The sequence below is a fragment of the Pseudomonas iranensis genome, assembly GCF_014268585.2.
GTDB classification, from domain to species: Bacteria; Pseudomonadota; Gammaproteobacteria; order Pseudomonadales; family Pseudomonadaceae; genus Aquipseudomonas; species Aquipseudomonas iranensis.
Map to the genome: position 1 here is coordinate 4832734 of NZ_CP077092.1, position 57671 is coordinate 4890404.

A 57671-nucleotide genomic window follows, 5' to 3' on the forward strand; every position below is an offset into this window, starting at 1 on the left:
CCTGTATTTTCCAGGCTGTCATGTGAATCGATGAAGCGTGCTGATGAATCCGGAAAAACTCGAACTGCTGATCACCCGCGAGATGCCCTTCGGCAAATACAAAGGGCGGATCATTGCCGACTTGCCTGGCCCCTATCTGAACTGGTTCGCCCGTGAAGGCTTTCCCCACGGTGAACTCGGTGGCCTGTTGGCGTTGATGCAGGAGATCGACCACAACGGCCTGTCCGACCTGCTCGAACCGCTGCGCGCCAAACACGGCAAACCCGCCCCGCGCCACTGACGCGCCCTTCCCTCTTGAGCCTTGCCGACCATGCCTGACAACACCCGCCGCGCCCGTGACGAAGCCTTCTGGCAGACATTCGCCGACCGATACGATGTGCAGCCCGGCCCGGTCAACCTGGAAAACGGTTACTTCGGGCGCATGTCGCGCACGGTGATCGAGGAGTACCAGCGCAATATCGAGCTGATCAACACCAGCAACTCGATTTATGTGCGCCAGCGCTTTGAACAGCACGACAACCTCGAAATCCGCGCGCAACTGGCCGAACTGATCGGCGTGCGCGCGCAAAGCGTGGCGCTGACGCGCAATGCCACTGAAGGCCTGCAGTCGCTGATCCGCAATTACAATCGCCTGCAACCGGGCGATCAGGTGCTGATCTGTGACCTCGAGTACGACACGGTCAAGGGCGCCATGCGCTGGCTGGCGCAACAGCGTGGCGTTGAGGTCATCGAGATTACCCACCACCATCCCGCCAGTTTCGACAGCCTGCTGGAAAGCTACCGCAAAGCTTTCATCCGCCACCCGAAACTCAAACTGATGGCGCTGACCCATGTCACCCATCGCACCGGCCTGGTCATGCCGGTGCAAGCCATCGCCGCGCTGGCCAGAGAGCACGGCGTCGACATCATCCTCGACGGTGCCCACGCCCTCGGCCAGATTGAATTTGACCTGCAAGCGTTGGGCATCGCTTTCGCCGGTTACAACCTGCACAAATGGATCGGCGCACCGCTGACCCTTGGCTTCATCTATATCGCCCCGCAGCGTCTGGCTGATATCGATCCGGACATGGGCGAGATGCATTACCCGGTCAGCGATATTCGCGCGCGCACCTCGTACAGCACGCCGAACATCCCGGCGCTGATGACCTTGCCGCTGGTGTTCGAAGAGCACGACGCCCTCGGCGGCGCCGCCGCCAAAAGCCCACGCCTGAATTACCTGCGCAACTTGTGGGTCAGCCGGGTCCGGCACGTGCCGGGCATCGAGGTGCTGACGCCGGACGACCCGCAACTGTATTGCGGGATCACCGCGCTGCGCTTCACCCGGCATGCCGATCAGCAGGCCATGGCCGAGCGTCTGCTCAGCGAATTCAACCTGTTCACCGTGGTGCGCACCGGCGCCGCGTGCGGGCCTTGTATCCGCATCACCCCGGGGCTGACCACCACGGCCGGCGAGATGGAGCAGTTGGTCCACGCATTGAACCAGCTGCGCTAGAACGGCACACCGGAGTTTTTTTCGTAGCCTTCGAGGCCAAGCTGCGACGACACGGCGAAGGTGTCGATGCCGAGGGTCTGGCAGGCGAAGGCACCGTCTTCAAGATCGGCGCCGGCGATCGGCTGCAATACCAACTGCAAGGCGTCATCGGCGGCAGCTTCACAGCCGCAGCGGCCTGGGAGGTGCAAGGTGCCGGCCCAGGCCTCGTGGTGAGCTTGCGCTCCTGCTTCGTCGCCGGGAATGAATACGTTCAGCTTCAGGCAAGCAGCGCCGTGCGCCGGCCGATCCGGATAGACGCTGGTGAAACGGACGATGCCATGGCTGTCGGTCGATTGACTGCCGCCCAGGCTGGTGTCGCCATCGACACGCTGTTGAATGCGCACCAGCGCGCCGATGACCGGCTCGCTGGTCATCGCATCGACCAGCGACAGACGCAGGATCAGCGGCAGGCCTTCGACTCCCTGGCTGATATTGCGCACTTGGGAATCGGCTGCGGGGCGGCCGAGGGAAAGTTGCTTCGGTTGATAACGGGATTGTGGTGTAAGGGTCAGAGACTGACGGTCGTCCATGAGGCGTTCTCTCTTCCATAAGAAGAACGCAGGTTAACCCCGGCAAACGGACCGCGTGCGTTAACTATGTATCGCGGCATGTATGTTTACTTTCTTCGGCGCAAAAAAAAAGGTGCGCCGACCAAGCGCACCATAAAGCCGTAAAGCACACAACGAGGTGTAGGGGTAAAGATCAGTCCAGCAGCGCCAGGGCTTCGGCGGTGCATTCCTGAATGCGCGCCCAGTCGCCGTTCTTGATCCACTCCGGATCAAGCATCCAGCTACCGCCCACGCACATGACGTTTTTCAGCGCCATGTAGCTCTTGATATTGGCCGGGCCGACGCCGCCAGTCGGGCAGAATTTCACTTCGCCGAACGGGCCGCCGAGCGCCTTGATTGCCGCCACGCCACCGCTGACTTCCGCCGGGAACAGCTTGAAGCGGCGATAGCCCAGACCGTAGCCTTCCATGATCCCCGAGGCGTTGCTGATGCCCGGCAACAGCGGAATCGGGCTGTCGACGCTGGCTTCGAGCAGGTCACGGGTGATGCCCGGGGTGACGATGAATTGCGAACCGGCCGCTTCCGCCGCTGCGAGCATGTTGCGGTCGAGCACGGTGCCGGCACCGGTCATCAGTTCCGGGCGCTGTTCGCGCAGGATCTGAATCGCCTTGAGGCCGAACTGCGAACGCAGGGTCACTTCCAGCGCGGTCAGGCCACCGGCGGCGAGGGCGTCGGCCAGTGGCAGCACGTCCTGTTCGCGGGCGATGGTGATCACTGGCAGGATCCGCGCCTTGGCGCAGAGACTGTCGATCAGGGCAACTTTGTCCGCCATGGAAACGGTCGGGGATGGGGTTGTCATAGCGGCTGTTCCTTGGCTCATGGGCACCAGTAAATCTCTAACGTAGGTTGCAGAAACGCGCGCACCGGCATGGCCGCAACGTCATCGGATGCCAGCGCGGCATTCAGGGTGGTCAGTTTCGATTGACCGGAAATCGACAGAATCTTGTGCCGGGCCGAGGCCAGCAGCGCGCGGCTCATGGTCAGGCGCTGACGTGGCACGCTGGGCGCCAGCATCGGCCAGCAACGGCGCGTGCCATCGGCTTGCAGGGCTTCGCCGAGGTTCGGGCTGTCGGGGAACAGCGACGCGGTGTGACCGTCATCGCCCATGCCCAATACCAGCACGTCGATCGGCGGCAGTTCGCCGAGCAGACGATCGGCCTGTTCCGCAGCCTGCTCGACGTTGGCCGCCGCGCTGTAGAGGCTGAGGAACTGCGCCTTGGCTGCCGGGCCTTTGAGCAGATACTGCTTGAGCAGGCCGGCATTGCTGTCGGCATGTTCCACCGGCACCCAGCGTTCGTCGGCGAGGGTCACGACGACCTTCGACCAGTCCAGCTCCTGCTTGGCCAGGTGCTGGAAGAACGCTACCGGGCTGCGCCCGCCGGACACCACCAGCACCGCGTTGCCGCGTGCAGCAATGGCGTCGCTCAGTTGCTTGGCAACGTTCAGCGCCAGACCTTCGGCGAGCAGCACCGGGCTGTTGAATTCGCGGGCAGTCACGCCCGTCGGCAGTTGCACATCAGATATCGCCATACCACGACCTCCCGTCCCGCGTGATCAAAGCAATGGAGCTCATCGGCCCCCACGACCCTGCCGCATACGGCTTGGGCGCGTCACCGGATTTCTTCCACCCGGCGATCAGCTGGTCACACCACTTCCACGCGGCTTCGATTTCATCTTTACGGACAAACAGGTTCTGATTGCCGTTCATCACTTCCAGCAACAACCGCTCATAGGCATCGGGGATCCGCGCGCTACGCCAGGTGTCGGAGAAATTCAGTTGCAGCGGCCCGCTGCGCAGTTGCATGCCCTTGTCCAGGCCCTGCTCCTTGGTCATCACGCGCAAGGAAATGCCTTCGTCCGGTTGCAGGCGGATGATCAGTTTGTTGCTGATCTGCAGGCGCTGCTCCGGGGCGAAGATGTAGTGCGACGGTTCCTTGAAGTGGATGACGATCTGCGACAGCTTCTGCGGCATGCGCTTGCCGGTACGCAGGTAGAACGGCACGCCGGCCCAGCGCCAGTTGCGGATGTCGGCACGCAGGGCGACAAAGGTTTCGGTGTCGCTCTGGGTGTTGGAATTCGGTTCTTCGAGGTAACTCGGAACGGATTTGCCCTCGCTGTGGCCGGCGATGTACTGACCGCGCACCACTTGCGTGGTCAGGCCTTCCGGACTGATCGGCGCGAGCGCCTTGAGCACTTTCACTTTCTCGTCACGGATGCTGTCGGCGGACAGGTCGGCCGGCGGGTCCATGGCGATCAGGCAGAGCAGCTGCAACAGGTGATTCTGGATCATGTCGCGCAGCTGGCCGGCCTTGTCGAAATAGCCCCAGCGGCCTTCGATGCCGACCTTCTCGGCCACGGTGATTTCCACGTGGGAAATGTAGTTCTGGTTCCACTGGGTTTCGAACAGGCTGTTGGCGAAACGCAGGGCGATCAGGTTTTGAACGGTCTCTTTGCCCAGATAGTGGTCGATGCGGTAGGTGCGGTCTTCCGGGAAAAACTGCGCCACCGCGTCGTTGACCTTGCGCGACGACTCCAGGTCAGAGCCGATCGGTTTTTCCAGCACCACCCGAGTATTTTCGGCCAGACCGACTTTCTCGAGGTTCTCGCAGATCGCGCCGTACACCGCCGCCGGGGTGGCGAAGTAGGCAATCATGCGTTGGCTGCTGCCAGCCAGTTCCGCCAGCGCCACGTAATCCTCAGCCTTGAGGAAGTCGACGTGCAGATAGGTCAGGCGCGCGAGGAAGCGCTCGGCCACGGTTTCGTTCAGCTCTTTGCCGACGTAACGGCGCAATTCGGCGGCGATGAACGCCATGTGCTGCTGCTCGCTGCCGGGCTCACGGGCCAGCGCGATGATTCGCGTGTCCTCGTGCAGCAGGTCGGCACCGTCAAGGTGATACAGGGCAGGAAACAGCTTGCGCAGGGCCAGATCGCCAAGCGCGCCGAACAAGGCAAAGGTGCACGGTTCAACCGTAATGGAAGGCATGATGTTTGTTCTTTTATCAAGTTAAGCTACAAATACCTTTTTTCAAGGCATCACTCAAGGGAAAATGTAGTAATAACCACAACATTTTCGCAGAATACTCAATCCGAGTGGTGGTCGCCCGGACGCATCAGTAGGATAGGCCACCGTCACGGGCCATATCAAAGGCCCAATTTGCATAGCCCGACGCAACTCTGCGTCGGTGAATCAGGAATTCCATATGGACCGCGTGCGAAATTTACTGGAACAGATCCAGAGTCGCCTTGAAGAGCTGAACAAGGCCGAACGTAAGGTCGCCGAGGTGATCCTGCTCAACCCGCAGCAGGCCACCCGCTTCAGCATCGCCGCCCTCGCCCAGGCCGCCTCGGTGAGCGAACCGACGGTCAACCGCTTCTGCCGCTCGTTCGGTGTCAGCGGCTATCCCGAGCTCAAGCTGCAATTGGCGCAGAGCCTGGCCAGTGGCGCGGCGTATGTCAGCCGCGCGGTCGAGGCCGACGACAATCCCGAGGCGTACACGCAGAAGATTTTCGGCAGCGCCATCGCTTCCCTGGACAGTGCTTGCCAGGCGCTCGACCCGAACCTGATCAGCCGCGCCGTCGACCTGTTGATCCAGGCGCGGCAGATCCACTTCTTCGGCCTCGGCGCTTCCGCCCCGGTGGCGCTGGATGCGCAGCACAAGTTCTTCCGCTTCAACCTCGCCGTCACCGCCCACGCCGATGTGCTGATGCAGCGGATGATTGCTTCGGTGGCGCACACCGGCGAGCTGTTCGTGATCATTTCCTACACCGGGCGTACGCGCGAATTGGTGGAAGTGGCGCGGATCGCTCGCGAGAACGGTGCTTCGGTGCTGGGCCTGACGGCGGAGAATTCGCCGCTGGCCAAGGCGAGTACCTTGAGCCTGAATATTCCGTTGCCGGAAGACACCGACATTTACATGCCGATGACGTCGCGGATCATTCAGTTGACGGTGCTGGATGTGCTGGCGACGGGGATGACCTTGCGCCGTGGCGTGGACTTCCAGCCGCATCTGCGCAAGATCAAAGAGAGCTTGAATGCGAGCCGGTATCCGGTTGGGGATGAATTCAACTAAAGATCAAAAGCCCCCTCACCCCAGCCCTCTCCCGGAGGGAGTGGGAGCCGACCGAGGTGTCTTGCGCGGTACATCGACCTGAAATATCCAGTCGATTATAGATTCAGAACTGCACTTTCAGGTCGGCGTAATTCTTGAGCATCCCCCATTCGGTCCCCTCTCCCTCTGGGAGAGGGCTAGGGTGAGGGTATCGGTGTACTTGACGCACTAAGCCGCTGCCCACGCCTGCAAACTCAAATGCGCCTTCTCCCCCGGCGCCAGGTGCAGGCTGTCCGTGCCGCCCGCTGCTGCTTCTACGCAAACGAATTCCGATACCTCGTCCCAGCTCACCCCCAGCAACGGCCGAGTTCCGGGATGCCAGACGACGGTGTCGCCGCTGTCACCGGTATCGATGCACAACTCGCGCTGCCAGGCGTGATCCTTGAGCTGCAATTCGCCGTCATGCTGGAACACCCGCTGACAGCCGCCATCGACGCGCAACTCACCTTCTTGCTGGCAAACCTGGCGATTCAACTGGTCATAACCCTGAGCGCCTTCGAGGCCAGACAGCGCTATCTCACCAACATCGCCTATACGCCAGTAAGCGTGCAAAGCCTGGCTCAACTGGCACGGCATGTCGTCCTGATGCTCGGTGCTCAGGCGTAATTCCATGCGTTCGCCCAGATGCGCATGCAGGTCGACCTGCCAGTCGCACAGCTGCAATTGCCAGTGCAGGCGCACGCCGTCTTCGGCGCTGCTGCTGTCGAGCAGTTTCCAATCGAGCAGTCGCGCCCAACCATGGGACGGCCACGCGTTTTCGCTCGGATGACGGCCATACCACGGCCAGCACACCGGCACGCCACCGCGAATCGCGCCGACATGCGGCCACTTCGCCGCGCACCACAACCACGGCTTTTGCCCGCGCGGTTGAAAGTGCAGCAACTGCGCGCCCTGACGACTGAACACCGCCTGACACAGCGGATGATCGATCACCAACACGTCGCGCATCTGATAGCGCTCCCAGGCGAACACCGGTCGCTCGCGCAGGGATTTGAAGAAGCGTTGCAGCGGATGCTCATGCATTGGCTACGGTCCTGAAAATCATGGGGGTACAATTACCTTTGTGACCCTTGAATACTGTGGCGAGGGGATTTATCCCCGCTGGGTCGCGAAGCGGCCCTGAAAACCATTCACCGAGGTGTATCAGCCAGATTGTGCTTATCGGACTTGGGGCCGCTTCGCAGCCCAGCGGGGATAAATCCCCTCACCACAATGGGTACGACATAACTCTTTCTGCGGTTCTCGCAAAAAAAAGCGGACAGCCTTGGCTGTCCGCAAAATGCGCACATAGAGAGGAGCTTATCGCAGACGCGTCAGAACGTTGACTGAATTTTCAGGCCAGCGACCAAAGCGTTATCGACTTCATCCACACCGCCCGGATGGGTGATGTATTGCAGGTTGGGACGCACGGTCAGCCAGTTGGTGACATGGATGCCGTAGTTGAGTTCGTAGTTGTATTCGGTTTCACGAATCGGCGAGAACGCGGCGTTGTCGTAGTCGGACACACCGTTGGCAGCGTTCAGCAGTTCAGCGTTGCGCTTGACGTCCTTATTGACGTGGATACGCGCAGCGCCGATACCGATGTCATCTTTCGGACGCGCATCGAACGGGCCTTTGTAGACAAACATCACCGACTGGTAGTTGTCGATGAAGTTGGTGTCCTTGTCGTGGAAGGTCGCGTTGGCGGCGATGTTCAGACCGCGAGTCGCATCACCGTTGTGGCTGGTGAGTTGCTGTTGCGCGACGAACCAGTAACCGCTTTTGCTGTTGTGCGACTTGTAGTCATCACCGGTGGTTGCCGCATCGAGACCGTTGACGTCTTCGCGAACGTCGTCGGCATCGGCCGTGCTCTTGTAGTAACCGACGCGGTATTCGCCCGGCAGACTGTTGACCTTCGGCGACCAGACCAACTCAACCGGCAGCACGGTACCTTTGGTGCCGCTGCCGCTGAGCTTGAAGCCGTTGCCGTGTTCCAGTTGCGACGGGTTCTGGTTGTACGCACCGATTTGCGCGTAGAGCTCGTCGTTGATGTTGTACTTCACACGGATCGCGGCCTGGCTGACGGGCCAGTTGTACCAGATGTTGGTCGCCCAGTTACCCACTTGCGAACCGCAGAACGCCAGGTTCTGGAAGTCGCACGGGAAGGTGTTGAAGTCTTCGCCTTCGCCGAAGTAACCGGCCTTGACGTCGAGCTTGTTGTCGAAGAACTGGTGCTGGATCCACAACTGGGTCAGACGCACCATGTGGCCACGGCCGTAGACTTCCTGCGATGAGCTGAGGGTGCCGGCACGCGGATCGCCAACGCGGTCGTTGGAGATGTTGTAACCGTTACGGTTGGTCAGCTGGATCTTCGCTTGGGTGTTGTCCCAGCCCCACAGTTTCTGCAGGTCGAGGGCCACGCCCAGACCGAACTGGTCGGCGTAACGCGCAGTCTTGTCGTCGTTGTAGCCACCGTTCAGGTTGGCGCCCATCTCGCCAACGTAGTCGGCCTTGATGTCGATACCCTGCTCGATCAGCTTGGTGCGCTCGCCGCCCCAGTCGCCGGTCATCCACTTGGAGTCGGAGCTGAACGCATCCGCCGCCATCGCATTACCGGCCAGCACCAGTGCAGCTGCCGCTGAAACCTGGCAGATCAACCGGGCATTGACGTGTTTCTTTTTCATCCCTACATCCTCGTCTTTATTGTTATTAACTGTTTTTATCTAACGCGGTTTACATAAAGTGCGGTGCTCGATAGGCCGGGCACTGCTTGCTCCTTATAGGAGTGAACCCTGTGGCGAGGGGATTTATCCCCGATGGGCTGCGTGGCAGACCCCGCTTTTATGGGGCCGCTGCGCGACCCAAAGGGGCGGTGCGACGTTTCGCTAAATCCCCTCGCCACAAAAGCTCGCTCCCACATTTGCTCCTCAGCGCCCCTTGAACTGGGCGACGTTCGCAGACCGCGCATCGGTCTGCGGTTGGCCGGCAGTGCCCAGACGCTCGCCGGTATTGGCATCGAACAACAACACTTTCGACGGATCGAATTGCAGCGTCAGGCTTTCGCCTACCTGCGGTGCCACGTCGGGCGCCAGTCGGCAGCAGACCTTGGTGTCGTTCAGATTGACGAACACCAGGGTGTCCGGGCCGGTCGGTTCAGTGACCTGCACTTCGGCGCGGATGCTCGGCAGACCATTGCCCTCGCCGTTCGCCAGACAGATCTGCTCCGGACGCAGGCCGAGGATCACTTCGCGATCTTCAAGCCCGGCGTCCTGCATGCTCATCGGCAATTCGCAGCGCGCCTGGCCGCTGTCGAGCAGCGCCAGCAAACGGCCGTCCTTGCGCTGCAAACGCAGGGGGATGAAGTTCATCGGCGGCGAACCTATGAAGCTCGCCACGAACAGGTTGGCCGGGTTGTTGTAGATGTCTTTCGGCGTGCCGAACTGCTGAATGATGCCGTCCTTCATCACCGCAACCTTGTCGCCCAGCGTCATCGCTTCGATCTGGTCGTGGGTCACGTAGACCGTGGTGGTTTTGAGGCGCTGGTGCATCAGTTTCATTTCGGTGCGCATCTCGACGCGCAGCTTGGCGTCGAGGTTCGACAGCGGTTCGTCGAACAGATAGATCTTCGGCCGCCGCGCCAAAGCACGACCCATCGCCACGCGCTGTTGCTGACCACCGGAGAGCTGGCCCGGCTTGCGGTTGAGCAGGTGTTCGATCTGCAACAGCTTGGCGACGCGGGCGACTTCTTCGTCGATCGCTGCCTGCGGCATCTTGCGGATTTTCAGGCCGAACTCGATGTTCTCGCGCACGCTCATGGTCGGGTACAGCGCGTAGGACTGAAACACCATGGCGATGTCGCGATCCTTGGGGCTCATGCCGCTGACGTCCTGATCACCGATCATGATCGCGCCGCCGGTGATGGTTTCCAGCCCGGCGATGCAGTTCATCAAGGTCGATTTACCGCAGCCCGACGGGCCGACGAGGATCAGGAATTCACCGTCCTTGATCGACAGTTCGATGTTCTTCAGGGTGTCCGGCAGGCCGGCCCCGTAGGTCTTGTTTACGTTGCGAAGTTCAAGCGTAGCCATGATTACCCCTTGACCGCGCCGGCCGTCAGCCCGCGCACGAAATACTTGCCTGCGACCACATAGACCAGCAGGGTCGGCAGGCCGGCGATCATCGCCGCTGCCATATCCACGTTGTATTCCTTGGCGCCGGTGCTGGTGTTGACCAGATTGTTCAGCGCCACGGTGATCGGTTGCGAATCACCGCTGGAGAACACCACCCCGAAGAGGAAGTCGTTCCAGATCTGGGTGAACTGCCAGATCAGGCAGACCATGATGATCGGCGTCGACATCGGCAGAATGATGCGGCGGAAAATCGTGAAGAAACCCGCGCCATCCAGACGCGCAGCCTTGACCAGCGCATCGGGAATGCTCACGTAGTAGTTGCGGAAGAACAGCGTGGTGAACGCCAGACCGTAGACCACGTGCACGAAGACCAGGCCGGTGGTGGTGCTCGCCAGGCCCATCTTGCCGAGGGTGAACGAGGCCGGCAGCAGTACGGTCTGGAACGGCAGGAAGCAGCCGAACAGCAGCAGACCGAAGAACAACTGCGAACCACGAAAGCGCCACATCGACAGCACGTAACCGTTCAACGCACCGATGGCGGTGGAGATGATTACCGCCGGTACGGTGATCTTGATCGAGTTCCAGAAGTAGCCGTCAACCGTGGCCCAGGCCTTGACCCAGCCGATGCCGCTGACCACGGTCGGCCAGCTCAGCAGGTTGCCGGTGCTGATGTCTTCCGGGGTCTTGAAGCTGGTCAGCAACATCACCACCAGCGGCACCAGATAGAGGAACACCGCGAGGATCAGCACCGCGTAGATCGCGATGCGGCTCAAGCTGATCGCAGGTTTGGCAGCGAGACTAGTCATGACGCTTGGTCCTCAGCTCGGAATACAGGTAAGGCACGATGATCGCGAGGATCGCACCGAGCATCAGAATCGCACTGGCCGAGCCCATGCCCATCTGGCCGCGACTGAAGGTGAAGGAATACATGAACATCGCTGGCAGGTCGGAGGAATAACCCGGGCCGCCGGCGGTCATTGCCGCAACGAGGTCGAAGCTCTTGATCGCGATGTGCGCGAGGATCATCACCGCACTGAAGAACACCGGACGCAGGCTTGGCAGCACGACTTTCCAGTAGATGCGCGGCATGCTCGCGCCGTCGATCTGCGCGGCACGGATGATCGATTGGTCGACGCCGCGCAGGCCGGCGAGGAACATCGCCATGATGAAGCCCGAGGCTTGCCACACAGCGGCGATCACCAGGCAGTAGACCACGCGATCAGGGTCGATCAGCCAGTCCAGACGGAAGCCTTCCCAGCCCCAGTCACGCAACAATTTGTCCAGGCCCATGCCCGGGTTGAGCAGCCATTTCCACGCGGTACCGGTGACGATCATCGAGAGCGCCATCGGGTACAGGTAAATGGTGCGGATAAAGCCTTCGCGACGGATGCGCTGGTCGAGGAACACCGCCAGCAACACGCCGATCACCAGGGTAATGCCGATGAACATGCCGCCGAACACGGCGAGGTTCTTGCTCGCCACCCACCAGCGATCGTTGTCGAACAACCGCGCGTATTGCGCCAGACCGGCCCACTTGTAGTTGGGCAGGAAAGTCGAAGTGGTGAACGACAGAATGAACGTCCACAGGATGTAGCCATAGAAGCCCACCAGCACGATGAACATGCTCGGCGCCAGCACCAGTTTGGGTAGCCAGCGCTGCAATGCATCGAACGGCGAGGCCTTGCTGAACACAGCAACAGAACTCATGGGGAAATCCACAATAAGGGTTTACTAAAGCATTTCCTTGCAGGAGTGAGCCCTGTGGCGAGGGGATTTATCCCCGATCGACTGCGCAGCAGTCGCGAAATCATTACATGCGGTATTTCACACACTGCGCCGCTGCAACTTTCCGGGGTCGCTTCGCAACCCATCGGGGATGAATCCCCTCACCACAAACGCCCACTCCCACAGGGGCCAAGCATTACTTGGCCGACTGAACCGCCGCGCCGAGTTTCTTCGCCGCATCCGCCGGGTCTGCTTTCGGGTCGTTGATGTAGTTGGTGACTACGTCAAAGAACGCGCCCTGCACGGCCAGCGTGGTCGCCATGTTGTGCGCCATGCTTGGCTGCAGGCCGCCGGACTTGGCGTCCGCGAGGAAGTCCTTGGCAGCGGTCTGTGCGCAGGAGTCGAAGCCGAGCTTGTCCATGTTGGTCAACATGTCGTTACGAACCGGGATCGAGCCTTTGTTGATGCTGAAGACTTTCTGGAAGTTCTCACCCAGCACGACTTTGGCGATGTCCTGCTGACCGGCCGCAGTGCCGGCGTCCTTCTGCTTGAACACGGCGAGCGAGTCGATGTTGTAGGTGAACGCCTTGTCGGTGCCTGGGAACGCTACGCACTCGTAGTCCTTGCCGGCGACTTTCTTGGCGGCGGTCCATTCGGACTTGGCCCAGTCACCCATGATCTGCATGCCGGCCTTGCCGTTGATGACCTTGGCCGCTTCGAGGTTCCAGTCCTGGCCTTTGCCGTCCGCGTCCATGTAGGTCGCGACTTTCTTCAGCTCAGTGAGCGCCTTGACCATTTCCGGGCCGGTCAGCGCTTTGTTGTCGAGATCGACCAGGGCTTTCTTGTAGCCATCCACGCCCATGACCGAGAGCACCACGGCTTCGAACACGGTGCTGTCCTGCCAAGGCTGACCGCCGTGGGCGAGCGGAATGAAGCCCGCCGCTTTCAGCTTGTCGCCGGCTGCGTAGAACTCTTCGAGGGTGGTTGGATTCTTGGTGATGCCGGCTTTCTTGAAGACTTCCGGATTGATCCACAGCCAGTTCACGCGGTGAATGTTCACCGGCACGGCCACGTAATCACCGTCGTACTTCACGGTATCGGAGACTTTCTTGTCGAGCAGGCTGTCCCACTTTTCCGACTTGGCGACGTCTTTCAAAACGTCGGTGTCGAGCAGACCGGTCGACGCCCATTCCTGGATGTCCGGGCCTTTGATCTGCGCTACGCCTGGCGGGTTGCCGGCAACGGCGCGGCTTTTCAGCACGGTCATGGCAGTCGCACCGCCACCACCGGCGACAGCGCCGTCCTTCCAGGTGAAACCGTCTTTTTCGACTTGGGCCTTGAGCACATCGACAGCGGCTTTTTCGCCACCAGAAGTCCACCAGTGCACGACTTCCACCGAACCTTTGGAATCGGCAGCGGAGACACTGAGCGGCAGGATTGCGAGCGGGAACAGGGAGGCGACAGAAATGACAGTAGCGAGGCGAGAAATCGCATTCATTCGAGATGTACCTTTCTTGTTGTTATGCATTGCAAGTCTGGTGCTTGCGCTGCACGGAGTTTAAACAGAGCGTTTCGCTTCGCAGGTAACGAAGGGACGCGTAAATGTCACGACATGGTTACACAGGAACAGGCCGGGATAGCTGCGCCAAAGCCGTGGCCATGCTTGGCGCCAGCGGCAATCGCGGAATCAGCACAGCCTGCCAGGCGTGATACAGATCGGGCTTGCCCGGCCAGATATCGGCACTTGGCACATTCTGCGGATTGAGTTCGTGGTGCCAACTGCCGTTGCAGCGGTCGATGAAATTCGTCTCGCAGAACTCCCAGAACAGCCGGTACCAGGTTTCGTATTGCCCGTCGCCGGTGCGTTTGAGCAAGGCACTGGCGGCGGCGCTGGCTTCGGCATGCGTCCAGTGCAGACGATGGCGAACGACAGCCTGGTTATCCCAGTCGAGGGTGTAGACGATGCCCGGCGCGCCATCGACATTCCAGCCGTGCCGGCAATTGTTTTCGAAGAGTTTTTGCGCATCAGTCGCCACCCAGCCCGGCGTAAGCATGCCGGCCTGTACCCGCGCGGCTTCAAGATGCAGGAGCAAGCGCGCCCACTCGAAACCGTGGCCCGGCGTGGTGCCGTAAGGACGAAAACCGTCAGCCGGATTGTCGTGGTTGTATTCGCGCAGCGGTTGCCAATCGCGATCGAAGTGTTCGATGACCATGTAGTCGTTGGCTGCAGCGTGGCCATGGATTACTCGTTCGACGATGCGCTGGGCGCGCACCAGCCAGCGAGGATCTTCGGTGACATCAGCCAGCACGAGGAATGCTTCGGTCGCGTGCATATTGCTGTTGGCGCCGCGATAGGCTTCTTCTTCGCTCCAGTCGCGATTGAAGAATTCGCGCATGGCGCCCTCTTCTTCGCTCCAGAAATAGGTGTCGATGATGTCGATGGCGTCATCGAGCAAGGCTTGAGCGCCGGGCCGTTGTGCGACCACGGCGGAGCTGGCGGCGAGCGCGACAAAGGCATGCAGATAGGCGTTCTTGCCGGTGTTGTCGTCGCGATGTTCGGCCACCGCAAACCAGCCGCCGTGCAGCGCATCACGCAGTGGCCCGCGCAACGCGGCGATACCGTGGTCGACCAGCTCGGCAAACCCCGGCAGGCCCTGAATGTGCGCCATGGCGAAGCTGTGGGTCATGCGCGCGGTGTTCATGGTTTCGGCTGGTGCGTTCGCCGGCAAACGGCCGCGTTCGTCGAGATTGCCGAAACCTTCTGGCAGCTTCGAGGCCTTGGCAAAATCCAGCAGACGCAGGCCTTCGGTAGCGAGCCATTGCTGGTGGGCAGGGGCGTTCAGCCAACTGCTGAAGTCTGGGTGAAAGGTGTCCATTGGGTGGCCCTTTTTTTTGTTATGACTGCGGGCAGTCTAAACAACGGGCCGGGGTGGGCTTGTAACGAAGGGGACGGGGTTTGTCACTGGCTTGTGACATTTGTATTGATACATCTGTCGTCTTCGCGAGCAGGCTCGCTCCCACAGGCGAACGCATTCCAACCGTCAAAACGCGGGCGAATGTGGGAGCGAGCCCGCTCGCGAAGAACGATAACGCGGTCTGACTAATCAACACTGCGCGGCAACTGCAACGTCACCCGCAACCCGCCCTCACGCAGGTTCTGCAACGTCACCTCGCCGCCATGGCTATGCGCAATGTTGCGCGCAATGCCAAGGCCCAAGCCATAACCCTGCTGCTGCCCCGCCAAACGGAAGTGCGGCTCGAACACTTGCTCCAGCCGCTGCTGCGGCACACCCGGCCCTTCATCATCGACATGCAGAACAAAGGCGCTGTCATCGTCATCGATGTGCAGATGCGCGTTCTGCCCGTACTTCAAGGCGTTGTCGATCAGGTTGCCGATGCAGCGCTTGAGCGCCAGTGGTTTGCCCGGGTATGCCGACAGCGCGCGGCCATGCTGAGTGACGCGGCCATTGCCGTTCGGCGCCAGATACGGCTCGACCAGGCAATCGAGGACATGATTGAGATCCACCGGCTCGATGTTCTCGTGGATGTCGGTGTCTTTCACGCATTGCAGTGCGCCTTTGACCAGCAGCTCCAGCTCATCCAGATCGCGGCCGAATTTGGCTTGCAGCTGTTCGTCTTCGAGCAGTTCGACGCGCAAGCGCAGGCGGGTGATCGGCGTGCGCAGGTCATGGGAAATCGCGCTGAACAACTGGCTGCGTTCGGTCAGGTAGCGGCTGATGCGTTCGCGCATGGTGTTGAACGCGCGGCCGACTTCGACCACTTCACTGCCACCGCCCTCCGCCACCGGCTCGACGTCGGCGCCCAGCGACAGATCCCGCGCTGCCCGCGCCAGACGCTTGAGCGGCCGACTCTGCCAGTGCACCAGCAGGCCGATGAACAACAGCAAGAAGCCGCTGGTGAGGACGATAAACCACACCTGCTGCGCCGGCAGGCCTTGCTCTTCGAGACTGGTGTACGGCTCGGGCAGCAAAGAAGCGATGTACAGCCATTCGCCCGGGGCCATTTGAATCTGCGTGACCAGCACCGGCGGATTCACCGGCTCCAGGGTCAGCGCGTAATGCGCCCAGGAGCGCGGCAATTCATCAAGTTTCAGCCCGGCGTTGAAAATCCGCAGGTCTTCGGGGCTGACGAAGGTCACCGAAATATCCGTGTCATGGCCCAGAGACTGACGCAGCACTTCGTCCACCGCCTGCATCACCGCAGCCTTGCGCGGCGTCACCAGCAGCACGTCCATGCCCAGCGGCTTGTCGTTCAGCGTCACGACAAACCGGGTGCCGCCCATGCTGCGCAATTGATCGAGCACCAGCGGTCGATAGGCCACTGGCAAGGAACGGAAATAGCTGACGCTGGCAGTCATCGAATGCGCCAGGCTGCGGGCGCTGGTGACCAGACCTTCGAGTTGAGTGGCGCGCAACTGCGATACCCAGATCACGCTCGACAGCGTCTGCGCGAACAGCACCGCCAGCAGAGTCAGCAGCAGCATCCGCCCGAGCAGTGAGCGCGGCACCGGTATGCGACTGGCGAATTTGCCCAGCGCCTCAGTGAGCATTGCCGGCAACCACATTGGCTGCCAACTGATAACCGCTGCCACGCACAGTGCGGATCAGCCGTGGCGGTTTTTCGGTGTCGCGCAGGCGTTGGCGCAAACGGCTGACGGCCATGTCGACAATGCGATCGAGCGGCATCAGATCGCGGCCACGGGTGGCGTTGCCGATGGTGTCGCGGTCGAGGATTTGCTGCGGATGATCGAGGAACAGTTTCAGCAGGGCGAAATCGGCGCCGGAAAGAATCACTTCCTCGCCGTCGGTGTGGAACAGCCGATGACTGACTGTGTCCAGGCGCCAGTCGTCGAAGGCCAGCACTTCGCTACCGCTGCGTTCGTGGGCGAATTGCGCGCGACGCAGCAGGGCCTTGATCCGCGCTTGCAGTTCGCGCGGGCTGAACGGTTTGCCGAGGTAGTCGTCGGCGCCGAGTTCCAGACCGATCACCCGGTCGGCTTCGTCGGAACTGGCGGTCAGCATGATGATCGGCACCTGCGCCTGACGCGGATGCTGGCGCACCCAGCGGCACAGGCTGAACCCGTCTTCGTCGGGCAGCATGACATCGAGGATCACCAGGTCGCTCGGCGCCTCATTGAGCGCCTGACGAAAACCGGCACCATCGGCGGTGGCCCGCACCTGAAACCCGGCGCGGGTCAGGTAGGTTTCCAGCAACTCGCGTATTTCCTGGTCGTCATCGACCAACAATATCGACTTGTTGACTGAGCTCACTTCGAAGGCATCCTTGTTGTTGGAGTTGGGGCGGATTATGCCTTAAGCGCTGATTTTACAAACACCACAAAACCACTGTGGGAGCGAGCCTGCTCGCGAATCGGGTTTACCTTCAACGCATTTGCTGACTGATACACCGCTTTCGCGAGCAGGCTCGCTCCCACATGGGCGATTGCATTTCAGGGTCGAGTTGCTTGATCCAGCGCCACGCCGGCGCCGACCAGGCCGGAATACGGCGCGGTCACCAGCCACACCGGGATGCCTTTGAAGTAATCGCTCATGCAGCCTTTGTCGGCGAAGCAGCGGGCGAAGCCGCTGGCGAGGAAGAAATCGGCGAAGCGTGGAATCACCCCGCCAACGATAAACACCCCGCCGCGCGCGCCGGTGGTGAGCACGTTGTTGCCGGCAACGCGGCCGAGCCAGCAGCAGAATTGCTCGAGCACTTCCAAAGCAATCGGGTCACCGGCCAGGCCGGCGGCGGTGATCGCTTCCGGCGTTTCAAGCTTCGGCTCATGACCATCCACCGCGCAGATCGCCCGGTACAGTCGAGGCAGGCCGCCGCCGCTCAACGCGGTTTCCGCGCTGACATGGCCGATCTCGTTGTAGATGTGTTGCCAGAGTTGCGTTTCGCGCGGGCTGCTCAGCGGCAGGTCGACGTGACCACCCTCGCCCGGCAACGCGGCAAAGCGTCCTTCGCCGAGATCGAGCAAGGTGCCGACACCCAGGCCAGTGCCCGGGCCGATCACCACTGCCGGACGCAGAGGCTCCGGCGTACCTTCGCAAACCACGCGGAATTCGCCGGGCTGCAAGCGGGTCATGCCCAGCGCCATCGCCGAGAAGTCGTTGGTCAGCAACAACTGCTCGACCTGCAAGGTCTTGCAGAACGCGCTGCGGCTGAGCCGCCAGTGATTGTTGGTGAACTTGAATTCATCGCCACTCACCGGACCTGCCACCGACAGGCACACCGAGCCGATCGAGCCCGGCGCCAGACCGAGCCCGCTCAGGTACAGAGCGATTGCCTCTTCCGGACTGGCAAAGTCGGCCGTGGCCAGCACCTGAACCGATTGCAGTTGCTGGTTTTGCCACAACGCGAACCGCGCGTTGGTGCCTCCGATGTCACCGACCAAAGCCAGTTTCAATTAAGCGTCTCCAGGGCAGAAGTGAAGGCGCTGGCGCCCTGCTCCGCCGAGCTGAAGGCCATGCGCATGAAGCCAAACAGCTCACGGCCGCTGCCAATGTTGTTGCCCAACAGGCCTTTGGCGGGTTCGCGCGCTGCAAATTCGGCGGCGTCGACCTTCAGTTCCAAGGTGCCTTTGACGCCATCGACGCGGATGATATCGCCCTCTTGCACGCGCGCCAAAGCGCCACCGACATAAGCTTCCGGGCTGACGTGAATCGCTGCGGGGATTTTCCCCGACGCGCCGGACATGCGCCCGTCAGTCACCAATGCCACTTTGAAGCCGCGATCCTGCAACACGCCAAGGAACGGCGTCATCTTGTGCAGCTCGGGCATGCCGTTGGAACGCGGGCCCTGGAAGCGCATCACGGCGACAAAATCCTTCTCCAGCAGACCGGCCTTGAATGCGTCCGCCAGGTCCTGCTGATCCTGGAACACCATCGCCGGTGCTTCGACGATCTGGTTCTCCAGCGCAACGGCAGAAACCTTCATCACCCCGCGACCGAGGTTGCCTTCCATCACCCGCAAGCCGCCCTCTTGCGAGAACGCACGGGACACCGGACGCAGGATGTTTTCGTCGAGGCTGTCGGTCGGGCCTTCGCGCCAGACCAGCTCGCCGTTATCGAGGAACGGCTCTTTGGTGTACTGGCTCAGGCCATGACCGAGCACAGTGTTGACGTCTTCATGCAGCAGGCCGGCGCCGAGCAGTTCGCGGATCAGGAACGACATGCCGCCCGCTGCCTGGAAGTGGTTGATGTCGGCCTTGCCGTTCGGATAGACGTGGCTCAAGGTCGGCACGACTTCGGAGAGGTCGGCCATGTCCTGCCAAGTCAGTTGAATGCCAGCGGCCATGGCGATGGCCGGCATGTGCAGGGTGTGGTTGGTCGAGCCGCCGGTGGCGTGCAGGGCAACGATGGAGTTGACCAGCGCTTTCTCGTCGACGATTTCGCCGATCGGCATGAAGTTGCCGTTCTGCTTGGTCAGGCGCGTGACCTGATGCGCGGCTTCGCGGGTCAGCGCGTCGCGCAGCGGCGTGTTCGGGTTGACAAAAGAGGCGCCCGGCAGGTGCAGGCCCATGACTTCCATCAGCAACTGGTTGGTGTTGGCGGTGCCGTAGAAGGTGCAGGTGCCCGGGCTGTGGTAGGACTTCATCTCCGATTCCAGCAGCTCTTCGCGGGTGGCCTTGCCTTCGGCGTACTTCTGGCGGACGTCGGCTTTTTCCTTGTTGGAAATCCCCGAAACCATCGGCCCGCCCGGGACGAAGATCGTCGGCAAATGGCCGAAGCGCAGCGAACCCATCATCAGGCCCGGGACGATCTTGTCGCAGATGCCGAGCATCAGCGCGCCGTCGAACATGTTGTGCGACAGCGCCACGGCGGTCGACATGGCGATCACTTCGCGGCTCGGCAGGCTCAGTTCCATGCCCGGCTCGCCTTGGGTCACGCCATCGCACATCGCCGGAGTGCCGCCGGCGAACTGGCCGACCGAGCCGATTTCGCGCAGGGCGTTCTTGATCTGTTGTGGAAAGACTTCGTACGGCTGGTGCGCCGAAAGCATGTCGTTATACGAAGACACAATGGCGATGTTCGCCGAGTTCATCATCCGCAGGCTGTGCTTGTCTTCAGTGCCGCAACCGGCCACGCCGTGGGCGAAGTTGGCGCATTGCAGCTTGCCGCGCATCGGGCCGTCGGTGGCGGCGCCGCGAATCAATGCAAGGTAAGCCTGACGCGTGGCGCGGCTGCGGGCGATAAGCCGTTCGGTGACCTCAAGAACGCGGGGATGCATGTGTAGAACTCCAGGCTAACGGATGTGGCGACCTGATTGTCTATGCTGATCAAACGCCGTTGTTGTTGGAATGACAGACGGCTTTTTTGACCATTCGGACCAGTTGATTCAGGTCACTCGTTGTAGATAAAACAAAATATTGCCACTAAAAAGGCTTGTTTTCTATTTTTATGCGAATAATCTTGTAATTCCAACAACAAAACGACGGCGGCGCTGTTCCATGACTCTTCGAATCGCAATCAATGGTTTTGGCCGCATCGGCCGTAATGTCCTGCGCGCACTGTATACCCAAGGCTATCGTCAAGACCTGCAGATCGTCGCGATCAACGATCTGGGTGACAGTTCGATCAATGCCCATCTGCTCAAATACGACACCGTCCACGGCACTTTCGACGCCGAAGTGGCGCACGATAACGAAAGCCTGACGGTCAATGGCGACCGCATCGCGGTCAGCGCCATTCGCAACCCGGCCGACCTGCCGTGGGCCGCTGAAAAAATCGACGTAGTGTTCGAATGCACCGGTCTGTTCACCGACCGTGCCAAAGCCGCCGCGCATATCAGCGCCGGCGCCCGCAAGGTGATCATTTCTGCCCCGGCCAAAGGCGCCGACGCCACCGTCGTTTATGGCGTCAACCACGACATTCTGCGTCAGTCGCACCAGATCATTTCCAACGCTTCGTGCACCACCAACTGCCTCGCGCCAGTGGCGCAGGTGCTGCATCGCGAGTTGGGCATCGAAAGCGGCCTGATGACCACCATCCACGCCTACACCAACGACCAGAACCTCACCGACGTCTATCACAGCGACCCGTACCGTGCCCGCTCGGCCACGCAGAACATGATCCCGAGCAAGACCGGCGCAGCCGAAGCGGTAGGCCTGGTGCTGCCGGAACTGGCGGGCAAACTGACCGGCATGGCTGTGCGCGTACCGGTGATCAACGTGTCGCTGGTCGACCTCACCGTGCAACTGAAGAAAGAAGCCAGTGCCGACGAAGTCAACGCCCTGCTGAAAGCGGCCAGCCAGCATTCGAAGATTCTCGGTTACAACACCTTGCCGCTGGTTTCCAGCGACTTCAACCACAACCCGCTGTCGTCGATCTTCGACGCCAACCACACCAAAGTCAGCGGCAAGTTGCTGAAAGTGCTGGCCTGGTACGACAACGAATGGGGCTTCTCCAACCGCATGCTGGATAACTGCCTGGCATTGTGTAACGCCGAGTAATTGCGGCTAGCCCAATCCCTGTGGGAGCGAGCCTGCTCGCGAAAGCTATCTGTCAGTCAATATGGGAGCTGACTGACACGACGCCTTCGCGAGCAGGCTCGCTCCCACAGCGACATGCATGGCAGTCGATGAAATCAGCACTTGACCATTCAGCTGGATGATAAGCATTATCATTCGCTCGAAATGGATCAGGTCCTCCCGTGAGTCAATCGCGCTTCAACCACGTCTTCCTCGCCCAGCGCACTTCCCTGCTGCGCACGCTGGAACGGATGGTCAACAATCACAGCACCGCTGAAGACCTGTTGCAGGAGACCTACCTGCGCGTGACCCGGGCGTTGAGCGAACGGGCCATCGATCACCTTGAACCCTTTGTCTTCCAGACCGCGCGCAATCTGGCGCTGGATCATTTGCGTGCGCGCAAGATTCATGCGCGTACCATGGTCGACGACGTGCCGCAAGATGTCGTGCAGAGCATCGCCGCGCCCGCCAGCAGCGCCGAAGACGCCGCCCATGCCGAACAATTGCTGGAGCGTTTGAACGTGAGCCTCAGCCAACTCAGCCCGCGCCAGCAGCAGATCTTCATCCTCAGCCGTTTGCACGGCCACAGCTATCAGGAAATCGCTGATGAACTTGATGTTTCGCTGAGCACCGTGCAGAAGGAACTGAAACTGATCATGTCGATCTGCATCGGCGTTGCCGAACGACATAACGGCAGCGGCAAGTTTTGAGCTGCAAGCTACAAGTAAAAACAAAAAGCAGTATTGCATCCGGCTTGCAGCTTGCAGCTTGAAGCTAGAAACTGCTTCGCCAGAAGCCCTGAGGAACCACCGTGACGGACACCCACCGCTCGCCTTCGCCCGATTCGGCGCGGGACGCTGCAGCTGCAATGGACCAGGCGCTGGACTGGCTCATCGTGCTCGGCAGCCCGGATGAGGAACAGACCCGGCAATTTCATGCCTGGCTGGCGGCTGATCCGTTGAATGCCGAGGCGTTCGCCAAGGCCCAGGCGATCTGGGATGGCCCGCAAGTCGCGCTGTGCGCCGAAGCCCTGGCGGCAAAACCGGTAAAAATCACTTTTCTCAAACGCTTGCGCCCGCATTGGAAACCGCTGGCTACCGCTGCGGTGCTGATCCTCGGGCTGTTCAGTTTCAGCAACCTGCCGATGCGCATTCAAGCGGATCACCTCACCGTGGTCGGCGAGCGTCAGCGGCTGCAACTGGAGGACGGCTCGAAGGTCCTGCTCAATACCAACTCGGCGTTTTCCAGCACCATCAACGATCAACAGCGCGTGGCGCGGCTGTTTCAGGGCGAGGCGTTTTTCGAGATCGCCAGCGGGCGCAATCAGCCGCTGGAGATCGACGCAGGCCCGGTGCAGGCAAGCGTGCACGACACCGCATTCGCCGTGCGCTACCTCGACGGGGTCGCACAAGTGAACGTGCAGCGCGGCGATGTCGATCTGCGCGCCACCCACAACGATGCCCGGGTGCGCCTGCGTGCCGGGGAAAGCATTCGCATCGGCCCCAACGGATTTGATCGCCCGGCCAAGCTCGACGCCAATGCCGATCTGGCCTGGGTTGAAGGCCGTCTGGTGTTCGAGAACTGCCCGCTGAATCAGGTGCTGGCCGAGCTGCGCCGCTACTATCCGGGCTGGATCATCAACAACAACGAGCAATTGGCCGACGTCGCCGTCACCGGCAATTACCGTCTCGACCAGCCGCTCGACGTGGTCCGCTCCCTCGCCCACATCACCTCGGCACGCCTGCAGGAATTCCCTGCGCTGGTGATTCTGAACTGAATGAGAATTATTTTTACTCGATAGCCAATGGCAGTACGTCTCGTTATAGCCAATGCAATTGATTCGCATCTAACCATGCCGATCAGCACCTATAAAGATTCGTGCGACACGGAGCGCTATCGATGTCCTCACGCCTTACCCGCCAGACTGCTTCCCCTTCCCGCGTACTGTCGCTGCTGACTGCGGCCATCCTCATGGCTGGCACCGCACCGCTGCTGGCGGCCACCGAACAACCGGCGCGCAACATGGGCGCTTACGCCTTCGCCATCGGCCAGCAACCGCTGGTTTCGGCATTGAATGCCTTTACCGCCGTGACCGGTTGGCAGGTCGGCTTGCCGGCCGAGTTGGGGCAGAACGTCTCGTCGCCCGGCGTGCGTGGTTCACTGCCGCCGGAGAAAGCCCTCGAGCGCCTGTTGGTGGGGACCAACCTGAGCTTTCGCAAACTGAGCAACAACAATGTCGTGCTGGAAAAACGCAACAGCAGCGGCACCCTCAATCTCGATCAGGTGACCATCAGCGCCACTCGCCAGGAACAGTCGGTCAACAGCGTGCCCTCGACGGTCAGCGTGCATGATCGCCAAGCGCTTGACCGCAACAACGTCAACACCATCAAGGATCTGGTGCGCTACGAGCCGGGCGTTTCCGTTGGCGGTGCCGGCCAGCGTGGCGGCATCAGTGGCTACAACATTCGCGGTATCGACGGCGACCGCATCCTGACCCAGGTCGATGGCGTGGAGATTCCCAACGGCTTCTTCAACGGCCCCTACGCCAAAAGCCAGCGCAACTACGTCGATCCGGAAATCGTCAAACGCGTGGAGATTCTCCGTGGCCCGGCCTCGGTGCTGTACGGCAGCAACGCCATTGGTGGCGCGGTCAGCTACTACACGCTGGATGCCGACGACATCATCAAACCGGGCAAGGATGTCGGCGCACGCTTGAAAAGCGGTTACAGCTCCGCAGACGACAGCTGGCTGAAATCCGCCACCGTCGCCGGGCGCAGCGGTGAGTTCGACGGTCTGCTGCATTACAGCCAGCGCGACGGACACGAAACCGAGTCCTTCGGCGGCAACAACGGCACCGGCCTTGCGCGCACCGCCGCCAACCCGGAAGACGTGCGCGCGAGCAACGTCCTGGCCAAGCTCGGCTGGAACTACAACGACGATTCGCGCCTGGGCCTGACCTACGAAAAGTACAAGGATGATCGCGACACCGACCAGAAAAGTGCTTACGGTGGACCGTATGTCAACGGCGCGCCGACCATCCCGAGCAGCATCCTGCCCGGCGGCATGTACCAGTGGCGCACCGATAACGACACCATTACTCGCGAGCGTTTCGGTATCGAACACTCGTTCGCCCTCGACAGCCTGCTGGCCGATAACGTCAAGTGGAGCCTCAATCACCAGATCGCCAAGACCGACCAGAGCACCGAGGAGTTGTACTACCCGATCACCCGTAAAGTGCTGCGTACCCGCGACACGATCTACGAAGAAAAACAGTGGGTGTTCGACGCGCAACTGGACAAGGCCTTCGCCATCGGTGACACCGATCACCTGCTGACTTACGGCACCACGATCAAACAGCAGAAAGTCACCGGCTCACGCAGCGGCGACGGCACATGCGTGGCCGTCGGTCGCGGCTGCACGGCGATTGGCGCGACCAGTGCGGCGGACGTGCTGGCCAAGGCCTCTGATTTCCCCGATCCGACCATCAACACCTACAGCCTGTTCGCCCAGGATCAGATCAGCTGGAACGACTGGACCTTCCTGCCGGGCCTGCGCTACGACTACACCCAGCTCAAGCCGCACATCACCGAGGAATTCCTCAACACCGTGAACGCCGACGGCCAGGGCACGGTCAGCGACAAGAACAAGACCTGGCACAAAGTCTCGCCAAAATTCGGCCTGACCTATGCACTGACGGACAACTACACCTGGTACGGCCAGTACGCCGAAGGCTTCCGCACGCCCACGGCAAAATCGCTGTACGGGCGTTTCGAGAACAACACCACCGGCTACACCGTGGCGCCCAACTCCGACCTTGAGCCGGAAAAAAGCAAAGGTTTCGAAACCGGCCTGCGCGGGAATTTCGAGCAGGGCTCGTTCGACGTCGCGGTGTTCTATAACAAGTACCGCGACTTCATCAACGAGGATGCGGTCAAGCCGGGCGACGATGAGTTGACCTTCCAGAGCAACAACATCAAGCGCGCCACCATCAAGGGCGCAGAAGTCAAAGGTCGCTTGAATCTGGACGCGTTCGGCGCGCCGCAAGGCCTGTATACCCAAGGCTCGATCGCCTACGCCTACGGGCGCAACAACGACAGCGGCGAGCCGATCAACAGTGTCAATCCGCTCACCGGCGTATTCGGCCTCGGTTACGACCAGGACAACTATGGCGGCCTGCTGAGCTGGACCGTGGTGAAGAAAAAGGACCGCGTCGACGACAGCAACTTCAAGTCGCCGGACGGCGTCAGCAGTCAGTTCAAGACCCCGGGCTTCGGCATTCTCGATCTGGCCGGCTATTACAAGGTGACCGACGACGTCACCGTCAGCGGCGGCGTCTACAACCTGACCGACAAGAAATACTGGCTGTGGGATGACGTGCGCGGTTACGACAGCGTCGGCGAAGCCTCGGTGACGCAACCGGCCAACCTCGATCGGCTGACCCAACCGGGACGCAACTTCGCGATCAACCTGATCTGGGACATCTGATCGGCCCGGCTCACTGCGTGCGTTCGCGCCACGCAGTGAGGTTTTTTTACTGTCCGGCACCTGCCCGTACGTCTTGTTATCAAGCGCCTCATTTATCAAGGACACCCCATGACCGCCCCGGAAAAAGCCCTGCGTTCACAACGCCTGAACCAGATCACCCATGAGCCGCACAGCAAACTCGATGCGCTGGTCAAAGCCCACGCACCATTCGAAACCCGCGCCAGCTTCGCCCGTTTCGTCGTCGCGCAATACCTGTTCCAGGCGGAACTGGTCGAGCTGTACAACGATGCCGAACTGACCGCGATCGTCCCGGATCTTCCAGCCCGTTGCCGCGCCGAAGCCGCCAAGGCTGACCTCGCCGACCTCGACACCGAAGTCCCGGCGCCGGTGGCCGGCGCGCTGAAAAACCCGAGCAAGGCGCGAGCGCTGGGCTGGATCTTTGTTTCCGAGGGTTCCAAGCTCGGCGCGGCGTTCCTGATCAAGCGCGCGGTGGCACTGGAGCTGAGCGAAAGCTTCGGTGCCCGGCATCTGGCTGAACCGCAAGGTGGCCGCGCCGAGGGCTGGAAAAGCTTTGTGCGCACCCTCGATGCGTTGCCGTTCACGGCAGAGGAAGAAGCGGAAGTTGAGCAAGGTGCACTGGATGCGTTCAATCGCTTTACCGTGCTGCTGGAACGGGCTTATGCCATAGAAGCCGAAGTAGCCTGAAGCAACTCTTATCCCTTGTGGGAGCGAGCCTGCTCGCGAAGACGGCAGCACATTCAACATCAATGTGCCTGATCAACCGCTTTCGCGAGCAGGCTCGCTCCCACAGGGCTCACCACAAATCTGTAAGATCCCCGTTCCGCTTCAGAAGCCGCCGCTGAGCCATGCCCGCACCCGCCCCATCAAAACTCGCCCGTCTGCTGTTCGGCCTGCTGGCCTATGTCAGCCTTGGCATCGGCCTGATTGCCATTGCCGTGCCCGGCCTGCCGACCACCGAGTTCATCCTCCTTGCCGCGTGGGCCGCGACCCGCAGTTCGCCGCGCTTGAGTGCCTGGCTGGAAAATCATCGCCTGTTCGGGCCGATCCTCAGTAACTGGCGCAACGGCAGGATCATCGCGCGCAAGGCCAAGCTCAGTGCCACCGTCAGCATGCTGCTGTGTGCGACGTTGATGCTGGTGATGCTCGATCACGGCTGGCCGATCTATCTGGCGATTGCCGGCATGGCCATGGGCAACCTGTGGATCTGGTCGCGCCCGGAGACGCCCGTCGCGGTAGTGAAACATCCCTGTAATTAAAGCCTTTTCAGCACTTTCCCCTGCGCAAACGTTTAGCAGCGACCGTCCGTCGGCAAGCGCCTCATGCCGTTTCGCTTTACGCCGATGAGGATTGAATGGCGCTGAATGGATTTGGCAAACCGGGCTTCCGGCCCAGCCACCTGTTTATTCCATTCGCGAGATCGCCCATGTTCGACGCCCTTTCCATTCGACTGAAAATTGTCCTGCTCTCCGGCCTGTGCCTGCTCGGTGTGGTGGCGCTGATTGTCAGCATGAACATCTACCAGACCAACCAGAACGACGCGCTGGTCAGTCAATCCAGCAACCAGTTGCTCACCGCCAGCGTGCAGAACCTGCTGCAGGCCAAGGCCGCCGAACAGGCGGTGCGGGTGCAGAAAACCTTTGGTGAAAGCCTGCTCGTGGTCACCGCCCTCGCCGATCAGATCAAGGATCTGCGGACGATGGCCGCCAAGCGTTCACTCGAAGCCGGCGCCGTTCGGGAAGAGTTGAACCAGAGTCTGAAAACCGCTTTCGAGCGCAACGATAAAGTCCTTGGCATCTGGCTCGCCTTCGAACCCAACGGCCTCGACGGCAAGGACAGCGAATTCGCCAACGATGCCGCGCGGCAGTCCAACGAAGCCGGGCGCTTCGCCTCGTACTGGAGCCGTGCCGCCGGCGCCGCGCTGAATACGATCATGGTCGAAGACGACCTGACCAAAACCACCCTCAGCGTCAGCGGTACGCCGTACAACAGTTGGTACACCTGCCCTCGCGACAACAAACGCACCTGCCTGCTCGACCCGTATGCCGACACCGTCGGTGGCAAGGAAATGCTCATGACGACCATTTCCGTGCCGCTGCTGGTGGATGGCAAAGCGATCGGCGTGGTCGGTGTCGACATCGCGCTCGACGCCCTGCAAGCCGCCGCCGTCGACTCGCAGCGCAGCCTGTTCAACAACGCCGGGCACATGCTGATCGTCTCCGGCAGCGGTGTGCTGGCGGCCGACAGTGCTGACGCGACGCGGGTCGGCAAAAAAATCAGCGATACCCTCGGCGCTGACGGCCAAGATGTATTGCAACTGGTCGGCAGCGGTACGGCGAAAATCCTCGAACAGGGCGAGCTGATTCGCGCGATTTACCCGGTCGACCCGATCGGCAATTCGCGCGCCTGGGGCGTGGTCATCGACCTGCCGGAGCAAGTGCTGCTGGCCGATTCGGTAAAGCTGCAAGCGGTACTCGATGACGCGCAACACACCGGCGTGATCACTGCCCTGCTGGTAGCGGGCTTGGCCGGTCTGGTCGGCCTGCTGCTGATCTGGCTTACCGCCTCCGGCGTCACCCGTCCGATCAACAGCGTTGCCGAGATGCTGAAGAACATCGCCAGCGGCGAAGGCGATCTGACCCAGCGCCTGAACTACAGCAAGAAAGACGAGCTCGGCGAACTGGTGAACTGGTTCAACCGCTTCCTCGACAAGCTTCAGCCGACCATCGCGCAGATCAAACAGAGCATCACCGAAGCGCGCGGCACGGCTGATCAGTCATCGGAAATTGCCCGCCAGACCAGCGAAGGCATGCAGGTGCAGTTCCGCGAGATCGATCAGGTCGCCACCGCGTCCAACGAAATGAGCGCCACTGCCCACGACGTCGCCAACAGTGCCTCGAACGCCGCCAACGCCGCCAAGGGTGCCGATCAGTCGGCGAAGGACGGCATGGCGATCATCGAGCGCAGCACCCGCGACATCAATCAACTCGCCGATGAGGTCAGCAAAGCAGTGACCGAGGTCGAAGCGCTGGCAGTGAACAGCGAGCAGATCGGTTCGGTGCTGGAAGTGATCCGCAGCATCGCCGAACAGACCAACCTGCTGGCCCTCAATGCCGCCATCGAAGCCGCCCGCGCCGGCGAAAGCGGTCGCGGTTTTGCCGTGGTCGCCGACGAGGTGCGCAACCTGGCCAAACGCACGCAGGATTCGGTGGAAGAAATCCGCATCGTCATCGAGCGCATCCAGACCGGCACCCGTGGCGTGGTCGCGACCATGCACTCGAGCCAGACCCAGGCGCACAACAACGCCGGGCAGATTCGTCAGGCCGTTGATGCGCTGGGCAAGATCAGCGACGCGGTGACGGTGATCAGCGACATGAACCTGCAGATCGCCAGCGCCGCCGAAGAGCAAAGCGCCGTGGCCGAAGAGGTCAACCGCAACGTCTCGGCGATTCGCACCGTCACCGAAACCCTGACCGAGCAGGCCACCGAATCGGCAGCGATCAGCAGCCAGCTCAACAGCCTGGCGAGCCAGCAGATGAAATTGATGGATCAGTTTCGCGTGTAACAATCCAGCATCGATCGTTCCCACGCTCCGCGTGGGAATGCATCAAGGGACGCTCCGCGTTCCAGCTTTCGATTGGGACGCAGAGCGTCCCGGGCGGCATTCCCACGCGGAGCGTGGGAACGATCCTCAATCCAGCCCGGTTATGTTTTGCACTATCATCGCCCTCTCGTTCCGGAGGGCCTTCGATGACTGATCAGCTCACGTCCATCCAAACCGCACTCGACCTGCCTCGCACGCCAATCCCCTTCATCGGTGACGGCGCGCTGCCCTCGGCCTTCGCCGTGACCGAGCTGGCCTGCGCCAGCATCGCCGCTGCCGGGCAAGCGCTCAGCGAATTGCTTCACCAGCAAACCGGGCACTTGCCTGCGGTTGCAGTCGACCGCCGTCTGGCCTCGTTGTGGTTCTCCACCTCGCTGCGCCCGATCGGCTGGCAGGTGCCGCCGTTATGGGATGCGATCGCCGGCGACTATGCGACCCGGGACGGCTGGATCCGTCTGCACACCAATGCCCCGCATCACCGCGCCGCCGCTGAACGCGTGCTCGGCGCCTGCGCCGATCGTGCCGCAATGGCGGCGAAAGTCGCGCAATGGGACAGTGCGGATCTGGAACAAGCAGTGGTCGACGCCAACGGCTGCGCCGCCGAAATGCGCAGTTGGGCGCAGTGGCAGCAGCATCCGCAAGGGCTGGCGGTGAATGCCGAAGCGCTGGTGCAGTTCATCGAGCAGACGGACGAGAACCGCAGCCCATGGCAAGGTTCGATCGCACGGCCTCTGGCCGGGATCAAAGTGCTCGATCTGACCCGCGTCCTCGCCGGCCCCACCGCCAGCCGCTTTCTCGCCGGGCTCGGCGCCAACGTCTTGCGCATCGATCCACCGAGCTGGAACGAACCCGGTGTGGTCCCGGAAATGACCGTGGGCAAACGCTGTGCGCGACTGGATCTGCAAGTGCCAGCGGATCGCGCAGTGTTCGAAGGTTTATTGCAAGACGCCGACATTTTGCTCCACGGCTACCGCGCCGATGCGCTGGAACATCTGGGGTTTGGTATTGAACGTCGAAGGCAACTGGCACCGGGGCTGATCGATGTCTGCCTCAATGCCTACGGCTGGAGCGGCCCCTGGCAGAACCGCCGGGGTTTCGACAGCCTGGTGCAGATGAGCAGCGGCATCGCCGAGGCCGGACAGCATTGGAAGCACAGCGATAAACCGACGCCGCTGCCGGTGCAGGCGCTGGATCATGCGACCGGGTATCTGATGGCGGCGAGTGCGATCAGATTGCTGACTGAACGACTGGCCAACGGTCGCGGGGGCTCGGCGCGGTTGTCGCTGGCGCGTACGGCGAAACTCTTGCTCAAGGATGGGCCGGGGACGCATGACCCGCTGCGGGCCGAAGAAGCGCTGGATCAGGATCCAGCGATTGAACACACCGCGTGGGGGCCGGCGCGGAGATTGCGCGTACCGGTGCAGATCAGCGGGGCGGCGGTGCGGTGGGATTGGCCGGCCGCGGAGTTGGGCTCGCATCCTCCGTGTTGGCCATGAGAAGCCCCTCACCCTAGCCCTCTCCCAGAGGGAGAGGGGACTGATTGGGGGATATTGGAGAGTTACGCCGACGTGAAAGATTTTCGTCGAATCCATAATCGACTCGATCGCTCAGGTCGATGTATAGCGCCAGACAGCTCGGTCGGTCCCCTCTCCCTCTGGGAGAGGGCTAGGGTGAGGGGCTGCTTTTCAGATCACAACGACAATACCCCGCTATACAACCCATACGCCGCCAGCCCCGCCCCGATCACCACGCACGCAAAAATCCCTTTCTCCACCGTGGTAAAAACCGGCTGCCCCTGTTCATGCTTGGCCTTGGCAAACAGAATCACCCCCGGCGCATACAGCAGCGCCGACAGCAGCAGATACTTCACCCCACCGGCATACAACAGCCACACCGCGTAAACCAGGGCGATGCCGCCAATCAGCAGATCCTTGGTGCGCTCGGCCGACGCGTGCTCGTAGGTTTCGCCGCGCCCGCTGAGCAGCACCGCGTAGGCCGCCGACCACAGGTACGGCACCAGAATCATTGACGAGGCCAGGTAGATCAGGCTGGTGTAAGTACCCGCCGAGAACAGTGTGATCAGCAGGAAAATCTGGATCATCACATTGGTCAGCCACAGCGCATTGACCGGCACGTGGTTCTTGTTTTCCTTCTTCAGGAACGCCGGCATGGTCTTGTCCTTGGCCGTGGCGAAAAGGATTTCCGCGCAGAGCAAGGCCCAGGACAACAATGCACCGAGCAGGGAAATCGCCAGCCCGACGCTGATCAGTAACGCACCCCACGGCCCGACGATGTGCTCGAGCACCGCTGCCAGTGAAGGGTTCTGCAGATTGGCCAGTTCCGGCTGGCTCATGATCCCCAGCGACAGCACGTTGACCAGTACCAGCAGCGCCAGCACGCCAAGAAACCCGATCACCGTGGCGCGGCCGACGTCGCTGCGTTTCTCCGCGCGGGCCGAATAGACGCTGGCGCCTTCGATGCCGATGAAGACGAACACGGTGACCAGCATCATGTTGCGCACCTGATCCATCACCCCGCCGAAGTTCGGGTTGCTGCGGCCCCAGATGTCGCGGGTGAAGATGTCAGCCTTGAATGCCACCGCAGCGATGACGATGAACATGATCAGCGGCACGACCTTGGCCACGGTGGTCAGCTGGTTGATCAGCGCCGCCTCCTTGATCCCGCGCATCACCAGAAAATGCACCGCCCACAACAGCACCGAAGCGCAGCCGATGGCGATCGGCGTGTTGCCCTGACCGAACACCGGGAAGAAATAGCCAAGGGTGCTGAACAGCAAGACAAAATAGCCGACGTTGCCCAGCCAGGCACTGATCCAGTAACCCCACGCTGATGAAAATCCCATGTAGTCGCCAAACCCGGCCTTGGCGTAGGCGTAGACGCCCGAGTCCAGCTCCGGCTTGCGATTGGCCAGGGTCTGAAAGACGAAGGCCAGCGTCAGCATGCCGATCGCGGTGATGCCCCAGCCGATCAGGATCGCCCCGGCATCGGCGCGCGCCGCCATGTTTTGCGGCAACGAGAAAATCCCCCCGCCGATCATCGACCCCACCACCAGCGCGATCAACGCACCAAGGCGCAGCTTTTGCGTCGGTTGCGACATGCAGATCTCCTTGAAAGAGTCGTTGTTGTTTATTTGTAACAACACCCGACTAAAAGCCTAAGGGTAGATGACGTTTATCAGGTAATGCCGAATCTCGCAGCGTTATATATAGCCGACCACGATAAGGCGTAGCACATTAAGTCAGTTTTGTGCGCCGATCTTGATTATTCGATTCTGTGCTGAAAACAGATGACCGACATTTGCCAATCGCTGAAAAGCAACTAGCGTCATAGTTCGAAAGCATTAATAGCTATTCCCGATTGTTTCAGCGAAATGGCTCTGGAATGGGCCTTTGAGGCTACAGCGTTATGCCCGCAACGGGCGCACAAGTCGTTCATTAACAATGGAATGTGACCATGCACTGATCCATGTCAGCTGTTCGAACAGACAACAGTACTAGGCTGTGAGCTCTCCTTTCCTGCAATGGAGTCATGCAAATGTCTGAAGCGCCCGGAAAACTAAGACTCGGTGCACTGGTTGCACTGGTAGTCGGTTCAATGATCGGTGGCGGGATATTTTCGTTGCCACAAAACATGGCCGCCAGCGCCGACGTCGGTGCAGTGCTGATCGGCTGGGCCATCACCGCAGTCGGCATGCTCACCCTCGCTTTCGTCTTTCAGACCCTCGCCAATCGCAAGCCTGACCTGGACGGCGGTGTCTACGCCTATGCCAAGGCTGGATTCGGCGACTACATGGGTTTCTCATCGGCCTGGGGCTACTGGATCAGCGCCTGGCTGGGCAACGTCGGCTACTTCGTTCTGCTGTTCAGCACCCTCGGCTATTTCTTTCCGATCTTCGGCGAAGGCAATACCCCAGCGGCGGTGATCGGCGCGTCCTTGCTGCTGTGGGGCGTGCATTTCCTGGTGTTGCGCGGGATCAAGGAAGCGGCGTTCATCAACCTGGTGACCACCGTCGCCAAGGTCGTGCCGCTGCTGCTGTTCGTGCTGATCGCAGTCTTCGCGTTCAGACTGGACATCTTCACCGCCGACATCTGGGGCGTGAAAAACCCTGATCTGGGCAGTGTGATGAACCAGGTGCGCAACATGATGCTGGTCACCGTCTGGGTGTTCATCGGCATCGAAGGCGCGAGCATCTTCTCCGCCCGCGCCGAGAAACGCTCGGACGTCGGCAAGGCCACCGTGATCGGCTTCATCACCGTGCTGCTGTTTCTGGTGCTGGTGAACGTGCTGTCGCTGGGCATCATGACCCAGCCGGAACTGGCGAAACTGCAGAACCCGTCGATGGCCGCCGTGCTTGAGCATGTGGTCGGTCACTGGGGTGCGGTGCTGATCAGCGTCGGCCTGATCATCTCGCTGCTCGGCGCGCTGCTGTCGTGGGTGCTGCTGTGTGCCGAGATCATGTTCGCCGCCGCCAAAGACCACACCATGCCGGAGTTTCTGCGCAAGGAAAACGCCAACCATGTGCCGGTCAACGCCCTGTGGCTGACCAACGCGATGGTGCAGGTGTTCCTGATCATCACCCTGTTCTCGGCCAGCACTTACCTGTCACTGATCTACCTCGCCACCTCGATGATTCTGGTGCCGTACCTGTGGTCGGCGGCCTATGCCCTGCTGCTGGCGGTGCGCGGCGAGAGCTACGAAGGCTTTGCCGCCGAGCGGCGCAAGGATCTGATCATCGGCGGTATCGCCCTGATCTATGCGGTGTGGTTGTTGTACGCCGGCGGGGTCAAGTACCTGCTGCTGTCGGCCCTGCTCTATGCGCCCGGCGCGATCCTGTTCGCCAAGGCCAAGCTGGAACTCAAACAACCGGTTTTCACCAACGTCGAGAAGCTGATTTTCGCCGCAGTGGTCGTGGGCGCCGTGGTGGCGGCCTACGGTCTCTACGATGGCTTCCTGACGCTGTAACCCCTGATTGAATTGTCATCTGGAGGAACACAGAAATGACCACGGAAAAAGTGAAGTACGGCGTCCACTCCGAAGCCGGGAAACTGCGTAAAGTCATGGTTTGCTCCCCAGGTCTGGCCCATCAGCGGCTGACCCCGAACAACTGCGATGAACTGCTGTTCGATGACGTGCTGTGGGTGGCGCAGGCCAAGCGCGATCACTTCGACTTCGTCACCAAGATGCGCGAGCGCGGCATCGACGTGGTGGAAATGCACAACCTGCTGACCGACATCGTCGCCATTCCCGAAGCGCTGGACTGGATCCTTGAGCGCAAGGTGACCGCCGACTCGGTGGGCCTGGGCCTGATCAGCGAAGTGAAATCCTGGCTGAAAAGCCTCGAGCCACGGCACATCGCCGAATTCCTGATTGGCGGCGTGTCGGCCGATGATCTGCCGGACAGCTTCGGTGGCAAGACCATCCAGATGTTCCGCGATTTCCTCGGCCACTCCAGCTTCATCCTGCCGCCGCTGCCCAACACCCAGTTCACCCGTGACACCACGTGCTGGATCTACGGGGGCGTGACGCTCAACCCGATGTACTGGCCGGCGCGCCGTCAGGAAACCCTGCTGACCACCGCCATCTACAAATTCCATCCGCAATTCACCAACGCCGAATTCGAGATCTGGTACGGCGACCCGGACAAGGACCACGGCAACTCAACGCTCGAGGGCGGCGACGTCATGCCGATCGGCAACGGTGTGGTACTGATCGGCATGGGCGAGCGTTCATCGCGTCAGGCCATCGGCCAACTGGCGCTGAACCTGTTCAACAACAAAGCGGTGGAAAAGGTCATCGTCGCCGGCCTGCCGAAGTCCCGCGCGGCAATGCACCTGGACACCGTGTTCAGCTTCTGCGACCGCGACCTGGTGACGATCTTCCCGGAAGTGGTCAACCAGATCGTCGCCTTCACCCTGCGCCCTGACGAAAGCAAACAGGGCGGCATCGACATCCGCCGCGAAGAAGGCAGCTTCCTCGACACCGTCGCTGCGGCGCTCAATCTGCCGAAACTGCGCGTGGTGGAAACCGGCGGCAACAGCTTCGCCGCCGAACGCGAGCAATGGGACGACGGCAACAACGTGGTGGCGATGGAGCCCGGCGTGGTCATCGGCTACGACCGCAACACCTACACCAACACCCTGCTGCGCAAGGCTGGCGTGGAGGTCATCACCATAAGCGCCGGCGAACTCGGCCGGGGCCGTGGCGGCGGCCACTGCATGACCTGCCCGATCATCCGCGACCCGATCGACTACTAAACGACCGTCCCCCGGCCGCACCCATCCCGTAGCGGCCGGGCCGATTACCGAATCCAAGGAGAATCATCATGGCGTTTAACATTCATAACCGTAACCTGCTCAGTCTGGAACACCACACCCCACGTGAGCTGCGTTACCTGCTCGACCTGTCCCGCGATCTGAAACGCGCGAAGTACACCGGCACCGAGCAACAGCATCTGAAGGGCAACAACATCGCCCTGATCTTCGAAAAGACCTCGACCCGCACCCGTTGCGCCTTCGAAGTGGCGGCCTATGACCAAGGCGCCAACGTCACCTACATCGACCCGAACTCCTCGCAAATCGGCCACAAGGAAAGCATGAAGGACACCGCCCGCGTGCTCGGGCGCATGTACGACGCCATCGAGTACCGTGGCTTCAAACAGGAAATCGTCGAAGAGCTGGCCAAGTTCGCCGGCGTGCCGGTGTTCAACGGCCTGACCGATGAATATCACCCGACCCAGATGATCGCCGACGTGCTGACCATGCGTGAACACGCTGACAAGCCGATCCACGAAATCAGCTACGCCTACTTGGGCGACGCGCGAAACAACATGGGCAACTCGCTGCTGCTGATCGGCGCCAAACTGGGCATGGACGTGCGCATCTGCGCACCGAAAGCGCTGTGGCCGCTGGACGATCTGGTAGCGCGCTGCAAAAAATACGGTGAGGAAAGCGGCGCACGCATCACCCTCACCGAAGATCCGAAAGAAGCGGTCAAGGGCGTCGACTTCATTCACACCGATGTCTGGGTATCGATGGGCGAACCGGTGGAAGCCTGGGCCGAGCGCATCCAGCAACTGCTGCCGTATCAGGTCAACGCCGACCTGATGAAAGCCACCGGCAACCCGCGTACCAAGTTCATGCACTGCCTGCCGGCCTTTCACAACAGCGACACCAAGGTCGGCAAACAGATCGCCGAGCAGTATCCGCACCTGAAAAACGGCATCGAAGTGACCGACGACGTGTTCGAGTCGCCAGCCTGCATCGCCTTCGAGCAAGCGGAAAACCGCATGCACACGATCAAGGCGATTCTGGTTTCGACCCTGGCTGATCTCTGACGCCACAGCGCTCCCACTGAAGGAACCGGAAACCCAATGTGGGAGCGAGCCTGCTCGCGAAAGCGTCAGATCAGACAACATCACTGTTGAATGACATACCGCATTCGCGAGCAGGCTCGCTCCCACAGGGATTCCGGTTCCGACAGGGGGATCGAATCGTTTGTCATTCCTCTGCTTAGAAGGATTGCACCATGCGTATCGTCGTAGCCCTGGGCGGTAACGCCCTGCTCCGCCGTGGTGAGCCGATGACCGCTGACAACCAGCGCGCCAACATCCGCATCGCCACCGAGCAAATCGCCAAGATCCATCCCGGCAACCAACTGGTCATCGCTCACGGCAATGGCCCGCAAGTCGGCCTGCTGTCGCTGCAAGCGGCGGCCTACACCTCCGTCACCCCCTACCCGCTGGACGTGCTCGGCGCTGAAACCGAAGGCATGATCGGCTACATCATCGAACAGGAACTGGGCAATCTGCTCGACTTCGAAGTGCCGTTCGCCACCCTCCTGACCCAGGTCGAAGTCGACGCCAACGACCCGGCCTTCAAGAATCCGAGCAAACCGATCGGCCCGGTGTACGAGAAAGCCGAAGCAGAAAAACTCGCCGCCGAGAAAGGCTGGGCAATTGCACCGGATGGCGACAAATTCCGCCGCGTCGTAGCCAGTCCAAGGCCGAAACGCATCTTTGAAATCCGTCCGATCAAGTGGTTGCTGGACAAGGGCAGCATCGTCATTTGCGCCGGTGGCGGCGGCATTCCGACCATGTACGACGAGCAACGCACCCTCAAAGGCATCGAGGCGGTGATCGACAAGGATCTGTGTTCGTCGTTGCTTGCCGAGCAACTGGAAGCCGACCTGCTGGTGATCGCCACCGACGTCAACGCGGCTTTTATCGACTATGGCAAACCCACCCAGAAAGCCATCGCCGAAGCCCACCCGGACGAACTCGAACGCCTCGGTTTCGCCGCAGGCTCCATGGGACCGAAGGTGCAGGCAGCCTGCGAATTCGCGCGCCATACTGGCAAGGTCGCGGTGATCGGTTCGCTGGCCGATATCGAAGCCATCGTCCAGGGCACCGCCGGTACGCGGGTCAGCACGGCGAAGCCGGGGATCAGTTACCGATAACAATAAACACCGAAGCAGGCTCAAGACCTGCTTCGCTCCAATGCCTTGAAAGGAGTAGCTCAATGGCCCAGTTCGAACCCGGTCATCTGCATATCGAGCGGCACGCGTTGACCGACGATGACGTCAATTACAACGTGCATCTGGACTATGAAGTGTTCACCGACCCGCAGAAAGGCAAGGGGATTCAGTTCACCCTGCACGGCAGCATGCAGGGCAAGGACATGAAGGAGACGTTTTTCCTGCCCAAGGAAGAGGCCTACAACTTCGCCCGCGATGTCACGCGGATCGCCGAGAAGTACGGAATTCCCAAGACCCACAGCCAGATCGGCTCGGTGCACAAGCATTACGATCTGATGTTTGAAGACATTCGGCAGAAGTTGAATATGCAGTCGGGGGATCCGGTGAACCTCGAGCATTTCGAATAAAAATCAAAAGCCCCTCACCCTAGCCCTCTCCCGGAGGGAGAGGGAACCGATTGGGGATGCTGCAGCATTGCGTCGACCTGATCCTGCATCACTGAATCCATAATCGCCCGGTACTTTCAGGTCGATGCATAACCCCAGACACCTCGGTCGGCTCCCTCTCCCTCCGGGAGAGGGCTGGGGTGAGGGGGCTTTTGATTTAAGGCATACTTGCCCCCCTCCGCTCTGCAGATCACTGAACCGCCCCATGCGTATCCACGTCAGCTTCATCGACCGCGTCGGCATCACCCAGGAAGTCCTGGCTATCCTCGGTGGGCGCAATCTCAATCTGGATGCGGTGGAGATGATCCCGCCGAACGTCTACATTGACGCGCCGACCCTCAGCCCGCAAGTGCTCGAAGAACTGAAAGATGCGCTGTTTCGCGTGCTGGGCGTGGAAGCGGTGACCGTGGTCGATATCCTCCCCGGCCAGCGCCGGCACTTGCAGCTAGATGCCCTGCTCGCGGCGATGACTGACCCGGTGCTGGCCCTCGACAGCGCCGGCAAGGTGCTGCTGGCCAACCCGGCGCTGATTGCCCTGTACGGTCGCGAACCGGCCGGCGAAAGCGTCTCGGCGCTGTTCAATGATCCCGGCCTGCTCGATACCCTGCTGGAAAACGGCTTTCGCCTGCCGTTGCGCGAAATCACTGTAAATGGCCAGACCCTGCTGCTCGACGCCACGCCGATCACCGACGCCGGCGCCCTGCTGACCCTGTATCAACCGAACCGCATCGGCGAACAGCTCTCGGCGTTGCATCACGATCACGCCGAAGGCTTCGACGCGCTGCTCGGCGAATCCCCGGCGATCCGCACACTCAAGGCCCGCGCGCAAAGGGTCGCCGCCCTTGATGCACCGTTGTTGATTCAAGGCGAAACCGGCACCGGCAAAGAATTGGTGGCCCGAGCCTGTCACGCGATCAGTGCGCGGCACAGTGCTCCTTTCCTGGCGTTGAACTGCGCAGCGCTGCCGGAAAACCTCGCCGAAAGCGAACTGTTCGGCTACGCCCCCGGCGCCTTCACCGGCGCGGCGCGTGGCGGTAAACCGGGGCTGATGGAACTGGCCAACCAGGGCACGGTGTTCCTCGATGAGATCGGCGAGATGTCGCCGTACTTGCAGGCCAAACTCCTGCGTTTTCTCAACGACGGCAGCTTCCGCCGCGTCGGTGGTGATCGGGAAGTAAAGGTCGACGTGCGCATCCTCAGCGCGACCCACCGCGATCTGGAGAAAATGGTCAGCGAAGGGCTGTTCCGCGAAGACCTGTTCTATCGCCTCAACGTGCTCAACGTCGAAGTGCCGCCGCTGCGTGAACGCGGTCAGGACATCCTGCTGCTGGCGCGCTACTTCATGCAGCAGGCCTGCGCGCAGATCCAGCGCCCGGTCTGCCGCCTGGCGCCCGGCACTTATCCGGCGCTGCTCGGCAATCGCTGGCCGGGCAACGTGCGGCAGTTGCAGAACGTGATTTTCCGTGCGGCGGCGATTTGCGAGAGCAGTCTGGTCGATATCGGCGACCTCGACATCGCCGGCACTTCAGTGGCGCGCCAGGCCGATACCGACGTCGACAGCCTCGAGCAAGCGGTCGAATCGTTCGAAAGAGAGCTGCTCGAGAAGCTCTACGTCAGCTATCCCTCGACCCGGCAACTGGCGAGCCGCTTGCAGACCTCCCATACCGCAATTGCCCATCGCCTGCGCAAATACGGCATTCCCAATAAACCGTGACTACCGCGCATCCCTATTGCAGGAAATTCCCCATGTGGGAGCGAGCCTGCTCGCGAAAGCGGTCTATCAGCAAAATAGCTGGCGCCTGACACACCGTATTCGCGAGCAGGCTCGCTCCCACAGGATTTATGGCGGATTCGAAATCCGTCCAAAAACGACCTCCACCTGTACCGAAAGCGCTACAGCGGAACGATATCGATACACCCGCCTGTGACCAGCGCTGCGCAACGCTTTGATCCGGTTCAGCTTTTCTCCTCGCCCCAAGCTGTAGCGATTTCGCTACAACAGCAACATCCCAACAAACTCCAAAACAACTCAACCAATTGATTTATATGGATAAATCAACCTTGGCCGCATTCTTGCTACCTGCCTCCTCATCTATTAAGGGCTTCCCCGCCCCAAGCTTTCCACCGCGTCCACCAGACGAGTCTGGCCCCTGAGGAGTTTCCATGAGCGAGTTGCGTTTTACTGAAGATCATGAATGGCTGCGCACCGAAGCCGACGGCAGTGTCACTGTCGGCATCACCGCATTCGCGCAGAACGCCTTGGGCGACGTGGTGTTCGTGCAACTGCCTGAGCTGCAGGCTTACGAAAAAGGCGCTGAAGCCGCCACCGTGGAATCGGTGAAAGCCGCCAGCGGCGTGTACATGCCGCTCGATGGCGACGTGCTGGAAGTCAACCCGGCGCTGCAAGACGCCCCGGAACTGGTCAACGAAGATCCCCTGGGCGAAGGCTGGTTCTTCCGCTTCCAGCCAAGCGACGCCGCCGCTGTCGGCAAACTGCTTGATCAGGACGCTTACGACCGTCTGATCAAAGCCCAAGCCGAAGCCTGAGGAGTTACACCATGACCGCCATCAATCTCGGCACCGCCAACGAATTCATCGCCCGTCACATCGGCCCGCGCGCCGGTGACGAGCAAGCCATGCTCAACAGCCTCGGCTTCGATTCCCTCGAAGCCTTGAGCGCCAGCGTCATCCCGGAAAGCATCAAGGGCACCAGCGTGCTCGGCATGGACGACGGCCTCAGCGAGGCCGACGCCCTGGCGATGATCAAATCCATCGCTGGCAAAAACCAACTGTTCAAGACCTACATCGGCCAGGGTTACTACAACTGCCACACGCCGTCGCCGATCCTTCGCAACCTGCTGGAAAACCCGGCCTGGTACACCGCTTACACCCCGTACCAGCCAGAAATTTCCCAGGGCCGTCTCGAAGCGCTGCTGAACTTCCAGACCATGATCAGCGACCTTACCGGCCTGCCGATCGCCAACGCCTCCTTGCTCGACGAAGCCACTGCTGCTGCCGAAGCCATGACCTTCTGCAAACGCCTGAGCAAGAACAAGGGCAGCCACCAGTTCTTCGCCTCGATCCACAGCCATCCGCAGACCCTCGACGTGCTGCGCACCCGTGCCGAGCCGCTGGGTATTGACGTGGTTGTGGGTGATGAACGCGAACTGACTGACGTCACGCCGTTCTTCGGCGCGCTGCTGCAATACCCGGCGAGCAACGGTGATGTGTTCGACTACCGCGAGCTGACCGAGCGCTTCCACGCCGCCAACGCTTTGGTCGCTGTGGCCGCTGATTTGCTGGCCCTGACGCTGCTGAGCGCACCGGGCGAATTCGGTGCCGACGTCGCCATCGGTTCGGCGCAACGCTTCGGCGTGCCGCTGGGCTTCGGTGGCCCGCACGCCGCTTATTTCTCCACCAAAGATGCGTTCAAGCGCGACATGCCGGGCCGTCTCGTCGGTGTCTCGGTTGACCGTTTCGGCAAGCCGGCGCTGCGTCTGGCGATGCAGACCCGCGAGCAACACATCCGCCGCGAGAAGGCCACATCGAACATCTGCACCGCCCAAGTGCTGCTGGCCAACATCGCCAGCATGTACGCCGTCTACCACGGTCCGAAAGGACTGACCCAGATCGCCAACCGCGTGCATCACCTGACCGCGATTCTGGCCAAGGGCCTGACCGCGCTGGGCGCTCAAGTCGAGCAGGCAAACTTCTTCGACACCCTGACCGTTGCCACCGGCGCGAACACCGCCGCGCTGCACGACAAGGCGCACGCTCAGCAGATCAACCTGCGTGTGATCGACGCTGAACGTCTGGGCCTGTCGGTCGACGAAACCACCACTCAGGCTGATATCGAAACCCTGTGGGGCCTGTTCGCCGACGGCAAGACCCTGCCGGACTTCGCTGCGCTGGCCACCTCGGTGCAGAGCACCATTCCTGCTGCGCTGGTGCGCCAGTCGCCGATCCTCAGCCACCCGGTGTTCAACCGTTATCACTCGGAAACCGAGCTGATGCGCTACCTGCGCAAACTGGCGGACAAGGACCTGGCACTGGATCGCACCATGATCCCGCTGGGCTCGTGCACCATGAAACTCAACGCCGCCAGCGAAATGATCCCGGTGACCTGGGCCGAATTCGGTGCATTGCACCCGTTCGCCCCGGCCGCACAAAGCGCCGGTTACCAGCAACTGACCGATGAGCTGGAAGCGATGCTCTGCGCCGCCACCGGTTACGACTCGATCTCGCTGCAACCGAACGCCGGTTCGCAAGGTGAATACGCAGGTCTCCTGGCGATCCGCGCCTACCACCAGAGCCGAGGCGATGAGCGCCGCGACATCTGTCTGATCCCATCGTCGGCCCACGGCACCAACCCGGCCACCGCGCAAATGGCCGGTATGCGCGTGGTCGTTACCGCGTGCGATGCACGTGGCAACGTCGACATTGAAGACCTGCGCGCCAAAGCCATCGAGCACCGCGAACACCTCGCCGCGCTGATGATCACCTACCCGTCGACCCACGGCGTGTTCGAAGAAGGCATTCGCGAAATCTGCGCGATCATTCACGACAACGGCGGCCAGGTGTACATCGACGGCGCCAACATGAACGCGATGGTCGGCCTCTGCGCACCGGGCAAGTTCGGCGGCGACGTCTCGCACCTGAACCTGCACAAAACCTTCTGCATCCCGCACGGCGGTGGCGGCCCGGGCGTCGGTCCGATCGGCGTCAAATCGCACCTGACCCCGTTCCTGCCCGGCCACGGCCAGATGGAACGCAAGGAAGGCGCGGTCTGCGCGGCACCGTTCGGCAGCGCAAGCATTCTGCCGATCACCTGGATGTACATCCGCATGATGGGTGGCGCCGGTCTGAAGCGCGCTTCGCAACTGGCGATCCTCAACGCCAACTACATTTCCCGTCGCCTCGAAGAGCATTACCCAGTGCTGTACACCGGCAGCAACGGCCTGGTGGCGCACGAGTGCATTCTTGATCTGCGTCCATTGAAAGACAGCAGCGGCATCAGCGTCGATGACGTCGCCAAACGCCTGATCGACTTCGGTTTCCACGCGCCGACCATGTCGTTCCCGGTCGCCGGCACGCTGATGATCGAGCCGACCGAAAGCGAATCCAAGGAAGAACTGGACCGCTTCTGTGACGCGATGATCCGCATCCGCGAAGAAATTCGCGCAGTGGAAAACGGCACCCTGGACAAGGAAGACAACCCACTGAAAAACGCCCCGCACACCGCAGCGGAACTGGTTGGCGAATGGACCCACCCGTACAGCCGCGAGCAAGCGGTGTACCCGGTCGCGTCGCTGATCGAAGGCAAATACTGGCCGCCGGTCGGCCGCGTCGACAACGTCTTCGGCGATCGCAACCTGGTGTGCGCCTGCCCGTCGATCGAAAGCTACGCTTAATGGAATGAGGGGCTGAATATCGGCCCCGACTTCAGCAACACCCTACATCCCCCTGTGGGAGCGAGCCTGCTCGCGAAGGCGCCATTTCAGTCAACGTAAATGGTGGCTGATCCGACGCTTTCGCGAGCAGGCTCGCTCCCACAAGGGATCTGCACCGATCTCAAACTGCGCCAATCGCTATAACAAGAAACCGGAGAACCACTCATGTCGTTAAGCGTGTTCGACCTGTTCAAGATTGGCATCGGTCCCTCCAGCTCCCACACCGTCGGCCCGATGCGTGCTGCTGCGCGTTTCGCCGAAGGGCTGCGCCGGGAAAACCTGCTGACCAGCACCGCCAGCGTCCGTGTCGAGCTGTACGGTTCGCTCGGCGCTACCGGTAAAGGACACGGCAGCGACAAAGCCGTGCTGCTCGGCCTTGAAGGCGAGCACCCGGACACAGTCGACACCGAAACCGTCGCCACGCGCCTGCAAGAAATTCGCGGCAACGGACGACTGAACCTGCTCGGCGAACACAGCATCGCGTTCAACGAGAAAGAACATCTGGCAATGATCCGCAAACCGTTGGCCTATCACCCCAACGGCATGATCTTTCGCGCCTTCGACGCAGCGGGGATTCAGATCCGCAGTCGCGAGTACTACTCGGTCGGCGGTGGTTTCGTTGTCGATGAAGATGCTGCCGGCGCCGATCGCATCGTCGAAGACGCCACGCCGCTGACCTTCCCGTTCAAAAGTGCCAAGGACTTGCTCGGTCATTGCGCTACCTACGGGCTGTCGATCAGCCAGGTGATGCTGACCAACGAGAGCGCCTGGCGCCCGGAAGCCGAAACCCGTGCCGGCCTGCTGAAAATCTGGCAAGTGATGCAGGACTGCGTTGCCGCTGGTTGCCGTAACGAAGGCATTTTGCCGGGCGGTTTGAAGGTCAAACGCCGGGCGGCGGCGCTGCATCGGCAGCTGTGCAAGAACCCGGAATCGGCGCTGCGCGATCCGCTGTCGGTGCTCGACTGGGTCAATCTTTATGCACTGGCGGTCAACGAAGAAAACGCCAACGGCGGGCGCGTGGTCACCGCTCCCACAAATGGCGCGGCGGGCATCATTCCGGCGGTGCTGCATTACTACATGCGTTTTATTCCCGGGGCGAATGACGACGGCGTCGTGCGTTTTTTGCTGACCGCTGCCGCGATCGGCATTCTTTACAAGGAAAACGCTTCGATCTCCGGTGCCGAAGTCGGTTGTCAGGGTGAAGTCGGTGTGGCCTGCTCAATGGCGGCCGGCGCTCTGTGCGAAGTGCTCGGCGGCAGCGTGCAACAAGTCGAGAACGCCGCGGAAATCGGCATGGAACACAACCTCGGCCTGACCTGCGACCCGATCGGCGGCCTGGTACAAGTCCCGTGCATCGAACGCAATGCGATGGGTTCGGTGAAAGCCATCAATGCCGTGCGCATGGCCATGCGTGGCGACGGTCAGCATTTCGTCTCCCTCGACAAAGTCATCCGCACCATGCGCCAGACCGGCGCCGACATGAAAAGCAAATACAAGGAAACCGCCCGCGGCGGCCTGGCGGTCAACATTATCGAATGCTGATTACGAACTCAGCCAAACGTAACTAGCTCCCTCTCCCTCCGGGAGAGGGCTGGGGTGAGGGGCTCTTGATCTTGCCTCTCACCCGCAACCCAAATTCAAAGGAGCCACGCATGTCCACCGAAACCTTGTCGAAAACCCCGCTACACGCACTGCACCTCGAACTCGGCGCGCGCATGGTGCCGTTCGCCGGCTACGACATGCCCGTGCAATACCCGCTCGGCGTGATGAAAGAACACCAGCACACCCGTGAGCAAGCCGGGTTGTTCGACGTCTCGCACATGGGCCAGATTCGTCTGACCGGCGCCAATGCGGCCAAAGCCCTGGAAACCCTGGTGCCGGTGGACATCATCGACCTGCCGGTGGGCATGCAGCGTTACGCGATGTTCACCAACGAAAGCGGCGGCATCCTCGATGACCTGATGGTTGCCAACCTCGGTAACGACGAGTTGTTCCTGGTGGTCAACGCCGCGTGCAAGGATCAGGATCTCGCGCATCTGCAAAAACACATCGGCGATCAGTGCACCATTACGGCGCTGTTCGAAGAGCGCGCCCTGCTCGCCCTGCAAGGTCCGGCAGCCGTCACTGTGCTGGCGCGTCTTGCGCCGGACGTGGCGAAGATGACTTTCATGCAGTTCAAGCGTGTGTCATTGCTCGGCGTGGACTGCTTTGTCAGCCGTTCGGGCTACACCGGTGAAGACGGGTTCGAGATCTCCGTCCCGGCCGCCGAAGCGGAAAAACTCGCCCGCGCCCTGCTTGCCGAACCAGAGGTCCAGGCCATCGGCCTCGGCGCCCGTGACTCGCTGCGTCTGGAAGCCGGCCTGTGCCTGTACGGCCATGACATGAACACCGAGACCACACCAATTGAAGCCAGCCTGCTCTGGGCGATCTCCAAGCCACGCCGCCCTGACGGCGCGCGGGCCGGCGGTTTCCCGGGCGCCGAGCAAATTTTCGCGCAGCAACAAAATGGCGTCGCACGCAAACGCGTCGGCCTGCTGCCACAGGAGCGCACCCCGGTGCGTGAAGGCGCAGAAATCGTCAACGAGGCCGGCGAGATCATCGGCAGCGTCTGCAGCGGTGGCTTTGGTCCGACCTTGGGCGGGCCATTGGCGATGGGTTACCTCGACAGCGCTTACGTCGCACTCGATACACCCGTGTGGGCCATCGTCCGTGGGAAAAAGGTGCAAATGCTTGTAAGCAAAATGCCATTTGTTCCACAACGCTACTATCGCGGTTGATCGACTGTTTCTATAAGTAACGCGATTGCGTTATACGTGCACTAATGTGTAACGCAATCGCCATAAAACAGTGCGTTTTTTAACATCCGTTTCGAATATGAACGTTGCTTATAACGTTTGCTGAAAATAGAACCAGACAATCGTCCAAGACTGAACTAGTTTGCTGACGAAATGCCATGAAGAGCAGTAAAACCGGGGCCTTCGCAGGGCTTGTTTTTTCTCCCGTAGTTGGCGTAGAGTTTGTCCACTGTGTTTGCATGGGTCAGCTTGGAATCGTGACCTGGGCAGTAGCCTACAAGTTAGCTACATCCCGCTCGACGTCTTCTTACTCCTTGCAACCAGCTCCAGTACTCTTTCATGTGAAAGGGGCTGTCATCAATTTATGCGTCAAAGGAAATAAGAAATGTCCACACGTCAGAGCGGTACCGTCAAGTGGTTTAACGACGAGAAAGGTTTTGGTTTTATCACTCCAGAAAGCGGTCCGGATCTGTTCGTACATTTCCGCGCCATTCAGGGCAACGGCTTCAAAAGCCTGAAAGAAGGCCAGAAAGTGACTTTCGTTGCTGTGCAAGGCCAGAAAGGCATGCAGGCTGACGAAGTACAAGCAGAAGCCTGATCTTCTGATACGAAAAAGCCCCTGATATTGATATCAGGGGCTTTTTTGTGCGCGCTAATCCGTAAAATGGCGCTTCCATTCACGCCTTGAGGCTGCCATGTCGAAACACCTGCTCACGCCGCAAGGGGACTTTCCTCCCGTTGCTCTCGGTCGTCGTCTGGCGGCAATGTTCTACGACTTCCTGCTGTGCACCGCCCTGCTGATCGTCACCGGATTTATTTACAAGTTGATTCAGGCCGCAATCATTGGCGAAGAACGTTTGCGGGTGATGACCGATGCCGGCCAGCTCGATGGCGATCCGCTCTACTCCACGGTGCTGCTGTTGGTGTTGTTCGGCTTCTTCGCCAAATTCTGGACCCACGGCGGACAGACACTCGGCATGCAGGTGTGGGGCATCCGCGTGCAGAACGCCAACGGCACAGCGATCAGCCTGTGGCAGGCGCTGCTGCGCTTTATGGTGTCGATCGCGTCGTGGTTGTGTGTCGGGTTGGGGTTCTTCTGGTCGCTGTTCGACAAGCAGAAACGCACTTGGCATGACATCTATTCGGATACCCGTGTGGTACGAATCCCGAAGAAGAGCAAATAATTTCCATACTCAAGAGTCGGCCTGTAGTGAGGGGATTTATCCCCGCTGGGTGGCGAAGCCGCCCCAAAATCAACCACCGCGGCGTATCAGACACACCGCGTGCGTTGCTTAACGACTGCTACGCAGCCGAACGGGGATAAATCCCCTCACCACAGGGCTCACTCCTACAAGGGGTTCACTCAGGCGTTACCGGCCAGCTTCATCCGCGCTGCCTGGGTGAAGTCGAGCATGCGCTTCAACGGGCGGATCGCCTGGGGAATCAGCGCCGGATCGACAAAGATCTCGTTGGTGCCTTCTTTCAAGCTCTTGAGCGTGCGCTCAAGGGTGTTCATGGCCATCCACGGGCAATGCGCGCAACTGCGGCACGCCGCGCCATTACCGGCGGTAGGCGCTTCGATGAAGACCTTGTCCGGGCACAGCTGCTGCATCTTGTAGAAGATGCCACGGTCGGTGGCGACGATAAGGGTCTTGTTCGGCAGGCTTTGCGCGGCCGCAATCAACTGACTGGTGGAACCGACGGCATCCGCCAGCTCGATCACCGAAGTCGGCGACTCGGGATGCACCAGAATCGCTGCGTCCGGGTACAACGCTTTCATATCCTCGAGCTGCTTGGACTTGAACTCTTCGTGGACGATGCAGGCGCCATCCCAAAGCAGCATGTCGGCACCGGTCTTGCGCTGAATATACGTGCCCAGGTGCTTGTCCGGGCCCCAGATGATCGTCTCGCCGTTGTCCATCAGGCTTTCGACGATCTCCAGTGCGCAGCTCGAAGTCACCACCCAGTCAGCCCGCGCCTTCACGGCGGCGGAGGTGTTGGCGTAAACCACCACCGTTCGCTCGGGGTGCTGATCGCAGAACGCCGAGAACTCGTCGACCGGGCAACCCAGGTCCAGCGAGCAGGTCGCCTCCAGGGTCGGCATCAGCACGCGCTTTTCCGGGTTGAGAATTTTTGCAGTCTCGCCCATGAACTTCACGCCGGCGACCACCACGGTCTTGGCCGGATGGGCATTGCCGAAGCGGGCCATTTCCAGGGAGTCGGAAACACAGCCGCCGGTTTCTTCGGCCAGGGCCTGAATCACCGGATCGCAATAAAAGTGGGCCACGAGCACCGCGTCCTGAGCCTTGAGCTCGGCGGCGATGGCGGAACGGTAATAAGCCTCCTCTTCTGCCGTCAGCGGTTTGGGCTGTTTGGCGTCGAGGTGGGCTTGAACCAGAAGGCGTTCGGAAATCTGCGTCATGTTCGCAAGACCTGCAGGCGCATTCGCGCGAAAGTCGAGTATACACCCGGCTCCGGACCGCTAGAGGGTACCGCCGGGAGAGTGAGTATCATCAGGCACGGGACAGCGTTGAAGCTGCGCAAGGCTACAGAATATCCCGTTGATACAAAAGATGATTCTGACCTGCGTCAGGTCGGGTCGCGCTGAAACATCGAACGCCCGAATTGCAGGCAAAAAAAAACCCGGAAATCCTCACTTTCGTGGGCCTTCCGGATTTTCTAAACCGCCAAATATGGTGGGTCGTGTGGGATTCGAACCTACGACCAATTGGTTAAAAGCCAACTGCTCTACCAACTGAGCTAACGACCCGCTGTGTGGTGGCGCGTATAATACTGATTTTTAAGGACTATTCAACACCTTTTTTGAAAAAGATCAAAAATAAGGAGTTGGGTCACTCACACCAGCTGCCGCGAAGCCTTCTGCACGCAGGCGGCAGCTGTCGCATTTGCCGCAGGCGCGGCCGTCATCGTCGGCCTGATAGCAGGAAACCGTCAAACCGTAATCAACGCCGAGCTCAACGCCGGCTTGAACGATCTGCGCTTTGCTCAGGTTCTGCAGCGGCGCCTGGATGCGGAAGCCATTGCCTTCTACGCCAGCCTTGGTCGCCAGATTGGCCATGCGCTCGAACGACTCGATGAACTCGGGACGGCAGTCCGGATAGCCGGAATAATCCACTGCGTTGACGCCGATGAAGATGTCGCGGGCGCCGAGCACTTCGGCCCAACCCAATGCCAACGACAGGAAAACCGTGTTACGCGCCGGCACGTAAGTCACCGGAATGCCTTCGCCCAGCTCTTCCGGAATATCGATGCTGGTGTCGGTCAGCGCCGAGCCGCCCATGCCATTGAGGTTCAGTCCGATGACCTTGTGCTCGACCACACCCAGGTCGCGAGCAACGCGGGCGGCGGCATGCAATTCGGCATGCGAGCGCTGACCGTAATCGAAACTCATGGTGTAGCAGGCGTAGCCTTCGGCGCGTGCCATCGCCACGACGGTGGCCGAGTCGAGGCCGCCCGAAAGCAGGATAACGGCACGTTTTTCGGTAGTGTTCAGTTGTTCAATCATCTCAGCGCCCCGGCTCATCATTCCATAGATATTTATGCAACTGCAGTTGCAGCCGCACTGGCAGGTTGTCTGCCACCACCCAATCCGCCAGATCCCTGGCATTGAGGTCATGATGACTTGGGGAGAAAAGCACTTCACCCGCCCGTCGATCAAGCCCGTACTGGATCAGCTTCGATACCGCCCAGTCATAGTCTTCCCGCGAGCAGATGACAAACTTCACCTGATCGTTGCGGGTCAGCAGTTCGATGTTCTCGTAACGGTTGCGATGGGCTTCTTTCGAGCCCGGCGTTTTCAGATCGACGACGCGACTGACACGCGGATCGACAGCGGATACGTCTAGGGCGCCGCTGGTTTCCAGCGACACCTCGTAACCGGCATCACACAACCGCTCAAGCAAAGGAATGGCGTTCGGCTGAGCCAACGGCTCACCGCCGGTGACACAAACGTAGCGCGGACGATAACCGGCCACTTGCTCAAGGATGTCGTCGAGGGTGCGGACGGTGCCGCCGCTGAACGCGTAAGCGCTGTCGCAGTACTGGCAACGCAACGGGCAACCGGTCAGGCGCACGAAAACCGTGGGCAGCCCGGCAGTCCGAGTTTCCCCCTGCAACGAGTAGAAAACTTCGGTAATTCTCAATGTGTCTTGCATAGTCGCCACGGGCGTAACAGCTAAACAGGCTGTCCGCCTCCGTCAGGCACTTCAGGCAATCCCGCCAACGCGTAGACCACAAGAAGCGTGTTTCAGAAAAAGGGCGTGAATTCTAACGAAAAAACCCGCGACAAGCGCGGGTTTCTTCAAAACACGGATGAACAGGCTTACATGCGCTGTAAATCACGCTGGGCCAGCTGCGCGGCGGAAGTGCCCGGATATTGGGACACCACCTGCTGCAGAATGCCTTTGACCTTGTCGGTATGACCGAGGCGGCGCTCTACGTCAGCCAGCTTGTACAGCGAGTCCGGCACTTTGTTGTGCTTGGGATACAGCTGCGAAACCTTGGCAAAGGCCTGACCTGCACCTTGCAGATCACCCTTGGCCAGGTTCACTTCGCCCAACCAGTACTGGGCGTTGCCCGCGTACTGGCTGTTGGGGTATTTGCGCAGGAAAGCGGCGAAGGCCTGGCTGGCCTTGTCGAAATCCTTGGCTTTGATCAGGTCGAAAGCGGCATCGTAATACAGCTTTTCCTTGGCCGGATCAGCCGGTTCGCTACCCGCAGCAGGGGCCTGGGCTGCCGCAGCAGCACCCGCGCCTGCGGCAGCACCGGCAGCAGCACTTGCATCGCCACCGGCAGAAGAATTCTCGGGAGTCGCGGCTGGTGCAACGCCGGATCCTATGCGCCGATCAAGATCCTGGTATCGCTCCAGGGATTCCTGCTTCATGCGCGAAACCTGATTCTGCAGTTCTTCGATCACGCCCTGTTGGCGCGAGATCTGATCCTGCATCTGTTGCAATTGGTTGAACAGCATGCCTTGTGCCGAGGCAGGGGCCGAAGCCGCTCCCCCGGCATAGGCGCCGTTCGTACCGTAACCCGCAGGCGGATAACTGCTCCCGCTATTGTTATAACCGGAGTTGTCATCGACCACAGGAACCGCAGCCCACGCCGCAAGCGGCGCGAGGCTGAGAGCCAGAACAGTTACAGCACGACGGCACGTTCGCATATCGAATTACTTACGCAGTTCGACGCGACGGTTCTGGGCCCAGGACTGCTCGTCGTTGCCGGTAGCAACTGGACGCTCTTCGCCGTAGGAAACCAGTTCCAGCTGAGCTGGGGAAACACCTTGCAGTACCAGGTAGCGCTGAACGGCTTTCGCACGACGCTCGCCCAGTGCCATGTTGTACTCACGAGTACCACGTTCGTCGGTGTTGCCTTCCAGAACAACGCGAGCGCCGTTTGCTTTCAGGTCTTTGGCGTGAACGTCCAGAGCGCGCATGGCTTCTGGCTTCAGGTCCGAGCTGTCGTATTCGAAGTAGAAGGTGGTGATTGCGCGCAGAGCAGCTTCTTCGCTCAGGGAACCGTCAACGGCACCGGTGTTTGCGCCGTAACCAGCGTTTGGATCAACAGCGCCTTCACCGGCGTTGTCGCCGCCTTTGGACGAGCAACCTACAGCTACAGCCATGGCCAGAGCCAGCGCAGCAAATTTACCAAACTTCAGCATTTCCATCGTGAAACTCCTAATGAACCCCAGTGTGTTAAGTAAAACGTGTAGCGCCCGCTCACTTCAGGTAAGGGGACCAGGACGGTTCTCTGACTTCGCCTTGAGCGGTAGGAAGCGGGAGCCTCACGCGTCCATTAATGGACACGAGCATCAAGACTCCCCGGCCCTGTTGGCGGGTGGCGTAGATTACCATGGTGCCGTTGGGCGCAACAGTAGGTGACTCGTCCAGAGTGCTATCAGTGAGGATCTTTACACTACCCCGCTGCAGATCCTGAGCTGCCACCTTGAAATTGGTGAAGCCATCCTGACGATGGATCATCACCAAAGTCTTTTCATCAGCCGACAGTTTCGGGTTGGCATTGTAGTTGCCCACGAACGTCACACGCTCGGCACCACCGCCACCGACGCTGGTTTTATAGATTTGCGGCTTGCCGCCACGGTCGGAGGTGAAGTAGATGGTCGAGCCATCCTTGCCCCAGAACGGTTCGGTATTGATGCCCTGGCCATTGGTTACGCGGCTGATCTGGCGCGAACCGAGGTTCATCACGTAGATATCCGGGTTACCGTCTTTCGACAGAACGAACGCGAGGCGATTGCCATCCGGCGACCAGGCTGGCGCGCCGTTGAGGCCTTCGAAGTTGGTGATCTGCTCACGGCGACCGGTGTCGATGTTCTGCATGAAGATGCGCGGACGCTTCTGCTCGAACGACACGTAGGCAATACGCTTGCCATCCGGTGCGAAACGCGGCGACAGGATCGGCTCGCGCGATTGCAGCAGAGTCACTGCGCGGGCACCGTCATAATCGGAGCGTTGCAGGGTGTAACGGGTGTTCTTCTCGGAGAAACGCTCGGCTGTTACGTACAGCAGACGCGTCGAGAAAGCACCATCAATACCGGTCAGCTTCTGGAACGACTGATCGGAGATGAAGTGCGCCATGTCACGGATCTGGTCGGTCGTGCCGGAAACACTGCCGTCCGCCACTTTCTGCTCGGTGGCGACGTTGAACAGCGCCCACTGCACCTGCAGGCGACCGCCCGCTGGAGCCATGTTGCCGACCATCACGTATTGAGCACCCAATGCCTTCCAGTCACGGAAGATGATTTCGCTCGGCTGGCTTGGCTGGCTGATCATGTTTTGCTTGGGGATCGGCGCGTAGTAACCCGAGTTGCGCAAATCGTTACCGATGATTTCCGCCATGTCATCCGGCAGCACGGCGCCGCCCTGCATACCAAACGGTACGACGGCGATCGGAGTAGCCCGGTCAGTGCCACTGCTGATCAGGATGTTTTTTTCGTCTGCTACCGCTATCCCTGCAAGGCAGCAGATAACGACCAGCATTGATCGAAGAATATTTCTCACAAGCCTAAATCCTCAGGATTGAATGTCATCTTGAATGAACGATACGGAGCAAAATCACTGGGGCTCAAGCCCTGCATTTCCGTCAATCGCCCGATGTTCTTGACTGCGGCTACTGCCGAAGCGTCAAAAGGAGCATCGCCGCTGGACTTTGTGACCGTCGCACCGGTTACGGTGCCATCCGGCAACATACTGATCCGCAGCTCTACTTTCATGCCTTTACGTGCCGAAGGCGGAAGATTCCATCCCTCCGAAACACGCAGCCTGATCAGATCATCGAAATCACCCGCGACGCTGTCGCCGAGTTCATCAGCCTTGGTCGCTGCACGATCCGTCTTGTCCGAAAGCAACTCGGCCAATGCCTGGGCCTTTTTATCCTCAGCCGATTTACGAGCTGCGTCCTGGGCCTTTTTCTTGGCAGCGTCGGCAGCAGCCTTTTTCTTCGCATCTTCGGCGACTTTCTTCTTCGCCTCTTCAGCTTCAGCTTTCTTCTTGGCGTCTTCGGCGGCTTTCTTCTTCGCGTCTTCGACGATCTTCTTCTTGGCTTCTTCAGCAGCGGCTTTCTTCGCCTCTTCTTCAGCAGCCTTTTTCGCCTCGTCTTCGGCCTTCTTCTTGGCTATATCAGCCAATTGTTTCTCTTCGGCCTTTTTCGCTTCGGCTTTCTTCGCGTCGTCGGCTTTCTTGGCTTCATCAGCCTTTTTCGCTTCGTCCGCTTTCTTCGCCTCGTCGGCCTTCTTGGCTTCCTCGGCCTTTTGAGCCGCTTCCTCTTTCTTTTGTTCCGCCGCCTTCACCGCTTCCTGCTCGATCTTTTTCTGTTCGAGCTGTTCGACTTCAGTCTGGCGCGCGGCAGTTTTCTTCGCCTCACCCGCAATCTTCTGATTGGTCTGGGTGGTCGCCGGACTTTTCGATTTCAGCTGGTACAGAGTCGCCTGGACGATCGGCTTGGCCGGCGGCAGTTCGGGCGTGAAGGCAAAACTGACGAACAGCATGCCAAACACCAGCACGTGCAGGACGATTGCCAGAACACTAGGCCAGAAGTAGCTTTCCGAGGCGGACGGCTCTCGCTGTTGCTGCATCAGGGGGCCTCGGTAATCAGACCAACGTTACCGACCCCGGCTTTCTGCAACCCGCCCATTGCACCCATGACGGCGCCGTAGTCGACAGTCTTGTCGCCACGAATGAACACCTGGGTGCGTTTGCCGTTTTCAGTGCCAGTGCGAATGATCTTGGTCACCGCGTCGGTCATTTGCGGCAGGGTCATGGCCCTGTCCTGTTGCTTCTCGGTGTCGACTTCGCTGCCAAGGTTCCAGTAGTAGGTCTTGTCAGCCTTGATCGAAATGGTCAGGACCTGGGTGTTGTTGTCCTGCGGCAAGGCTTCGCTGGAAACCTTGGGCAGATCAACTTTCACGCCCTGATTGAGCATCGGCGCGGTCACCATGAAGATGACCAGCAGCACCAACATCACGTCGATGTAGGGCACCACGTTCATCTCGGCGACCGGCTTGCGCTTTTTGCGAGCTCGAGCGATTAAAGCCATCGGGAAATACCTGCTTATTCTTCGCTGGTGTGCACTTTGCGGTGCAGGATCGCCTGGAATTCATCGGCGAAGGTGTAGTAGCGGCCCAGCAAGGTTTCGCTGCGCGCAGCAAAACGGTTGTAAGCGATGACCGCCGGGATCGCAGCGAACAGGCCGATCGCGGTGGCGATCAGGGCTTCGGCGATACCCGGGGCAACGGTGGCCAGGGTCGCTTGCTGGGCGCTGGCCAGACCGCGGAAGGAGTTCATGATCCCCCAAACGGTACCGAACAGACCGATGTACGGGCTGACCGAACCGACGGTGGCGAGGAACGGCAGGCTCTGCTCCAGCTTCTCTTCTTCACGGGAGATGGCCACGCGCATGGCACGGGCGACACCTTCCATCACGGCTTCAGGATCGACACCTGGCTGCTGACGCAGACGGGAGAATTCCTTGAAGCCGGCACGGAAGATCTGCTCCACACCCGAATCCGGATCAGGGTTGCTGCCGGCCTGACGGTACAGTTTGGACAGGTCGATACCCGACCAGAAGCGCTCTTCGAAGCTCTCCAGGGCGCGTCGACCGGCGCGCAGCAAGTTGCTGCGCTGAAAGATCATGATCCATGAGGTCACCGATGCGGCCACCAGGGTCAACATTACCAACTGCACCACGATGCTGGCATTGCTGACCAGGCTCCACATGGAGGAATGGTCGACGACGTTAGCTTCCACGCTTTATCTCCTGCTTTGAGTGTGTACCCGGGCCGACCGCGTCGGCGAAGGCCGCACGCAGGTCTTCGGGAAGGGCCCGGGGTTTCAAACTGTCGGTGCGCACGCAGGCCACCAAAAACTGCCCTTCGCAGAGCAGCACATTATCCGTGGCCCGCCTGACCTGCTGTCGGAAGCGCAGGCTGGCACGGTTCAATTCGATTACATCAGCGCTTACCAGCAATTCGTCGTCCAGTCGCGCCGGCGCGTGGTAGCGCGCTTCGCTGGAATGCACGACGAACAACAGGTCCTCTCCGGCAAGCACAGATTGGGCAAAGCCCAGCTCCCGTAGCCGCTCGGTTCGAGCCCGTTCCATAAACTTGAGGTAATTAACGTAATACACGATGCCGCCCGCATCGGTGTCCTCGTAATAAACGCGACAACGATGTGCGAACGGCTCAAGCCCGTTTTGCGCGCGCATACTCTAGTGCTTACTCCTCAGGTTGCCAATCCGGCCAGACAACTGTTTTTCGTGGTTTCAAAGCTTTAACGCAAAAGTACCGTCGTCTGACAGTACAAACCCTGAATAAATCACCAACAAATGTGTATCAATCGTCGACGGCGTCGAGAAACTCGTCTGCCACGGGCATCTCGCCCATGCGTGACGGAACATTCAAACCAAAGTGCAGGTAGGCATGCCGAGTCACCACCCTGCCCCGTGGCGTGCGCATGATATAGCCCTGCTGGATCAGATACGGTTCGAGCACGTCTTCAATGGTGTGGCGTTCCTCACTGATCGCCGCCGCCAGACTGTCGATACCGACCGGGCCGCCGTCGAACTTCTCGATCATGGTCAGCAGCAGTCGCCGGTCCTGGTGATCGAAACCGTGCTCGTCGACATCCAGCAGGTTCAGCGCCAGATCCGCCACCGCTTTGGTGATGTGACCCTTGGCGCGGACTTCGGCAAAGTCGCGCACCCGCCGCAGCAGACGGTTGGCAATTCGCGGTGTGCCACGGGCGCGACGGGCGATCTCGAACGAACCTTCCGGATCCAGCGGCAGACCGAGAATCGCCGCCGAACGACTGACGATGGTTGCCAGATCCGCCGTGCTGTAGAACTCCAGACGCTGGACGATACCGAAGCGATCTCGCAACGGATTGGTCAGCATGCCGGCGCGGGTGGTGGCGCCGACCAGAGTGAACGGCGGCAGATCCAGTTTGATCGAACGCGCCGCCGGCCCCTCGCCAATCATGATGTCGAGCTGGAAATCTTCCATCGCCGGATACAGCACTTCTTCAACGATCGGCGACAGACGATGGATTTCGTCGATGAACAACACGTCGTGCGGCTCAAGATTGGTCAGCAACGCGGCCAGATCACCCGGGCGTTCCAGCACTGGCCCGGAGGTGCTCTTGATCGACACACCCATTTCCTGGGCAATGATGTTGGCCAGCGTGGTCTTGCCCAGCCCCGGTGGGCCGAAGATCAGGGTGTGATCGAGGGATTCACTGCGGCCACGCGCAGCCTGGATGAACAGCTCCATCTGCTCGCGCACGGTCGGCTGGCCAATGTAGTCGGCCAGA

General features: G+C 60.5%; 49 protein-coding genes, 1 tRNA gene and 2 pseudogenes (1 of these 52 running past the window's edge). 24 read left to right on the top strand and 28 right to left on the bottom strand.

Translation table 11 applies throughout. From position 1 onward, the window contains the following. The first annotated feature begins 43 nt into the window (after positions 1-43). Positions 44-280: a DUF3820 family protein gene (locus HU724_RS21740; protein WP_003227425.1), complete on the top strand. Its 237-nt coding sequence runs from the start codon at positions 44-46 to the stop codon at positions 278-280. Between the two features lie 30 nt (positions 281-310). Beyond that, positions 311-1492 carry an aminotransferase class V-fold PLP-dependent enzyme gene (locus HU724_RS21745; protein ID WP_186567674.1) on the top strand — a complete coding sequence of 394 codons (1182 nt, stop codon included), beginning with the start codon at positions 311-313 and terminating at the stop codon, positions 1490-1492. Here the strand turns inward: HU724_RS21745 and HU724_RS21750 are convergent. The 4 genes from HU724_RS21750 to zwf all read right to left on the bottom strand — a co-directional run bounded on the left by HU724_RS21750 (position 1489) and on the right by zwf (position 5083). After that, entirely contained in the window at positions 1489-2061 is a 573-nt protein-coding gene (locus HU724_RS21750) for a peptidase associated/transthyretin-like domain-containing protein (RefSeq protein WP_186567673.1), read from the bottom strand. The genes HU724_RS21745 and HU724_RS21750 overlap by 4 nt on opposite strands. A 172-nt stretch (positions 2062-2233) precedes the next feature. Next, a complete protein-coding gene (locus HU724_RS21755; RefSeq protein WP_016773539.1) occupies positions 2234-2899 on the bottom strand; it encodes a bifunctional 4-hydroxy-2-oxoglutarate aldolase/2-dehydro-3-deoxy-phosphogluconate aldolase in 666 nt (221 codons plus the stop codon). A gap of 17 nt (positions 2900-2916) precedes the next feature. After that, on the bottom strand, positions 2917-3630 hold the full coding sequence (gene pgl / locus HU724_RS21760) for a 6-phosphogluconolactonase (protein ID WP_016773538.1): 714 nt from the start codon (positions 3628-3630) through the stop codon (positions 2917-2919). Continuing rightward, positions 3617-5083 (bottom strand): glucose-6-phosphate dehydrogenase, encoded by a 1467-nt coding sequence (gene zwf / locus HU724_RS21765; RefSeq protein WP_186567672.1) that lies wholly within the window; start codon positions 5081-5083, stop codon positions 3617-3619. Before zwf ends, pgl begins: the two co-directional genes overlap by 14 nt. 226 nt (positions 5084-5309) lie before the next feature. On the opposite strand from zwf, the gene HU724_RS21770 reads away from it, so the two are divergent. Beyond that, complete coding sequence (locus HU724_RS21770) at positions 5310-6170, top strand: MurR/RpiR family transcriptional regulator (RefSeq protein WP_169842436.1); 861 nt, start codon at positions 5310-5312, stop codon at positions 6168-6170. Between the two features lie 207 nt (positions 6171-6377). On the opposite strand, the gene HU724_RS21775 is transcribed toward HU724_RS21770, so the two are convergent. The 11 genes from HU724_RS21775 to edd form a co-directional block, all read right to left on the bottom strand. Next, positions 6378-7232: a D-hexose-6-phosphate mutarotase gene (locus HU724_RS21775; protein WP_186567671.1), complete on the bottom strand. Its 855-nt coding sequence runs from the start codon at positions 7230-7232 to the stop codon at positions 6378-6380. Positions 7233-7522: 290 nt separating this feature from the next. Next, positions 7523-8872 carry a carbohydrate porin gene (locus tag HU724_RS21780; RefSeq protein ID WP_016773536.1) on the bottom strand — a complete coding sequence of 450 codons (1350 nt, stop codon included), beginning with the start codon at positions 8870-8872 and terminating at the stop codon, positions 7523-7525. A 243-nt stretch (positions 8873-9115) separates the two neighbouring features. Next, positions 9116-10276 (bottom strand): ABC transporter ATP-binding protein, encoded by a 1161-nt coding sequence (locus HU724_RS21785; RefSeq protein ID WP_186567670.1) that lies wholly within the window; start codon positions 10274-10276, stop codon positions 9116-9118. A 2-nt stretch (positions 10277-10278) separates the two neighbouring features. Beyond that, positions 10279-11124, bottom strand: a complete 846-nt coding sequence (locus tag HU724_RS21790) for a carbohydrate ABC transporter permease (RefSeq protein WP_039758116.1) — start codon at positions 11122-11124, stop codon at positions 10279-10281. Next, positions 11117-12025 (bottom strand): carbohydrate ABC transporter permease, encoded by a 909-nt coding sequence (locus tag HU724_RS21795; protein WP_016773533.1) that lies wholly within the window; start codon positions 12023-12025, stop codon positions 11117-11119. The genes HU724_RS21790 and HU724_RS21795 overlap by 8 nt, the downstream gene beginning before the upstream one ends. 214 nt (positions 12026-12239) lie before the next feature. Then, on the bottom strand, positions 12240-13541 hold the full coding sequence (locus tag HU724_RS21800; RefSeq protein WP_186567669.1) for an ABC transporter substrate-binding protein: 1302 nt from the start codon (positions 13539-13541) through the stop codon (positions 12240-12242). Between the two features lie 118 nt (positions 13542-13659). Further along, positions 13660-14919, bottom strand: coding sequence for a D-mannose isomerase (locus HU724_RS21805; protein ID WP_186567668.1), 1260 nt, complete (start codon positions 14917-14919; stop codon positions 13660-13662). Positions 14920-15143: 224 nt separating this feature from the next. Next, positions 15144-16613, bottom strand: a complete 1470-nt coding sequence (locus tag HU724_RS21810; RefSeq protein WP_122611773.1) for an ATP-binding protein — start codon at positions 16611-16613, stop codon at positions 15144-15146. Next, positions 16603-17334 (bottom strand): response regulator, encoded by a 732-nt coding sequence (locus HU724_RS21815; RefSeq protein WP_039758123.1) that lies wholly within the window; start codon positions 17332-17334, stop codon positions 16603-16605. Before HU724_RS21815 ends, HU724_RS21810 begins: the two co-directional genes overlap by 11 nt. 179 nt (positions 17335-17513) lie before the next feature. Next, entirely contained in the window at positions 17514-18473 is a 960-nt protein-coding gene (locus HU724_RS21820; protein ID WP_186567667.1) for a glucokinase, read from the bottom strand. Further along, positions 18470-20296: a phosphogluconate dehydratase gene (gene edd / locus HU724_RS21825; protein WP_016773527.1), complete on the bottom strand. Its 1827-nt coding sequence runs from the start codon at positions 20294-20296 to the stop codon at positions 18470-18472. Before edd ends, HU724_RS21820 begins: the two co-directional genes overlap by 4 nt. A gap of 220 nt (positions 20297-20516) precedes the next feature. Between edd and gap the strand changes: the two genes are divergently transcribed. The 9 genes and pseudogenes from gap to HU724_RS21865 all read left to right on the top strand — a co-directional run bounded on the left by gap (position 20517) and on the right by HU724_RS21865 (position 31139). Then, positions 20517-21518: a type I glyceraldehyde-3-phosphate dehydrogenase gene (gap, locus tag HU724_RS21830; RefSeq protein WP_016773526.1), complete on the top strand. Its 1002-nt coding sequence runs from the start codon at positions 20517-20519 to the stop codon at positions 21516-21518. Between the two features lie 200 nt (positions 21519-21718). Further along, entirely contained in the window at positions 21719-22246 is a 528-nt protein-coding gene (locus tag HU724_RS21835) for an RNA polymerase sigma factor (protein ID WP_016773525.1), read from the top strand. 101 nt (positions 22247-22347) lie between these two features. Beyond that, positions 22348-23313 (top strand): FecR family protein, encoded by a 966-nt coding sequence (locus tag HU724_RS21840; RefSeq protein WP_016773524.1) that lies wholly within the window; start codon positions 22348-22350, stop codon positions 23311-23313. Positions 23314-23435: 122 nt separating this feature from the next. Further along, on the top strand, positions 23436-26021 hold the full coding sequence (locus HU724_RS21845; protein ID WP_186567666.1) for a TonB-dependent receptor: 2586 nt from the start codon (positions 23436-23438) through the stop codon (positions 26019-26021). 108 nt (positions 26022-26129) lie between these two features. Continuing rightward, positions 26130-26726, top strand: a complete 597-nt coding sequence (locus HU724_RS21850) for a biliverdin-producing heme oxygenase (RefSeq protein ID WP_186567665.1) — start codon at positions 26130-26132, stop codon at positions 26724-26726. Between the two features lie 161 nt (positions 26727-26887). Then, positions 26888-27298, top strand: coding sequence for a YbaN family protein (locus HU724_RS21855; protein WP_186567664.1), 411 nt, complete (start codon positions 26888-26890; stop codon positions 27296-27298). A gap of 440 nt (positions 27299-27738) precedes the next feature. Then, positions 27739-28746: pseudogene (locus tag HU724_RS28050) on the top strand (methyl-accepting chemotaxis protein); the annotation flags it as partial. 330 nt (positions 28747-29076) lie between these two features. Further along, a pseudogene (locus HU724_RS28055) lies at positions 29077-29604 on the top strand (methyl-accepting chemotaxis protein); the annotation flags it as partial. Positions 29605-29789: 185 nt separating this feature from the next. After that, positions 29790-31139 (top strand): CoA transferase, encoded by a 1350-nt coding sequence (locus HU724_RS21865; RefSeq protein ID WP_186567662.1) that lies wholly within the window; start codon positions 29790-29792, stop codon positions 31137-31139. A 194-nt stretch (positions 31140-31333) separates the two neighbouring features. Here the strand turns inward: HU724_RS21865 and arcD (HU724_RS21870) are convergent, their stop codons facing one another. Further along, positions 31334-32761 carry an arginine-ornithine antiporter gene (gene arcD / locus HU724_RS21870; protein ID WP_122507699.1) on the bottom strand — a complete coding sequence of 476 codons (1428 nt, stop codon included), beginning with the start codon at positions 32759-32761 and terminating at the stop codon, positions 31334-31336. 437 nt (positions 32762-33198) lie between these two features. Between arcD (HU724_RS21870) and arcD (HU724_RS21875) the strand changes: the two genes are divergently transcribed. From arcD (HU724_RS21875) to HU724_RS21930, 12 genes are all read left to right on the top strand, one after another. Beyond that, positions 33199-34626 carry an arginine-ornithine antiporter gene (gene arcD, locus HU724_RS21875; protein WP_016773517.1) on the top strand — a complete coding sequence of 476 codons (1428 nt, stop codon included), beginning with the start codon at positions 33199-33201 and terminating at the stop codon, positions 34624-34626. A 35-nt stretch (positions 34627-34661) separates the two neighbouring features. Further along, entirely contained in the window at positions 34662-35918 is a 1257-nt protein-coding gene (gene arcA / locus HU724_RS21880; RefSeq protein WP_016773516.1) for an arginine deiminase, read from the top strand. Between the two features lie 68 nt (positions 35919-35986). After that, positions 35987-36997: an ornithine carbamoyltransferase gene (locus tag HU724_RS21885; RefSeq protein ID WP_024014074.1), complete on the top strand. Its 1011-nt coding sequence runs from the start codon at positions 35987-35989 to the stop codon at positions 36995-36997. Between the two features lie 191 nt (positions 36998-37188). Continuing rightward, positions 37189-38118 carry a carbamate kinase gene (gene arcC, locus HU724_RS21890; RefSeq protein WP_186567661.1) on the top strand — a complete coding sequence of 310 codons (930 nt, stop codon included), beginning with the start codon at positions 37189-37191 and terminating at the stop codon, positions 38116-38118. A gap of 62 nt (positions 38119-38180) precedes the next feature. After that, positions 38181-38543, top strand: coding sequence for a DUF5064 family protein (locus HU724_RS21895; RefSeq protein ID WP_042607276.1), 363 nt, complete (start codon positions 38181-38183; stop codon positions 38541-38543). A gap of 244 nt (positions 38544-38787) precedes the next feature. Further along, complete coding sequence (gene gcsR / locus HU724_RS21900; RefSeq protein ID WP_073472002.1) at positions 38788-40296, top strand: transcriptional regulator GcsR; 1509 nt, start codon at positions 38788-38790, stop codon at positions 40294-40296. Positions 40297-40745: 449 nt separating this feature from the next. After that, positions 40746-41129, top strand: coding sequence for a glycine cleavage system protein GcvH (gene gcvH, locus HU724_RS21905; protein WP_039758162.1), 384 nt, complete (start codon positions 40746-40748; stop codon positions 41127-41129). 11 nt (positions 41130-41140) lie between these two features. Next, entirely contained in the window at positions 41141-43993 is a 2853-nt protein-coding gene (gene gcvP, locus HU724_RS21910; RefSeq protein ID WP_186567660.1) for an aminomethyl-transferring glycine dehydrogenase, read from the top strand. A gap of 204 nt (positions 43994-44197) precedes the next feature. Beyond that, the gene (locus HU724_RS21915; protein WP_076563937.1) at positions 44198-45574 is read left to right on the top strand and encodes an L-serine ammonia-lyase; all 1377 of its coding nucleotides are present in this window, start codon (positions 44198-44200) and stop codon (positions 45572-45574) included. Positions 45575-45684: 110 nt separating this feature from the next. Next, entirely contained in the window at positions 45685-46809 is a 1125-nt protein-coding gene (gene gcvT / locus HU724_RS21920; protein WP_186567659.1) for a glycine cleavage system aminomethyltransferase GcvT, read from the top strand. 403 nt (positions 46810-47212) lie between these two features. Beyond that, positions 47213-47425, top strand: a complete 213-nt coding sequence (locus tag HU724_RS21925) for a cold-shock protein (protein ID WP_003227496.1) — start codon at positions 47213-47215, stop codon at positions 47423-47425. 97 nt (positions 47426-47522) lie between these two features. Beyond that, on the top strand, positions 47523-48011 hold the full coding sequence (locus HU724_RS21930) for an RDD family protein (RefSeq protein WP_024014082.1): 489 nt from the start codon (positions 47523-47525) through the stop codon (positions 48009-48011). 179 nt (positions 48012-48190) lie between these two features. Here the strand turns inward: HU724_RS21930 and nadA are convergent, their stop codons facing one another. From nadA to ruvB, 12 genes are all read right to left on the bottom strand, one after another. Beyond that, a complete protein-coding gene (gene nadA, locus HU724_RS21935) occupies positions 48191-49249 on the bottom strand; it encodes a quinolinate synthase NadA (protein ID WP_016773509.1) in 1059 nt (352 codons plus the stop codon). 272 nt (positions 49250-49521) lie between these two features. After that, positions 49522-49597: transfer RNA gene (locus tag HU724_RS21940), tRNA-Lys, on the bottom strand. A gap of 63 nt (positions 49598-49660) precedes the next feature. Then, the gene (gene queC / locus HU724_RS21945) at positions 49661-50353 is read right to left on the bottom strand and encodes a 7-cyano-7-deazaguanine synthase QueC (RefSeq protein WP_186567658.1); all 693 of its coding nucleotides are present in this window, start codon (positions 50351-50353) and stop codon (positions 49661-49663) included. 1 nt (position 50354) lies between these two features. After that, the gene (gene queE / locus HU724_RS21950) at positions 50355-51002 is read right to left on the bottom strand and encodes a 7-carboxy-7-deazaguanine synthase QueE (RefSeq protein WP_041479789.1); all 648 of its coding nucleotides are present in this window, start codon (positions 51000-51002) and stop codon (positions 50355-50357) included. A 167-nt stretch (positions 51003-51169) separates the two neighbouring features. Continuing rightward, positions 51170-52009, bottom strand: a complete 840-nt coding sequence (gene ybgF / locus HU724_RS21955) for a tol-pal system protein YbgF (RefSeq protein ID WP_024014085.1) — start codon at positions 52007-52009, stop codon at positions 51170-51172. 6 nt (positions 52010-52015) lie between these two features. Continuing rightward, positions 52016-52513, bottom strand: coding sequence for a peptidoglycan-associated lipoprotein Pal (pal, locus tag HU724_RS21960; protein WP_003178634.1), 498 nt, complete (start codon positions 52511-52513; stop codon positions 52016-52018). 52 nt (positions 52514-52565) lie between these two features. Beyond that, the gene (gene tolB, locus HU724_RS21965) at positions 52566-53846 is read right to left on the bottom strand and encodes a Tol-Pal system beta propeller repeat protein TolB (protein ID WP_186567736.1); all 1281 of its coding nucleotides are present in this window, start codon (positions 53844-53846) and stop codon (positions 52566-52568) included. Positions 53847-53863: 17 nt separating this feature from the next. Further along, the gene (tolA, locus tag HU724_RS21970) at positions 53864-54940 is read right to left on the bottom strand and encodes a cell envelope integrity protein TolA (protein ID WP_076563941.1); all 1077 of its coding nucleotides are present in this window, start codon (positions 54938-54940) and stop codon (positions 53864-53866) included. After that, complete coding sequence (tolR, locus tag HU724_RS21975) at positions 54940-55392, bottom strand: protein TolR (RefSeq protein WP_163012734.1); 453 nt, start codon at positions 55390-55392, stop codon at positions 54940-54942. Before tolR ends, tolA begins: the two co-directional genes overlap by 1 nt. A gap of 23 nt (positions 55393-55415) precedes the next feature. After that, positions 55416-56111 (bottom strand): protein TolQ, encoded by a 696-nt coding sequence (gene tolQ / locus HU724_RS21980; protein ID WP_008080223.1) that lies wholly within the window; start codon positions 56109-56111, stop codon positions 55416-55418. Further along, positions 56101-56568, bottom strand: a complete 468-nt coding sequence (gene ybgC / locus HU724_RS21985) for a tol-pal system-associated acyl-CoA thioesterase (protein ID WP_024014086.1) — start codon at positions 56566-56568, stop codon at positions 56101-56103. Before ybgC ends, tolQ begins: the two co-directional genes overlap by 11 nt. Positions 56569-56695: 127 nt before the next feature. Next, a protein-coding gene (gene ruvB, locus HU724_RS21990) for a Holliday junction branch migration DNA helicase RuvB (protein WP_024014087.1) crosses the window boundary here: on the bottom strand, positions 56696-57671 show its 3' portion. It continues 86 nt past the right edge of the window; only the last 976 of its 1062 coding nucleotides appear in the window; the start codon falls outside the window, past its right edge; its stop codon occupies positions 56696-56698.

Excerpts from the sequence above, each read along its gene's own strand:
- gcvP (WP_186567660.1), top strand. The coding sequence starts at position 41,141 with ATGACCGCCATCAATCTCGGCACCGCCAACGAATTCATCGCCCGTCAC.
- HU724_RS21895 (WP_042607276.1), top strand. The coding sequence starts at position 38,181 with ATGGCCCAGTTCGAACCCGGTCATCTGCATATCGAGCGGCACGCGTTG.
- queC (WP_186567658.1), bottom strand. The coding sequence starts at position 50,353 with ATGATTGAACAACTGAACACTACCGAAAAACGTGCCGTTATCCTGCTT.
- arcD (WP_016773517.1), top strand. The coding sequence starts at position 33,199 with ATGTCTGAAGCGCCCGGAAAACTAAGACTCGGTGCACTGGTTGCACTG.
- ybgF (WP_024014085.1), bottom strand. The coding sequence starts at position 52,009 with ATGCGAACGTGCCGTCGTGCTGTAACTGTTCTGGCTCTCAGCCTCGCG.
- HU724_RS21850 (WP_186567665.1), top strand. The coding sequence starts at position 26,130 with ATGACCGCCCCGGAAAAAGCCCTGCGTTCACAACGCCTGAACCAGATC.
- HU724_RS21785 (WP_186567670.1), bottom strand. The coding sequence starts at position 10,276 with ATGGCTACGCTTGAACTTCGCAACGTAAACAAGACCTACGGGGCCGGC.
- arcC (WP_186567661.1), top strand. The coding sequence starts at position 37,189 with ATGCGTATCGTCGTAGCCCTGGGCGGTAACGCCCTGCTCCGCCGTGGT.
- HU724_RS21845 (WP_186567666.1), top strand. The coding sequence starts at position 23,436 with ATGTCCTCACGCCTTACCCGCCAGACTGCTTCCCCTTCCCGCGTACTG.
- nadA (WP_016773509.1), bottom strand. The coding sequence starts at position 49,249 with ATGACGCAGATTTCCGAACGCCTTCTGGTTCAAGCCCACCTCGACGCC.
- HU724_RS21805 (WP_186567668.1), bottom strand. The coding sequence starts at position 14,919 with ATGGACACCTTTCACCCAGACTTCAGCAGTTGGCTGAACGCCCCTGCC.
- HU724_RS21855 (WP_186567664.1), top strand. The coding sequence starts at position 26,888 with ATGCCCGCACCCGCCCCATCAAAACTCGCCCGTCTGCTGTTCGGCCTG.
- HU724_RS21755 (WP_016773539.1), bottom strand. The coding sequence starts at position 2,899 with ATGACAACCCCATCCCCGACCGTTTCCATGGCGGACAAAGTTGCCCTG.
- gcsR (WP_073472002.1), top strand. The coding sequence starts at position 38,788 with ATGCGTATCCACGTCAGCTTCATCGACCGCGTCGGCATCACCCAGGAA.
- HU724_RS21865 (WP_186567662.1), top strand. The coding sequence starts at position 29,790 with ATGACTGATCAGCTCACGTCCATCCAAACCGCACTCGACCTGCCTCGC.
- HU724_RS21885 (WP_024014074.1), top strand. The coding sequence starts at position 35,987 with ATGGCGTTTAACATTCATAACCGTAACCTGCTCAGTCTGGAACACCAC.
- tolA (WP_076563941.1), bottom strand. The coding sequence starts at position 54,940 with ATGCAGCAACAGCGAGAGCCGTCCGCCTCGGAAAGCTACTTCTGGCCT.
- ybgC (WP_024014086.1), bottom strand. The coding sequence starts at position 56,568 with ATGCGCGCGCAAAACGGGCTTGAGCCGTTCGCACATCGTTGTCGCGTT.
- arcD (WP_122507699.1), bottom strand. The coding sequence starts at position 32,761 with ATGTCGCAACCGACGCAAAAGCTGCGCCTTGGTGCGTTGATCGCGCTG.
- zwf (WP_186567672.1), bottom strand. The coding sequence starts at position 5,083 with ATGCCTTCCATTACGGTTGAACCGTGCACCTTTGCCTTGTTCGGCGCG.
- HU724_RS21775 (WP_186567671.1), bottom strand. The coding sequence starts at position 7,232 with ATGCATGAGCATCCGCTGCAACGCTTCTTCAAATCCCTGCGCGAGCGA.
- HU724_RS21800 (WP_186567669.1), bottom strand. The coding sequence starts at position 13,541 with ATGAATGCGATTTCTCGCCTCGCTACTGTCATTTCTGTCGCCTCCCTG.
- edd (WP_016773527.1), bottom strand. The coding sequence starts at position 20,296 with ATGCATCCCCGCGTTCTTGAGGTCACCGAACGGCTTATCGCCCGCAGC.
- HU724_RS21930 (WP_024014082.1), top strand. The coding sequence starts at position 47,523 with ATGTCGAAACACCTGCTCACGCCGCAAGGGGACTTTCCTCCCGTTGCT.
- pal (WP_003178634.1), bottom strand. The coding sequence starts at position 52,513 with ATGGAAATGCTGAAGTTTGGTAAATTTGCTGCGCTGGCTCTGGCCATG.
- arcA (WP_016773516.1), top strand. The coding sequence starts at position 34,662 with ATGACCACGGAAAAAGTGAAGTACGGCGTCCACTCCGAAGCCGGGAAA.
- HU724_RS21745 (WP_186567674.1), top strand. The coding sequence starts at position 311 with ATGCCTGACAACACCCGCCGCGCCCGTGACGAAGCCTTCTGGCAGACA.
- gcvH (WP_039758162.1), top strand. The coding sequence starts at position 40,746 with ATGAGCGAGTTGCGTTTTACTGAAGATCATGAATGGCTGCGCACCGAA.
- HU724_RS21795 (WP_016773533.1), bottom strand. The coding sequence starts at position 12,025 with ATGAGTTCTGTTGCTGTGTTCAGCAAGGCCTCGCCGTTCGATGCATTG.
- HU724_RS21915 (WP_076563937.1), top strand. The coding sequence starts at position 44,198 with ATGTCGTTAAGCGTGTTCGACCTGTTCAAGATTGGCATCGGTCCCTCC.
- gap (WP_016773526.1), top strand. The coding sequence starts at position 20,517 with ATGACTCTTCGAATCGCAATCAATGGTTTTGGCCGCATCGGCCGTAAT.
- tolB (WP_186567736.1), bottom strand. The coding sequence starts at position 53,846 with ATGCTGGTCGTTATCTGCTGCCTTGCAGGGATAGCGGTAGCAGACGAA.
- HU724_RS21810 (WP_122611773.1), bottom strand. The coding sequence starts at position 16,613 with ATGCTCACTGAGGCGCTGGGCAAATTCGCCAGTCGCATACCGGTGCCG.
- HU724_RS21790 (WP_039758116.1), bottom strand. The coding sequence starts at position 11,124 with ATGACTAGTCTCGCTGCCAAACCTGCGATCAGCTTGAGCCGCATCGCG.
- pgl (WP_016773538.1), bottom strand. The coding sequence starts at position 3,630 with ATGGCGATATCTGATGTGCAACTGCCGACGGGCGTGACTGCCCGCGAA.
- HU724_RS21750 (WP_186567673.1), bottom strand. The coding sequence starts at position 2,061 with ATGGACGACCGTCAGTCTCTGACCCTTACACCACAATCCCGTTATCAA.
- queE (WP_041479789.1), bottom strand. The coding sequence starts at position 51,002 with ATGCAAGACACATTGAGAATTACCGAAGTTTTCTACTCGTTGCAGGGG.
- HU724_RS21780 (WP_016773536.1), bottom strand. The coding sequence starts at position 8,872 with ATGAAAAAGAAACACGTCAATGCCCGGTTGATCTGCCAGGTTTCAGCG.
- HU724_RS21925 (WP_003227496.1), top strand. The coding sequence starts at position 47,213 with ATGTCCACACGTCAGAGCGGTACCGTCAAGTGGTTTAACGACGAGAAA.
- gcvT (WP_186567659.1), top strand. The coding sequence starts at position 45,685 with ATGTCCACCGAAACCTTGTCGAAAACCCCGCTACACGCACTGCACCTC.
- HU724_RS21740 (WP_003227425.1), top strand. The coding sequence starts at position 44 with ATGAATCCGGAAAAACTCGAACTGCTGATCACCCGCGAGATGCCCTTC.